At 70.0% G+C, this 55,224-nt stretch carries 56 protein-coding genes and 1 pseudogene (1 of these 57 only partly in view); 31 read left to right on the top strand and 26 right to left on the bottom strand.

Features of this window, described 5'->3' with window-relative positions:
* Nucleotides 1-2,741, bottom strand: the 5' portion of a protein-coding gene (locus tag HNR30_RS41620; protein ID WP_181615728.1) for an ATP-binding protein. It extends 136 nt beyond the left edge of the window; 2,741 of the gene's 2,877 nt are visible here — the first part of the coding sequence; it begins with the start codon at nt 2,739-2,741; its stop codon lies off the left edge, out of view.
* A 61-nt stretch (nt 2,742-2,802) separates the two neighbouring features.
* Nucleotides 2,803-4,806, bottom strand: coding sequence for a hypothetical protein (locus HNR30_RS41615; protein ID WP_181615727.1), 2,004 nt, complete (start codon nt 4,804-4,806; stop codon nt 2,803-2,805).
* 127 nt (nt 4,807-4,933) lie between these two features.
* Here HNR30_RS41615 and HNR30_RS41610 point away from each other — a divergent pair, with 127 nt between their 5' ends.
* Genes HNR30_RS41610 through HNR30_RS41600 form a run of 3 tightly spaced genes read left to right on the top strand, consistent with a single transcriptional unit; the run spans nt 4,934 to nt 7,286 of the window.
* Entirely contained in the window at nt 4,934-5,641 is a 708-nt protein-coding gene (locus tag HNR30_RS41610) for a hypothetical protein (protein WP_181615726.1), read from the top strand.
* Nucleotides 5,638-6,297, top strand: coding sequence for a DUF4352 domain-containing protein (locus HNR30_RS41605; RefSeq protein WP_181615725.1), 660 nt, complete (start codon nt 5,638-5,640; stop codon nt 6,295-6,297). Before HNR30_RS41610 ends, HNR30_RS41605 begins: the two co-directional genes overlap by 4 nt.
* Complete coding sequence (locus HNR30_RS41600; RefSeq protein ID WP_181615724.1) at nt 6,294-7,286, top strand: hypothetical protein; 993 nt, start codon at nt 6,294-6,296, stop codon at nt 7,284-7,286. The genes HNR30_RS41605 and HNR30_RS41600 overlap by 4 nt, the downstream gene beginning before the upstream one ends.
* On the opposite strand, the gene HNR30_RS41595 is transcribed toward HNR30_RS41600, so the two are convergent.
* Nucleotides 7,276-8,502, bottom strand: coding sequence for a hypothetical protein (locus tag HNR30_RS41595; RefSeq protein WP_181615723.1), 1,227 nt, complete (start codon nt 8,500-8,502; stop codon nt 7,276-7,278). The two genes, HNR30_RS41600 and HNR30_RS41595, sit on opposite strands and share 11 nt — an antisense overlap.
* A gap of 151 nt (nt 8,503-8,653) precedes the next feature.
* Here HNR30_RS41595 and HNR30_RS41590 point away from each other — a divergent pair, with 151 nt between their 5' ends.
* Nucleotides 8,654-9,025: a tetratricopeptide repeat protein gene (locus HNR30_RS41590; RefSeq protein WP_181615722.1), complete on the top strand. Its 372-nt coding sequence runs from the start codon at nt 8,654-8,656 to the stop codon at nt 9,023-9,025.
* Here HNR30_RS41590 and HNR30_RS41585 read toward each other — a convergent pair.
* Nucleotides 8,971-10,122: a benzoate/H(+) symporter BenE family transporter gene (locus tag HNR30_RS41585; RefSeq protein WP_181615721.1), complete on the bottom strand. Its 1,152-nt coding sequence runs from the start codon at nt 10,120-10,122 to the stop codon at nt 8,971-8,973. The genes HNR30_RS41590 and HNR30_RS41585 overlap by 55 nt on opposite strands.
* 43 nt (nt 10,123-10,165) lie before the next feature.
* On the opposite strand from HNR30_RS41585, the gene HNR30_RS41580 reads away from it, so the two are divergent.
* Nucleotides 10,166-10,720 carry an XRE family transcriptional regulator gene (locus HNR30_RS41580; protein WP_181615720.1) on the top strand — a complete coding sequence of 185 codons (555 nt, stop codon included), beginning with the start codon at nt 10,166-10,168 and terminating at the stop codon, nt 10,718-10,720.
* Here HNR30_RS41580 and HNR30_RS41575 read toward each other — a convergent pair.
* A complete protein-coding gene (locus HNR30_RS41575) occupies nt 10,703-11,674 on the bottom strand; it encodes an aldo/keto reductase (RefSeq protein ID WP_181615719.1) in 972 nt (323 codons plus the stop codon). The two genes, HNR30_RS41580 and HNR30_RS41575, sit on opposite strands and share 18 nt — an antisense overlap.
* Before the next feature lie 34 nt (nt 11,675-11,708).
* Entirely contained in the window at nt 11,709-14,117 is a 2,409-nt protein-coding gene (locus tag HNR30_RS41570; RefSeq protein ID WP_181615718.1) for a polysaccharide lyase family 8 super-sandwich domain-containing protein, read from the bottom strand.
* A 151-nt stretch (nt 14,118-14,268) separates the two neighbouring features.
* Here HNR30_RS41570 and HNR30_RS41565 point away from each other — a divergent pair, with 151 nt between their 5' ends.
* Nucleotides 14,269-15,117, top strand: a complete 849-nt coding sequence (locus HNR30_RS41565; protein WP_181615717.1) for a hypothetical protein — start codon at nt 14,269-14,271, stop codon at nt 15,115-15,117.
* A gap of 825 nt (nt 15,118-15,942) precedes the next feature.
* Here HNR30_RS41565 and HNR30_RS41560 read toward each other — a convergent pair.
* The 9 genes from HNR30_RS41560 to HNR30_RS41525 form a co-directional block, all read right to left on the bottom strand.
* Nucleotides 15,943-16,251, bottom strand: a complete 309-nt coding sequence (locus HNR30_RS41560) for a DUF1416 domain-containing protein (protein ID WP_181615716.1) — start codon at nt 16,249-16,251, stop codon at nt 15,943-15,945.
* Nucleotides 16,251-17,090, bottom strand: a complete 840-nt coding sequence (locus HNR30_RS41555; protein WP_181615715.1) for a sulfurtransferase — start codon at nt 17,088-17,090, stop codon at nt 16,251-16,253. The genes HNR30_RS41560 and HNR30_RS41555 overlap by 1 nt, the downstream gene beginning before the upstream one ends.
* Complete coding sequence (locus HNR30_RS41550) at nt 17,087-17,488, bottom strand: DUF4395 domain-containing protein (protein WP_181615714.1); 402 nt, start codon at nt 17,486-17,488, stop codon at nt 17,087-17,089. The genes HNR30_RS41555 and HNR30_RS41550 overlap by 4 nt, the downstream gene beginning before the upstream one ends.
* Nucleotides 17,489-17,546: 58 nt before the next feature.
* Entirely contained in the window at nt 17,547-17,630 is an 84-nt protein-coding gene (locus HNR30_RS50710) for a putative leader peptide (RefSeq protein WP_376771785.1), read from the bottom strand.
* Nucleotides 17,631-17,663: 33 nt separating this feature from the next.
* Nucleotides 17,664-18,101: a thioredoxin family protein gene (locus tag HNR30_RS41545; RefSeq protein WP_376771783.1), complete on the bottom strand. Its 438-nt coding sequence runs from the start codon at nt 18,099-18,101 to the stop codon at nt 17,664-17,666.
* Between the two features lie 41 nt (nt 18,102-18,142).
* Nucleotides 18,143-18,934: a zf-HC2 domain-containing protein gene (locus HNR30_RS41540; RefSeq protein WP_246380209.1), complete on the bottom strand. Its 792-nt coding sequence runs from the start codon at nt 18,932-18,934 to the stop codon at nt 18,143-18,145.
* Nucleotides 18,934-19,446, bottom strand: coding sequence for a sigma-70 family RNA polymerase sigma factor (locus HNR30_RS41535; RefSeq protein ID WP_181615712.1), 513 nt, complete (start codon nt 19,444-19,446; stop codon nt 18,934-18,936). The genes HNR30_RS41540 and HNR30_RS41535 overlap by 1 nt, the downstream gene beginning before the upstream one ends.
* A gap of 109 nt (nt 19,447-19,555) precedes the next feature.
* Entirely contained in the window at nt 19,556-20,242 is a 687-nt protein-coding gene (locus HNR30_RS41530; protein WP_181615711.1) for an LmeA family phospholipid-binding protein, read from the bottom strand.
* 22 nt (nt 20,243-20,264) lie between these two features.
* Nucleotides 20,265-20,516 carry a MoaD/ThiS family protein gene (locus HNR30_RS41525; RefSeq protein WP_181615710.1) on the bottom strand — a complete coding sequence of 84 codons (252 nt, stop codon included), beginning with the start codon at nt 20,514-20,516 and terminating at the stop codon, nt 20,265-20,267.
* Nucleotides 20,517-20,662: 146 nt separating this feature from the next.
* Between HNR30_RS41525 and HNR30_RS41520 the strand changes: the two genes are divergently transcribed.
* Entirely contained in the window at nt 20,663-21,373 is a 711-nt protein-coding gene (locus HNR30_RS41520; protein WP_181615709.1) for a response regulator transcription factor, read from the top strand.
* Here the strand turns inward: HNR30_RS41520 and HNR30_RS41515 are convergent.
* On the bottom strand, nt 21,313-23,394 hold the full coding sequence (locus tag HNR30_RS41515) for an MMPL family transporter (protein ID WP_376771782.1): 2,082 nt from the start codon (nt 23,392-23,394) through the stop codon (nt 21,313-21,315). The genes HNR30_RS41520 and HNR30_RS41515 overlap by 61 nt on opposite strands.
* 90 nt (nt 23,395-23,484) lie before the next feature.
* Here HNR30_RS41515 and HNR30_RS41510 point away from each other — a divergent pair, with 90 nt between their 5' ends.
* Complete coding sequence (locus HNR30_RS41510; RefSeq protein WP_181615707.1) at nt 23,485-24,963, top strand: SDR family oxidoreductase; 1,479 nt, start codon at nt 23,485-23,487, stop codon at nt 24,961-24,963.
* On the opposite strand, the gene HNR30_RS41505 is transcribed toward HNR30_RS41510, so the two are convergent.
* Nucleotides 24,940-25,392 (bottom strand): Lrp/AsnC family transcriptional regulator, encoded by a 453-nt coding sequence (locus HNR30_RS41505; protein ID WP_312895020.1) that lies wholly within the window; start codon nt 25,390-25,392, stop codon nt 24,940-24,942. The two genes, HNR30_RS41510 and HNR30_RS41505, sit on opposite strands and share 24 nt — an antisense overlap.
* A gap of 63 nt (nt 25,393-25,455) precedes the next feature.
* Between HNR30_RS41505 and HNR30_RS41500 the strand changes: the two genes are divergently transcribed.
* Both HNR30_RS41500 and HNR30_RS41495 read left to right on the top strand, forming a co-directional pair.
* Complete coding sequence (locus tag HNR30_RS41500; RefSeq protein WP_181615705.1) at nt 25,456-28,809, top strand: indolepyruvate ferredoxin oxidoreductase family protein; 3,354 nt, start codon at nt 25,456-25,458, stop codon at nt 28,807-28,809.
* Nucleotides 28,799-29,923 carry an acyl-CoA dehydrogenase family protein gene (locus HNR30_RS41495; RefSeq protein WP_181615704.1) on the top strand — a complete coding sequence of 375 codons (1,125 nt, stop codon included), beginning with the start codon at nt 28,799-28,801 and terminating at the stop codon, nt 29,921-29,923. The genes HNR30_RS41500 and HNR30_RS41495 overlap by 11 nt, the downstream gene beginning before the upstream one ends.
* 254 nt (nt 29,924-30,177) lie before the next feature.
* Here the strand turns inward: HNR30_RS41495 and HNR30_RS41490 are convergent, their stop codons facing one another.
* Nucleotides 30,178-30,990 carry an NAD(P)H-binding protein gene (locus tag HNR30_RS41490; RefSeq protein WP_181615703.1) on the bottom strand — a complete coding sequence of 271 codons (813 nt, stop codon included), beginning with the start codon at nt 30,988-30,990 and terminating at the stop codon, nt 30,178-30,180.
* 83 nt (nt 30,991-31,073) lie between these two features.
* On the opposite strand from HNR30_RS41490, the gene HNR30_RS41485 reads away from it, so the two are divergent.
* A complete protein-coding gene (locus tag HNR30_RS41485; protein ID WP_181615702.1) occupies nt 31,074-31,637 on the top strand; it encodes a TetR/AcrR family transcriptional regulator in 564 nt (187 codons plus the stop codon).
* Between the two features lie 333 nt (nt 31,638-31,970).
* Entirely contained in the window at nt 31,971-32,381 is a 411-nt protein-coding gene (locus HNR30_RS41480) for a potassium channel family protein (RefSeq protein ID WP_181615701.1), read from the top strand.
* On the opposite strand, the gene HNR30_RS41475 is transcribed toward HNR30_RS41480, so the two are convergent.
* Nucleotides 32,378-33,298 carry a DNA polymerase domain-containing protein gene (locus HNR30_RS41475; protein WP_181615700.1) on the bottom strand — a complete coding sequence of 307 codons (921 nt, stop codon included), beginning with the start codon at nt 33,296-33,298 and terminating at the stop codon, nt 32,378-32,380. The genes HNR30_RS41480 and HNR30_RS41475 overlap by 4 nt on opposite strands.
* A 153-nt stretch (nt 33,299-33,451) precedes the next feature.
* Between HNR30_RS41475 and HNR30_RS41470 the strand changes: the two genes are divergently transcribed.
* Entirely contained in the window at nt 33,452-34,261 is an 810-nt protein-coding gene (locus tag HNR30_RS41470; protein ID WP_312895019.1) for a nitroreductase/quinone reductase family protein, read from the top strand.
* A gap of 31 nt (nt 34,262-34,292) precedes the next feature.
* Here the strand turns inward: HNR30_RS41470 and HNR30_RS41465 are convergent, their stop codons facing one another.
* The 4 genes and pseudogenes from HNR30_RS41465 to HNR30_RS50705 form a co-directional block, all read right to left on the bottom strand.
* Complete coding sequence (locus tag HNR30_RS41465) at nt 34,293-34,916, bottom strand: LysE family translocator (RefSeq protein WP_181615699.1); 624 nt, start codon at nt 34,914-34,916, stop codon at nt 34,293-34,295.
* Between the two features lie 34 nt (nt 34,917-34,950).
* Complete coding sequence (locus tag HNR30_RS41460) at nt 34,951-35,709, bottom strand: class I SAM-dependent methyltransferase (protein WP_181615698.1); 759 nt, start codon at nt 35,707-35,709, stop codon at nt 34,951-34,953.
* Between the two features lie 3 nt (nt 35,710-35,712).
* Entirely contained in the window at nt 35,713-36,234 is a 522-nt protein-coding gene (locus HNR30_RS48770) for a hypothetical protein (RefSeq protein ID WP_246380195.1), read from the bottom strand.
* A gap of 216 nt (nt 36,235-36,450) precedes the next feature.
* Nucleotides 36,451-36,564, bottom strand: a pseudogene (locus HNR30_RS50705) (hypothetical protein); the annotation flags it as partial.
* Between the two features lie 79 nt (nt 36,565-36,643).
* Here HNR30_RS50705 and HNR30_RS41450 point away from each other — a divergent pair.
* The 11 genes from HNR30_RS41450 to HNR30_RS41400 all read left to right on the top strand — a co-directional run bounded on the left by HNR30_RS41450 (nt 36,644) and on the right by HNR30_RS41400 (nt 47,750).
* Complete coding sequence (locus HNR30_RS41450; RefSeq protein WP_181615696.1) at nt 36,644-37,309, top strand: alpha/beta fold hydrolase; 666 nt, start codon at nt 36,644-36,646, stop codon at nt 37,307-37,309.
* 48 nt (nt 37,310-37,357) lie between these two features.
* Nucleotides 37,358-38,248 (top strand): LysR family transcriptional regulator, encoded by an 891-nt coding sequence (locus HNR30_RS41445; RefSeq protein ID WP_181615695.1) that lies wholly within the window; start codon nt 37,358-37,360, stop codon nt 38,246-38,248.
* Nucleotides 38,249-38,262: 14 nt separating this feature from the next.
* A complete protein-coding gene (locus HNR30_RS41440) occupies nt 38,263-38,700 on the top strand; it encodes an SRPBCC domain-containing protein (protein WP_181615694.1) in 438 nt (145 codons plus the stop codon).
* A gap of 28 nt (nt 38,701-38,728) precedes the next feature.
* On the top strand, nt 38,729-39,523 hold the full coding sequence (locus HNR30_RS41435; RefSeq protein WP_181615693.1) for an SDR family NAD(P)-dependent oxidoreductase: 795 nt from the start codon (nt 38,729-38,731) through the stop codon (nt 39,521-39,523).
* Between the two features lie 45 nt (nt 39,524-39,568).
* Nucleotides 39,569-40,393, top strand: a complete 825-nt coding sequence (locus HNR30_RS41430) for a metalloregulator ArsR/SmtB family transcription factor (protein WP_181615692.1) — start codon at nt 39,569-39,571, stop codon at nt 40,391-40,393.
* The gene (locus tag HNR30_RS41425; protein ID WP_181615691.1) at nt 40,390-40,980 is read left to right on the top strand and encodes a dihydrofolate reductase family protein; all 591 of its coding nucleotides are present in this window, start codon (nt 40,390-40,392) and stop codon (nt 40,978-40,980) included. The genes HNR30_RS41430 and HNR30_RS41425 overlap by 4 nt, the downstream gene beginning before the upstream one ends.
* A gap of 103 nt (nt 40,981-41,083) precedes the next feature.
* The gene (locus tag HNR30_RS41420; protein WP_181615690.1) at nt 41,084-45,031 is read left to right on the top strand and encodes a prealbumin-like fold domain-containing protein; all 3,948 of its coding nucleotides are present in this window, start codon (nt 41,084-41,086) and stop codon (nt 45,029-45,031) included.
* 74 nt (nt 45,032-45,105) lie between these two features.
* Nucleotides 45,106-45,543, top strand: coding sequence for an SRPBCC domain-containing protein (locus HNR30_RS41415; protein WP_181615689.1), 438 nt, complete (start codon nt 45,106-45,108; stop codon nt 45,541-45,543).
* Entirely contained in the window at nt 45,530-45,859 is a 330-nt protein-coding gene (locus HNR30_RS41410) for an ArsR/SmtB family transcription factor (RefSeq protein WP_181615688.1), read from the top strand. Before HNR30_RS41415 ends, HNR30_RS41410 begins: the two co-directional genes overlap by 14 nt.
* 6 nt (nt 45,860-45,865) lie before the next feature.
* Entirely contained in the window at nt 45,866-46,618 is a 753-nt protein-coding gene (locus tag HNR30_RS41405) for a DUF899 domain-containing protein (protein WP_312895018.1), read from the top strand.
* A 43-nt stretch (nt 46,619-46,661) separates the two neighbouring features.
* Nucleotides 46,662-47,750, top strand: a complete 1,089-nt coding sequence (locus HNR30_RS41400) for a serine hydrolase domain-containing protein (protein ID WP_181615687.1) — start codon at nt 46,662-46,664, stop codon at nt 47,748-47,750.
* Here the strand turns inward: HNR30_RS41400 and HNR30_RS41395 are convergent.
* Nucleotides 47,705-48,085, bottom strand: a complete 381-nt coding sequence (locus HNR30_RS41395; protein WP_181615686.1) for a VOC family protein — start codon at nt 48,083-48,085, stop codon at nt 47,705-47,707. The two genes, HNR30_RS41400 and HNR30_RS41395, sit on opposite strands and share 46 nt — an antisense overlap.
* A gap of 743 nt (nt 48,086-48,828) precedes the next feature.
* On the opposite strand from HNR30_RS41395, the gene HNR30_RS41390 reads away from it, so the two are divergent.
* From HNR30_RS41390 to HNR30_RS41380, 3 genes are all read left to right on the top strand, one after another.
* The gene (locus HNR30_RS41390; protein ID WP_181615685.1) at nt 48,829-49,074 is read left to right on the top strand and encodes a hypothetical protein; all 246 of its coding nucleotides are present in this window, start codon (nt 48,829-48,831) and stop codon (nt 49,072-49,074) included.
* A 108-nt stretch (nt 49,075-49,182) separates the two neighbouring features.
* The gene (locus HNR30_RS41385; RefSeq protein WP_181615684.1) at nt 49,183-49,368 is read left to right on the top strand and encodes a hypothetical protein; all 186 of its coding nucleotides are present in this window, start codon (nt 49,183-49,185) and stop codon (nt 49,366-49,368) included.
* 233 nt (nt 49,369-49,601) lie between these two features.
* On the top strand, nt 49,602-50,093 hold the full coding sequence (locus HNR30_RS41380) for a GNAT family N-acetyltransferase (RefSeq protein ID WP_181615683.1): 492 nt from the start codon (nt 49,602-49,604) through the stop codon (nt 50,091-50,093).
* 205 nt (nt 50,094-50,298) lie between these two features.
* On the opposite strand, the gene HNR30_RS41375 is transcribed toward HNR30_RS41380, so the two are convergent.
* Nucleotides 50,299-50,697, bottom strand: a complete 399-nt coding sequence (locus HNR30_RS41375; RefSeq protein ID WP_181615682.1) for a hypothetical protein — start codon at nt 50,695-50,697, stop codon at nt 50,299-50,301.
* A 188-nt stretch (nt 50,698-50,885) separates the two neighbouring features.
* On the opposite strand from HNR30_RS41375, the gene HNR30_RS41370 reads away from it, so the two are divergent.
* The 3 genes from HNR30_RS41370 to HNR30_RS41360 all read left to right on the top strand — a co-directional run bounded on the left by HNR30_RS41370 (nt 50,886) and on the right by HNR30_RS41360 (nt 53,561).
* A complete protein-coding gene (locus tag HNR30_RS41370) occupies nt 50,886-51,173 on the top strand; it encodes a putative quinol monooxygenase (protein ID WP_181615681.1) in 288 nt (95 codons plus the stop codon).
* Between the two features lie 188 nt (nt 51,174-51,361).
* Entirely contained in the window at nt 51,362-51,751 is a 390-nt protein-coding gene (locus HNR30_RS41365) for an SHOCT domain-containing protein (protein ID WP_181615680.1), read from the top strand.
* Between the two features lie 508 nt (nt 51,752-52,259).
* Nucleotides 52,260-53,561: an APC family permease gene (locus HNR30_RS41360; protein WP_181615679.1), complete on the top strand. Its 1,302-nt coding sequence runs from the start codon at nt 52,260-52,262 to the stop codon at nt 53,559-53,561.
* 268 nt (nt 53,562-53,829) lie between these two features.
* On the opposite strand, the gene HNR30_RS41355 is transcribed toward HNR30_RS41360, so the two are convergent.
* Nucleotides 53,830-54,420 (bottom strand): GNAT family N-acetyltransferase, encoded by a 591-nt coding sequence (locus HNR30_RS41355; RefSeq protein ID WP_181615678.1) that lies wholly within the window; start codon nt 54,418-54,420, stop codon nt 53,830-53,832.
* Between the two features lie 199 nt (nt 54,421-54,619).
* Between HNR30_RS41355 and HNR30_RS41350 the strand changes: the two genes are divergently transcribed.
* On the top strand, nt 54,620-54,835 hold the full coding sequence (locus HNR30_RS41350) for a site-specific integrase (RefSeq protein WP_181615677.1): 216 nt from the start codon (nt 54,620-54,622) through the stop codon (nt 54,833-54,835).
* Nucleotides 54,836-55,224 lie beyond the last annotated feature (389 nt).

Raw genomic sequence — 55,224 nt, 5'->3', positions numbered from 1 at the left:
GCCTCCACGCCGATCGCGACGACGGTGATGTCGGCCAGCAGCCCGGCCGCCTCGTCGTCGCCGAGGATGGCCCGCCAGGCGAGCTCGCGGTTGCGCTCCATCTCCATCGACAGCGGATGGTGCCGCAGCGCGCGGGCGCGGTGGCCGAGCAGTTCCGAGCCGTTGGCCGACAGCAGGGGGTACTCCATGGGCGGGGCGGGGCTGCGCAGGTCGGGTGCGGGCCTGCCGAAGGGGAAGAGCCTGTCGACCTCGTGCAGCCACCGGACCTGGGGGATCACCCACGCGTGTCCCGGCAGCGCGCCGCCCTGCTCGCCGGCCAGCAGCCTGGCGGCGACCTGCGCGACCTGCTCGGTGACGAGCGCCGGGTCGTACCAGCTGCGCAGCGCCCACGAGCGCCGCCGCACGCAGCGCTCGACCAGCGTGGCGAGCACGCACTCGCGCCGCCGCGCGGGAAGCTCGCCCCACATCCCGGCCAGCGCGCGCGGCACCCCCGGCAGCGACCGATTGGCGACGTAGGCGAGCACGACGGTCTCCAGCCAGATCCGCAACCACGACCACTCGGGCGCCTCGGCCATGATGTCGGCCTCGCGCAGCTCCATCAGGGTGCAGGCCTGGGTACGGCACTCGGAGCCGCAGGCGCTGGAGCGCCTGCCGCGCACGGGCGGGGCGGGCGAGGGCAGGACCCGCTCCCGCTCCTCCCCCAGCGGCACCCGGATGCGCAGCGGCCGGTCCATGCCGTCGGCGAAGACGGCGGCGATGCCCGGCGGGAAGGAGACGACGTGGCGCGACTGCTCGTCGTCGAGATTCATGGCCGCGCCCACCAGCATCCGGTCGTCGGAGGCGGGCAGCCGGTGCACGATCTTCAGCGCGGTGTTCTTGACCACGTCGGGCACGAGCTTGGCCGGGATCTGCTCGGCCACCACCAGGCCCTCGCCATAGGCGCGGATCTCGGCGAGCATCCCGGCGAACAGCTCGACGGCGTGCGAGGCGGCCCTGCCCTGGCCGCGGTCGCGCAGCAGCCGGTGCGCCTCCTCGATCACGATCACGTGGCGCAGGGCCGTGGAGCGCTCGACCCGGGCACGCATCCGCAGGTGCTCGACGATGCGGATGATGAGGGTGCCCATGAGGAAGGCCTTGTCCTCGTCGTTGGCGACGTCCTCGATGGCCAGCACGACGTTGCGCTGAAGCAGCCCGCCGATGTCGGCGGGGTGGCCGCCCTCGAAGAAGCGCCCCGCCGAGCCGACGCGCAGGCTGCGCAGCCGTACGGAGATGAAGCCTTCGACGTCGGCCTGGACCTCGCGTCCGTAGCCGATCTCCTTGATCACGTCCATGGCGTGCTGCTGCAGCTGTTCGAGGGTGGGCACGGTGGGCAGCACCTTGGCGCCCGGAGCGGCGCCGCCGGTGACCACGTCCCAGCCGTTGGCCTCGTAGACACGCTGCAGAGCCATCGAGACGATCTGCGGGAAGGGCTCCTCGGCGTCGAAGGCGGCCATGAACAGCGCGCGGACCATGTCGATGTGCGCCTGCACCGGGTAGCCGGGCTCGGGTTCGAGCGGGTTGACGCTGAACGGCACGCTCTCGGGCGCCGACGGGCGGATCACGGTGACGGCCTCGGTGACGCGGCCGGCCATGAAGCCGTATTCCGATTTGGCCGGCTCGATCGCCAGCCACGGCACCCCGCTCGCGGTCAGCTGTTCCAGCAGGTGCCGCACGGTCTGCGACTTGCCCGAGCCGGTGGCTCCGGTCACGAAGGCGTGCCGGTTGAGCGTGGCCAGCGGGACGCGGAAGGAGCCGACCGCCCGCTCCTGGCCGTCGAGGATGGCGCCGAGCTCCAGCTCGCCGCCGACGGCCTCGGAGGTCACGTCGAAGTGCCCCGAGTCGAGCACCCGCACCCCCGGCACCTCGCGGCGGGGCAGCCCCGCCAGGGCCGCCAGCGCTCCCGCGGTGGCGGCGAACGGCACGGCGGCGCCGTCGCCGGGGTCCTGCAAGGTCACGGTGAGCGCCTCGGGCAGGGCGTAGACCTGGGAGCCCGAGCTACGCAGCCGGTACGGGTGCTGGCTCAGCTCGGCCGATCCGACCAGGACCGGCGCGATCTGGCGTAGTTCCTCGGCGGTGGCGGCGCCCGCCAGGACACGCACGTTCCACAACCCCGCCTCGCGGTAGGCGTCGAGCTCCAGCAGGCGGCGCTCGGCACGCTCGACGTCGAAGCGGGAGCGCTCGGAGGCGTCGCCGTACTGCCTCAGCACGTTGAGCTGGGTGCGCAGGTGGGCCACCTCGGTGTCGAGCAGGTCGGTGGGCTCGGCGGCCACCAGCCAGGCGAAGGGCCTGGACATGAGTGTGACCAGGGTCGTCTCGAACAGCGACACGTCGGCGGGCTCGCCGGGCGAGGCCGACAGCGGGAGGGCCTGGCGGCCCGGGCACGGGCTCCAGACCAGGTCGGCCAGGTCGGCCAGCCGTTCCTCGTCCAGAAGGACGCCGCGCGCCCCTCCGGGGAACAGCAGCGGCTCGGCGCCGGCGGGCCGCTGAGCCCGGCGCGGGTGCGGGCTCAGCGGCCCGGCGTTGGTGACCAGCTCGAGCGGAGCTCCTGAGCCTCGCGAGAACCAACCGATGACGAAGGGGCGCTCGCGCTGCGCTGCGGACAGCACGGCGGGCAGGATGGAGACGAAGTCCCATTCCACCGACGAACTTCGCGACGGCGCCGCGATCGACTGAATGAGGTACCAGGGTCCGCTCAGTTGCATGTCATCCCCCCGCCGTCCAAACTCGCCCGTCGATCAAGTCACCACCCCGTACTTGACCCGTTCATGGGCGCTTGTTGCGCCAGTCAAGACGCGGCGGCGGCGGGCCGAGGTTGGGCGGGGGCTCGTCGGGGTCGGAGTCGGGAGCCAGGGACAGCACGGCCTCCCTGACCTCTTCCAGCTCGCCGAGGGTGGTCTTGGGGAAGGCCAGGATCGCCGGGTTGGCGTCGGCCAGCCGCACTCTGCGTCCTTCCGCCGTGGCGTCGGTGACGATGACGGCGGTGGTCGGCAGCTGCTGCAGCTGGTGGGGTTCGACCAGGAACTCGCGCGAACGCTGCAGCACGCGCTCGGTCTCGCCGATCTTGTCGACGGTGCGCCCCCAGGCGGTCGACTCGGCGATGTCTTCACGCAGGTCCTCGTGGCGCGATTCCGACGGCTGCTCCTGGTGCTCGTCGGCGATGGTCGAGGTGTAGGCGCCGTTGAGGCCTGACAGCGTGGCGCCGATGGTCTCGGTGAGCTGGGCCAGCTCCAGCCGGTGCTCGGTGCCGACGTGCTCGCTGGCCACGCGCGCGTCCTCGGCGTTGCCCAGGCGCATGAAGGCGACGGCGGCGTGGCCGCGTCCGAGCCGCTCGCGCACCGTGGGGGTGAGGGAGCGGTAGGTCAGGACCAGGCCGGTCCTGGAGGTCTCGCAGGCGTCCATGAGCCGGTCGAGCACGTCGCCCCTGAGCTTGTCGGCGCCCGCCACGATGATCGTGTGGTACCAGGGCCGGTCGGAGGCGGGCGACTGGCGCAGGATGTGGGTGAGCGCGGTGGCGATGTAGGTGCCGAGCACGCGGTTGCCGAAGACGCCCGCCTGGCGGTCCATGCTCACCACGCGCAGCCGCGCGGGCGGCAGCCGTACGGACTCCGTGCCCAGGTTCTCGAGCTTGCGCAGCTGGGATTCCAGCGCCCAGGCCCGCTTGATCACCACTTGGTCGCTGACGCCCCTGCCGAAGAGCATCGAGAGCTTCTCCAGCTGGGCGGCGCTGATCAGCCCGAACCTGATGTCGTCGCGTGGGTCGCCCACCTGGGCCAGGGCCCGCAGTGCGGCGTTGACCTGCGCGATCGTGACGCCCACATGGTCGCGCCCGCTTCCCTCCTCGTTGGCATCGGGTTGATCCTCGCTCTCTCGTCGCGAGCTCCTGCGCTCCGGCTCGCCGAGGACCTCCAGGACCCGCTCCAGGATGGCGTGGTCGAAGCTCAGGTCGGTGCGGTCCTCCTCGCTCACGCTCACGACGTGCGCGAGCACGTCGGCGAAGGCCTCGGGCTTGAGCGTGGCGCCCAGGTCGAGCCGGGGCAGGTCGACCGGGAGCACCCAGACCAGCGGGTCGTCGCCGCCGCGGCGCGCGAGCTCGATCAGGTCGGTGGCGATCGCGCCCTCCGACAGGTCGAGCACGGTCAGGTGGCCGCCGGAGTACAGCCGGGTCGCGCCCAGCAGCGTGATCAGCGCCGACCAGCCGGGCAGCGTGCCGCCCGCGACGTCGACCCGGTCGATCTCGTCGGGTACGGCGACCGCGTACCAGGTCATCTGCTGCTCGTGACGGTCCTTGGTCTCCTGCCACTCCCGGTATCGGGCGGCGTGCTCCTCCTGCAGCTGGAACAGCTCCTTGTCACGTTCCTGCTGCACCTTGTCACGCTTGACCTGCTGTTCGAGCACCCGGTGGCGCACGGCGCGGTCGCCCTGCAGCAGGGCGTAGGAGCAGATGCCGGCCACGCCGCCGGTGGCGATCAGGCCGATGATCACGAACGACCAGCCGATGTAGCCCATGATCCCCGCGACCAGGAGCAATACGGCCAGGGCGGCCATGAACCCGCGGAAGATCTTGACCGGACGGTTGAGCAGGTCTTCCTGGAGACGCTCGCGGCGGAGTAACTCGGGATCGGGCTCGGTGGGCGCCGTGGTCTCCTCGGCGACCGGGGAGGGCCGCTTCGGCGGCGGACCGGGATCGGGGTGCAGCAGGACGTATTGCCAGCCCAGGTAGATACGGTCCGCCTGCAGCTGCGCGTGCTCGGGATGCACGTCCGCCACGTGTACCCTCCGGCCGGCCCTATGTCGTTAGTAGGCCAACAGCCTAAGAGCTGAACCATGGATCGCGCAGCTTTTCCTCAAGCGTCTGGGATGAATGGGGCACATGCGACCATTAGCATGCTTACCCATGACGGAACCCTCCTCCGGCAGCAAGCCCAAACGCCCGGTCGTCGTGCCCGCGATCGCGCTGGTGATGGCGACCGCCCTGGGGATCACCGCCCTGATGGACGGTTTCGACGAGGCGCCCAAGGAGGAGCCGAAGGTCCTGGCCGAGGGCGGCAAGATCGACCAGAAGCTCTACGAGACCGAGTTCCTCGGCGCGAAGGTCACCTTCCAGAAGGCGCCCAACGAGTACGCCAAGGACCACAGGTACCTGGACATCATGCTCAAGGTCACCAACAAGGGCACCGCGACCACCTGGACCGGCACCCCCTGGGCCGGGTCGGAGAAGTCGGGCAGCGGCTACGGCGAGTCCCTGATCGTCAAGGAGCCCGTGCTGACCACCTCGCCCACGCTGGAGGTGGCCGGGGAGCAGCGCTCGACGCTCCTGCACCCCGGCGTGCCCACCCAGGTGCTGCTCCGCTACGAACTCGACCTCAGGGCCAAGGCGCCGGAGCAGGTCGTGATCAACGTGGCGGGCTTCGAGGAGACCGAGGACGAGTACGACGGCACCACACGATGGGAGGCGGCGGGCGAGAAGGTCACCAAGCCCGACCCGCTCACCATGGAAGGCCTCACGGCGCCCATGACCGGCGACGATCGCCCGCGGGCCTACAACATGATCAAGGCGATCGCCAAGGTGACTCTCACGGTCAAGCCGCAGGAGGCCTCATGACAGCCACCGCCCAGCAACAGCAGCAGGAGGCGGCGGCGCCAGGCGGCCGCAGGGCCGCGCGCTCACGCAGGAACAGGAAGGGTCCCGCCATCCTCAACGCCCTGGCCGGGCTGGTCCTGGCCTCGGGGGCGATCTGGATCCAGTCGATGGCCATGAGCCCCGACGACATGGACATGCCCCTCACCTACGTGGGCGACAAGGGCGAGGAGGTCGACGCGGGCCGCTTCTCCGTCAAGGTCGAGGGCGTCGACTCGGCGCGGTCGATCAGGCTGACCGCTGACGAGCTCGTCCGCACCGACCTGCTCTTCCTGGTGGTGAACCTGTCGGCTACCTCCAAGAGCGAGCCGCTGAGGTTCCAGGAGCCCTACCTGCTGACGCCTGACGGGACCCGCTTCAAGGCCACCGACAAGGTCGGCAACATCCTCACGCTCAGCAACAAGTACGTGCAGCCCGGCATGCGCTCGGGCGGCAGCTGGGTCTTCGAGGTGCCGGCCTCGGCGCTGCAGGGCTCCAGCATCATCGTCCAGGCCCCGACCAGCGCGCTGTACGTCGAACCGCTGATCCCCGAGGCCGAGGTCGATCTGGGCATCGACGAGGCCCTGGCCAAGCAGCTCGGTTCGGCACCGAAGGACGTCTACTCCCTGGAAGCCAAGTGAACGATCCCGGGCAGAACTGGTTCACCCCGGCCGGCGAGGGGCAGCCCCAGCAGCCGCAACAACCGCAGCCTCCCCAGCAGCAGCCGCAGCAGCCTCACCGGCAGGCGCCTCCCCAGCAGCAGCGTCCTCCGCAGCGGCCGCAGCAGCGTCCCCAGTATCCGCAGCAGCCCCCGCAGCCGCCGCAGCGGCTTCCGCAGTACCCTCAGCGGCCCTCCGTGCGTCCCGACCACCAGGTGTGGCCGCCGGCCGGTTACGAGCCCGTGGGCAGCAGCACGCAGCCTCTGCCGGCACTCCCCAGCGCGGGCCCGCTCTTCCAGCCGCCGCACGCCGGTCAGCCGGGTCAGCCTGGGCAGCCCGGTCCGGGTCAGCCGCCCCAGCCGCCCGGTCAGCCGCCCACCGAGCCTGCCGAGCCCACCCCGCCGAAGCGTTCGCGCCCCGTGCTGCTGGGCATCGGCGCCGTGGCCGCGCTCGTGCTGGCCGTGGGCCTGCCGACGGGTGACCGCTACCTGTTCTACAAGAGCGGCCAGCCCAGCGACATCGTGCACTCGCTCAAGGCGGGCGCCAGCCTCGACTTCGAGCACGTCAAGTGGTCGGCGACCTTCGGCACGGCCGACGCGCCGGCCAACCGCACGCCCGACCCGACCCGCCAGTGGATGAAGGTCGTGGTCACCCGCACCGCTCTCGACAAGGACGGCACGGTGCTGACCGCCGTGCCGGAGCTGGCCTTCAAGGACGCCGAAGGCCGCGAGTGGGTGATCCAGATGACCAAGGACAACAGCCCGACCGACGCGCACCAGGTCGGCGCGCCGTACACGATCGAGTTCATGGGCGTCGTGCCGCCGCAGCTCGCCAAGGACGTCCGGCTGCACCTGCGGCCCAACACGACCTACAAGTCGGACACGGACGTCAAGGAGCTGTTCCGTCCGGCGACGACGGCCGAGGAAGTGGAGAAGGCCAAGCACAAGGATGTGCTGGTCTTCACCCAGTGACCTCTTCGCCGCGCAGCCGTGCCCTGGTCGCCGCGATGTCGTAGGCGGCGGCCAGGACGCAGGCGCTCAGGCTGGCCAGCAGCAGGCCCTTGAAGAAGCTGACCGGGTACCACTTCACCAGCCACAGGTAGGGCGTCTCCGAGCCCATGAGGGTCATCACGCCGCGCTCGGCGTAGTCGGCGCCCACCCGCAGGCCGACGTAGAGCACGCAGACCATGCCGAACAGCGCGAGCCCGCCGCGGCTGGTGACGCGGAGCGCGTTGAGCACCGGCACCCAGCGGTCCTGGAAGCCGCCGATCACCCGGTTGGCGGACTTCTGGGTCAGCTGGTGGCTGCCTTCCAGGCGCTCCAGGCCGGTGTCGATGCGGCTGCCGCGGAAGGCGCGCCTGGCGTCGTCGACCGAGCCGCCGAAGGTCAGGATCGCCAGCGCCAGCCAGGCGAACGGCAGGAACAGCGCGTCGACGACGTAGGGCCAGATGTCGGCGACGAACGAGGTCAGGGCGTCCCAGCCGGGGATGGTCTCCTTGGCGTGTTCCATCGCGCCCTTGGCGTTGCTCACGACCACGCGGTGGTCGGTCCAGCCGCCGCGCAGCTTGGCCAGGGTCAGCACGGCGTTCAGGCCGCAGAACATGAAGGCGAACTCGGCGAAGGCGGCCGCGACGCCGGCGTACTTGTTGCCGCCCTTCTCCACCATCTTGCCGAACAGCAGGCGCAGGCCGAAGGTGACGACCGAGGCGATGAGGGAGACACGCCAGTCGAGGTCCATGAGGCCGCGGCCCATGGTGGACTGCTCGAGTTCGTTGCCGTTGGCGACGTTCTGCAGGATCGGGTTGTAGAAGTTGTCGTCGATGTTGTGCAGGCGGTCCATGTTGTCGAAGGCGACCACGTCGGTGACGTGGAGGCTCCAGGCCAGGTAGATGACCGCGTAGGTCGGAGCCACCCGGTTGAGCACCGACCAGAACTTCTCGTCCTCGCCCCTGGCCTTCGTCTCCCACATCGCGCCGCGCAGGGCGTGGAAGGTGCCCGCGGTGATCACCATGGAGAGCATCACGATCAGCGTGAGCAGCACCACGGTGGCCACGAGCCTGGCCTGGCGGAAGTCGCCGTGGCTGATCTCGGTGGCCAGGTAGAACAGGGCCCACCTGATCAGCTCGCCCGCGGAGAACCACAGGATCAACGGCAGCGCGCACTGGCCCGCGAGACGGAGTGCGTGCACGGGCAACGAGTACGGCGACGGCATCCGCTGGCTTTCTGGGGGTGCCGCCACTCCTGACGATCCGGACATCTCGTGAATCGTAGCGGGAGGCCCCATATGTCGCAGCCGTACCATCGGGAATGCGTCATTAGTTGTTGATGTTTCAACTAACATGCGCGACGACCTCGACCGTTACCGTTTCGCCGAGCGCCTGCTGGCCCAGCGGGATGCGCTCGGCGCGCTGCGAATCCTGGAGCCGCTCCTGGAGGAGTACGGCGACCACTACGGCGTGCGGATGCTCACCGCCCGCGCCTACTACCACTCCGCCCAGCTCGGCCGCGCCCGCGAGGCGCTGAGCGCCCTGATCGAGACCGATCCGGCCGACCACTACGCCCGGTTCCTGCTGGGCCGTACGCTCGAGCGCTCGGGACGGCCCGGCGAGGCGCGCACGCACCTGCGCATGGCGGCGGCGATGTCGCCCGAGCCCGACTACGTCGACTCGGTCGCCCGCGTCGAACGCAAGCTCGGCCTCATCAACAGGTGAACCAGCCCTCCCGCGACCAGCCCCCAGAAGGCTGAGCCGACGCCGAGGTAGGAGACGTCGGAGAAGGTGACCACGAAAGTGATCGCCGCCGCGACCTCCCGCACCTGGAGCAGGGCGTTGCTCATCGCGCCCAGCAGCGCCAGGCCGGCGACCGCCTCGATGAGCACCGGCGGGGCGAGCACCACCAGCGCCACCGCCAGGCCCGAGGTGAGGCCGAGCACGATCATCACGGCCCCGGCCGTCACCGAGGCGACCCAGCGGCGCTCGGGCTCTTCGGCGGCCTCGGGACTGGCGGCGAGCGCGGCGGTGATGGCGGCCAGGTTGATCGCGTGGCCGCCGAAGAGCGCTCCGGCGCTGCTCGCCGCTCCCGTGGTCAGCAGCACCTCGCGCAGGCGCGGGCGGTAGCCGTACCCGGCCAGCACCGCCATGCCCGGCACGTTCTGGGAGGCCATGGTGACCAGGAAGAGCGGCAGGGCGATGCCCGCGATGGCGCTGAGGTCCCACGCCGGCGCGGTGAACTCCACCGGAGGGGCCGGATCGATCCCGCCGAGCCCGGGGCTCGACAGGGCGATGGCCACGATCGCGGCGACCAGAGCGCCGGGCACCGCCCACAGGCGGGCGAAGCGGTAGAGCAGCAGCCAGACCAGGATGACCGGGGCGGCCATGAGCGGGATCTGCGTCATCGCCACGACGGGGGCCAGGCAGAGCTTGAGCAGCACGCCCGCGAGCATGGCGCCGGCGATGGGCTGCGGGATGGCCTCGATGAGCCTGGCCAGGGGCGGGAAGAGCCCGGCCACCATGATCAGCGCGCCGCAGACCACGAAGGCGCCGACGGCCGTGCGGAAGTCGGCGTGAGGCGTGGTCATGAGCAGGGCGGCGCCTGGGGTCGACCAGGCCACGCTGATCGGCATGCGTTGCCGTACGCCCAGGAAGATCGCGGTGACGCCGACCGCGACACACAGGGCGAGCAGGCCGGAGGCGGCCTGGCGCTCGTCGGCCCCCGCCGCGCGCAGGCCCGCCAGGACCACGGTGAACGAGCTGGCGAACCCGACGAGGGCGGTCACCAGGCCGGCGACGATCGGGCGGAGGCGTTCCATAAACGGAACGGTAGCGGCATCGTCCATCCGCCACAATGGCCGCATGGACCCACGACCGGCTCTGAACACCGACCCGCACGAGGTCGGCGCCCGGTTGCGCCGCATGCGCCAAGCCCGCGGCATCTCCCTGTCGGAGCTGGCCCGGCGGGCCGGCATCGGCAAGGCGACCCTGTCAGGCGTCGAGAACGGCAGCCGCAACCCCACCCTCGAGACCCTCTGGGCGATCACCGCCCAGCTCGGCGTCCCCCTCGCCGCCGTCCTCGACCCGCCCGCCGACCCCCTCCAGGTGTACGGCAAGGCCGCCGAGGCCACCCTGCTGCAGGTCTTCGACGAGGGCCCGGTCACCTTCGAGCTCTACCGGCTACGGGTACGGCCCGGCATCACCCAGCGCTCACCCGGCCATCACGCCGGGGTCACCGAGCACATCACCGTCTTCAGCGGCACCCTCTGCGCGGGGCCCGCCCAGCGGCCCCTGACGGCCGGGCCTGGCGAGTTCATCAAGTGGACGGCCGACTCCGAGCACATCTACACGACCATGGGCGAGGAGGAGGTCCACGCCACCCTGCTGATGCGTTACCCGCTAGTTGACGGCGTCTAGCCGGGCCCGCTGGTCCTCGGTCAGCTCCACGTCGAGCGCGCCGAGCGTCTCGTCGAGCTGCGCCACCGACGAGGCGCCGACCAGGGGAACAATCGCCAGCTCGTGCCCGAGCTGCCAGGCCAGCACGACCTGGTTGGCGGTGGCGCCGGTCTCCTCGGCGATCTCCTTGAGCACGGCCAGGCGCTTGGCCGTGCCCGGGTGCTCGTAGTCGTAGGGGATCTTCTTGTCGGCGCGCGTGTAGACGCCGCCCATGAGCGGCGAGTAGGCCACCAGCGTCATCGCGGGATCCAGCCGCAGGTAGCTCAGCAGCTCGGCGCCCGCGTGACCGAGGCTGCCGTCACGGAAGATCGACTCGGGCACGTCGAACCGGGGACGCAGGTAGCTGTGCTGGTACTGCAGCACCTCGTACCCGGCCAGGCCCAGCCCTCCGGCGATCTGGCGGGCACGCTCGACCCGCCAGATCGGATGGTTGCTCACGCCCAGCATGCCGACCACGCCGTCCTGGACCAGCTCGCCGAACGCCTGCACGGTCTCCTCGAGCTCGACCGACCGGTCCTCGATGTGGGAGTAGTACAGGTCGATCCTCTCCACGCCGAGCCGCTCGCGGCTGATCTCGGCCTGCTCCCTGATCACCTTGGCGGACAGGCCCTCCGCGTCGTCGACATAACTCAGCCCCGGCGCCACCGGCCGCGCCCCCACCTTCGTGGAGATCACGATCTCGTCGCCCACGCCCCGGCTGCGCCGCCACCGGCCCAGCAGCTCCTCGCTCTGGCCGCCCGTGCCGCCGTCCACCCAGAACGCGTAGTTGTTCGAGGTGTCGATGAAGGTGCCGCCCGCCTCGACGAAACGGTCCAGGATCGCGAACGAGGTGCTCTCGTCGGTCACGCTGCCCATGAGCATCGCGCCCAGCGCGATCACACTGACGTCCTTGTTGCCAACCTTGCGATATCTCATGACGGGAAGTCTGGTTGCTGGAGTGCGCTCCAGGTCAAGCGAGGGTCGCGGCGAAGCTCCTGCCGTACGCGTGACGCGTCTCCACCTGGATCAACGTGCCTCCCGGCACCCTGCGCACGCTCACCCCGTCGTCCGCCTCGACCAGCCGCCGCGCCCTGCCGAGCAGGACCACCGAGACCCTGTCCTGCTTCATCGTGGGGTCCGACAGGGCGATGCGGGTGCGTTCCCCCGTCTTCATGAGCACGGAGGCGGGCCCGTCGACGAGAAGGCGCTCGGCGTGCCGGGGGCCGCTGGTGAAGACGTTGGCCGCGACGATGCCCAGGCCCGTGTGCTTGATCGCCTGGATGTCGCGGTCGTTGGCCAGCACGGTCAGCGGCCCGCCCGCGTAGGCCCCGAGCGCGGCCTCCGAGGCGTTCGGCACCAGGGCGTAGGCCAGGGAGGCGGCGCCGCTGGAGGCGGTGAAGACGGCCTTGGTCACGCTCGTGTCGGGATTGGCCGTCCGCACGGTCCGGCGGCTGCGCGTCACCGTCTCCAGCCCGGCCGTCACGGTCCCGCGCGACAGGAAGGCGTAGCCGACCGAGGTACGGCGAGCGCCGTTGGCGTAGCGCAGCCACCTCTGCTCGCTCGTGCCCGGCTGCCAGGCTCCGCCGTCCCACAACTCGCCCGTCAGCGTGACCGGGTCGGAGGGGGCGGCGATCCTGCTGTCGATCGTGGTCACCGCCTGGCGGCCGCCCTGGCCGTCGACCCCTGCCGCCAGCACCACGATCTCGTCGTCGAGCATGAACCACGACTTGGTGGCGGCGGCGTTCCGGTAGGTGACGAAGTCCGCCGGCAGAATGCCCCTGGCCAGGTAGGCCGCGTCGTCGGACTGGACCATGCCGGCCACGCCGTACGCGTCGAGCGTGGCGCCGCCGGAGAAGGCGTGGCCGCCGCGCGGGAAGTAGACGTAGGCGTTCTGGGACTCCGACGACGAGGTGAAGTTCAGCGGGTGCCCGGGGTTGTCGTACCAGAGCCTGCCGTACAGCTCGGGCACCGTGCGCCGCTCCTCCACCGGCGCGGTGACGCCCGCGAGCCGGTACGGCGAGACGGTCGTGTAGTAGTCGACGCCGAAGACCTCGCGCTGGTCCTCGCCCGCGAGGTAGAGGTAGTAGGCGCCCTCTCCCTGGAACCACGGCATGAGGTTCTCGCCGCTCATGTACTCGTACTTGCTGATGCGCTCGGAGTTGCGCGCCAGGGCGAAGGCGTAGCCCGGCCGGCGGTGCACGGTGCGGTCCATGGCGTTGAAGGCCACCGTGCGGGCCGCGGGATTGAGGTCCCGCGCGGGGACGGTGGCATCGGCCCTGATGGCCGCGTAGCGGGCGATGCTGCCCGGGGAGACGAAGGCCGTGGGGTCGACGGCGGGCAGGTGCTTGACGTAGCTCTTCAGCTCCGGCCGGTGCTCTGCCAGGTCGGCCGCCGCCTCGGCGATGACCGCGACGTCGGTGTAGCCGGTGGTGGTGCGCGAGGCGGCCCGGCCCTTGACGATCTCCATCATCCAGCCCTCGAAGATCAGCGGGGCGAAGCCGTCGGCGATCCAGCGGTACACCAGGCCTGTGTCGATCTCCGTGACGCCCGCCAGCATCTTGATCGTCTGGACCACGCGGGTCAGCAGGATGCGGCCGTAGGAGCCGGTGTAGGCCACCGAGTGGTGCTGGATGAAGGAGCCGTCGGCGTAGTAGCCGTCGGTGACGCCGTGGCGCAGGTTGTACGGGTCGATCGTGGCGAAGACGGTCGCCTGGTCGGCGATGGCCTTGGCGATCCTGGCGTCGTCGCCGGCCAGGGCTCCCTGCAGGATGCGGTTGGCGGTGATGTCGGCGAGGTTCGCCCCCGTGTGGAAGCGGGAGTCGAGATCGACGTCACCGTTCTTGCCGTTGCGTAAGTAGGCGTCCATCGAGGCGGCGTAGGCGCTCCTCAGCTCGGGCGGCACCACGTCACCCAGGAGGGCGAACGTCCGGCTCACATGCGTGGAGATGGCGATCTCCCAGTTGTGCCAGTTGCCGTAGTAGCCCCTGCTCTGGTCGCCGTAGTAGCCGTCGTGCAGGCGCCGCAGCCCGTCGACGATCCGCTCCCCGAGCGCCAGGCCGTTGCGGGTGCCCAGGGCCATCTCGTACAGGTACTGGAAGGACAGGCGCAGGTTGACGTCGTCGGTGCCGAGCTTGAGTCCCTGGAACAGCTCGCCCTCCCCGGCCCTGTCGAGCAGGGTCAGGCGCTGGCGGGCGGTGTTCAGCATCGCGGCGAGCTTGGCGGCCAGCTCGGGCCTGGCGTTGATCTCGGGGGTTCCCGCGAGCATCTCCACGGTGTTGGCCAGGAGGCGGGCGTGGTCGAAGCCGGTCCCCTTGGTGGTGGGGAAGAGGAACGCGGCGGGGAGGAGGGAGAGAACCTGGCGACGGGAGAACTGCGGCATCGGCGGCCTCCGGGCCGTGGGGGGTGCGGCTAATTCTTTCAGACTATAGAACGATTTTGACGGATTTTTTCACCGATTGTCGGAGTGGAACTCGTTATTATTTTCGAATTCGCCTTGACACTCTGTGTAGTCGAGCGTGAATATGTTCCGCATGCCGACCCCCTCCCACGATGCGGCCAACAGTCTGATCAGGGATCACCCCGAGCTCGCCGTCCGGTTTCTTCGCACTGTCGGCCGGGTGAGCCTGCCCGACGTTCCGCTCCAGCCAATCGACGGCGAGCTGAACGACCGGGTGTCCACCTCCTGCTACGCCGACACCCTGTTCGCCGGCGGGCCGCCTCACGATCGCAAGTACTCGCTGATCAGCGAGATCGAAACGAAGATCAGCGAGGCGAAGCTGAGGCAGACCGTGCGCTACGCGGCGACGTTGTGGCTTCACCACGACAAGCCGATTCACATCGTCTTCTTCACTCCCGATCCGAACTACAAGAAGTTCGAGCAGACCACGACCGTCACGTCGGGGTGCCTGACCCTGTCGGTCGAGACCTGCCTGGTGGGCCCCGACGACATCCCAGCGATCACCGAACCCGCCGTGATGCGAACCGACCCCGCCCTGTTCGTGCTGTCCGTGATCGTCCACGGCGACAAGCCAGAGGTCGCTGAGGCCTTCTGCGAAGGCATCGCCGAGCTACCGGGCGATTACGCCGGGTATTACTATGAACACGCGCTAGCCAAGGCGACGCGGACCACCAAGCAACGCATGGAGGCAGCCATGAAGCTCAGGATCCCCGCAGTCAGCGACATGGCCAAGGAGCAGCGAAGCCTCGGCAGAGCTGAGGCGAGGGTTGAGGACGTTCTCCTGACCATGGAGGTTCGCGGACTGACGATCTCGCTCGCGGATCGCCACCGCGTCGAGAGCTGCACGGACCTGGCCCAGCTCGACGTGTGGTTCCGGCGCGCCCTTACCGCTTCGACGGCGGAAGAGGTGTTCGCCTCGTAGGCACGGGGTCCGCATCTGGCAGAGGCGCTGGCCCAGACCGCCACCAGGCACTGGGACAACCGGCCCCAGCCCGCGCTCTGCGGTGCGGCCACCTCCGCCACGCCGCCACCGCCTCCGCCACGCCGCCTCCGCCGCACAGTGCCCCTTGAGCCGCACACCTTGGCCCGCGCACCTTGGCCCGCGCACCTTGGCCCGTGCCCCTTGGCCCGTGCCCCTTGAGCCCCCTCCGCCGCTCCGCAGAGGCGGCTGCCTGACGCATCGCGCTCCCCGAGCCAGCCTCCCCTGCGCCGACCCGGCCAGCCCCGAGGTCGTCGGCGCGACTCCCTCGCTCAAAGCCCGCCCCACTGGCGCCCAACGAACCGCCGCACCGCCCGCCCAACGAACCGCCCAACCGCGGCCTGACGAACCGCCCGACCATCGCCCAAGGAACCGCCCCACCATGGGTTGCCCGGGCGCCAGCCCGGGCCTCAGCGAGGCGTGCGAGCGAAGCGAGCTCGACCAGGGGTCGCGACCTGGCGCGACTGGGAGAGCAGCCCGAGCCCGAAGGCGCGAAGCGCCCGCTGCGAGGACCTTTCGCGCGGCAACGGCGGGAGGAGGCCGGAGAGAGACGCCGGAGAGAGACGCCGGGCGAAGGAAGCCGGCGCGAAGGAAGCCGGGGCGAAGGAAGCCGGGGCGAAGGAAGCCGGGGCGAAGGAAGCCGGGCGACTGGCCCCTGCTGTCGAAACAAGGCCGAAACCACGCCCGAAGCCATGACCCACCCCACCAAGAACGCCGAGAGGGGTGGACCCCCACCGGGATCCACCCCTCTCACAAAGCGCTACCCGCTCAAACAGCAACCGCAAGCTGGGCGATCTCGCCCTGCTTGGCCTGAACCGCGATGTCGCGGGTCACGCCGCCGCCCGCGATGATGCGGACGGTCCAGTCGCCGGGCGCGGCGAAGAAGCGGAACACGCCTTCGTCGGAGACGACGACCTCGCCGGTGAACTCACCGGAGTGGTCGAGCAGGCGGGCGTAGGCGGTGCCGCCGGTGCCGGTGACGATGCCCTGGATGACGGACTGCGTGGTCAGGTCGATCCCTGCGGGCAGTTCGATGGTCTGCTCGGGCGCTGCGCACCCCTGGGCGACTACGGACATCAGCGGGCCTCCCCCAACTCGATCGGCACGCCCACGAGCGAGCCGTATTCGGTCCATGAACCGTCGTAGTTCTTCACGTTCGCCTGGTCGAGGATCTCGTGCAGGACGAACCAGGTGTGAGCGGAGCGCTCACCGATGCGGCAGTAGGCGATGGTGTCCTTGCCGAAGTCGACACCGGCCTCGGAGTAGAGGGTGGTCAGTTCGTCGTCGGACTTGAAGGTGCCGTCGTCGTTGGCTGCCTTCGACCAGGGGATGTTGCGGGCGGTCGGCACGTGGCCGGCGCGCTGGGCCTGCTCCTGCGGGAGGTGGGCCGGGGCGAGGAGCTTGCCGGTGAACTCGTCGGGCGAGCGCACGTCGACGAGGTTGAGCTTGCCGATGGCGGTGACGACGTCGTCGCGGAAGGCGCGGATGGTGGCGTCCTGCTCCTGGGCCACGTAGGTGGTGGCCTCGCGGGGCTTGACGTCGGTGGTCAGCTCGCGGGAGTCGAGCTCCCACTTCTTGCGGCCGCCGTCGAGGAGCTTGACGTTGGTGTGGCCGTACAGCTTGAAGTACCAGTAGGCGTAGGCGGCGAACCAGTTGTTGTTGCCGCCGTAGAGGACCACCTGGTCGTCGTTGGAGATGCCGCGCTCGGAGAGCAGGGCCTCGAATCCGGCCTTGTCGACGAAGTCGCGGCGGACGGGGTCCTGCAGGTCCGTCTTCCAGTCGATGCGGACGGCGCCAGGGATGTGGCCCTTGGCGTAGGCGCTGGTGTCTTCGTCGACCTCGACGAGGACGACACCAGGGGTGTCGAGGTTGGCCTCGACCCAGTCGGCGTCCACCAGGCTGGCGGAACGGCTCATGAGACTCTCCCAGGGTTTAGTCGGCGAATCATCAAGTACATCTCGCAGCCGAGGCAGAATCCGAAGGCTGCGTTGAGGAAGGCGGCCAGGAGTGCCGCCGCCGTCGCCGTGAAGGCGAGCGGGGTGATCCCGGTCAGGAATCCGACCAGCCCGACGACCGCGAAGACCAGCCCGACCGCCTGGGCGAACCTGGGCGGGCGAGGATCTTCGGTTTCCTCAGGAGAGCTCGTGACGAGCGCCTTGAAGAGCAGTCCGTACGGCTGCCGCCAGAACGCGCCCAGGGCGAAGGCCAGGGTTTGGAGGGCGAGCAGCCATGCGCTCCCGAGAATCAGGACGAGAGCGAGGATTACGGTGGTGATGGCCGCGCCGAAGCGCAGCGCTCTGGGGTCGGCACGCATCGAGGATGCTCCTGAAGGGGTCGGGTGGGGCGGATTCGAGATCCGCGCGGGACCGTCCTCAGGCAGCGCGACAGAGCGCGGTGGCTACGCGGCAGAAGTCAACCGCGCGCCGCTTCGTCAGCAGCTCTGTCGTGGGGTACATATCTGAGACACTACCTGAGCGTCTCGGCATCTGTCACATCTCGTCCGCGTTGTGAGACGGTTCGTGAGACACGGCCTGTCCGAGCGCGGCGATCACGTCGGCCTTGCGTGGCTGGCCAGAGGCTCTTTTGACGATGTGGCCGCGGCTGTCGAGCACGAGCACCGTGGGCGTGCGCATGATGTCGAGCTGCTTGACGAGGTCGAGGCGCGACTCGGCGTCGATCTCGACGTGGGCGACGCCGGGCACCATCGCGGCGACCTCGTCGAGGATGCGGCGTGTGGCCCGGCACGGCTGGCAGAAGGCGGTGGAGAACTGCACGAGCGTGGCGCGTTCCCCCAGCGGCGCTCCGAGCGTGTCGGCCGTCACCATCGATCCGCCCTTCGCCCGCAGCCTGCCGTCGAGGAGCAGCCGTCCCAGCCCGACGACCACTCCCAGGGTCACCGTGGCCACCGCCACCCACACGCCTGTCACCTTGGGTGTAACCGCGTGGGCCGCTGAGTTCTTCCGCGTGGTCAGGCGGGTTTCAGTTCGGCGAGCACCTTGCGGTCGGCGTCGACGAGCTTGAGCGTGGCGATCTGGCCGAGCGGCGTGGAGGTCACGCGGTCGAAGGTGGCGGCCTTGGCGGGGTATTCGGGGTCGAGGACCCAGGCGGCGGTGACGTCCTCGTGGCCTGCGCGGTCGATGACGATGAGCTGGCAGGTGGTCGAGGGGCGCACGCCGTTGACGGTGACGGTGAGCTTGGTGCCGCCGTCCTCTTCGACGGCGGTCGCCTCGGCGCGCACGTCGCCGGTGGAGTCCTCGAAGCGCATCGGCGCCATCATGACGCCGACCTCGGGTGAGGCGGCCTCCTTGGCGACACGTTCCGAGGCTTTGGCGGCGTCTTCGTTGGACTCGGCCGCGCCGTACCCCTGAGCGTCGGGGGCGCTGGTGGCCAGGGCGGGAGCGGGTTGGCCGGCGGCGGTCGTGCCGCCGCTGTTGTTGGTGGCGATCGCGCCCCAGACCGTGCCGCCGACGGCGAGCACGGCGACCGAGGCGGCCAGGCCCAGCAGCAGGCGTCCGCGCTGCTTCTTGCGCGCCGTCGTGGTGAGCAGCCGCTCCAGCACCTGCCTGGGCGGCTCGGCGACGAGGGCTATGTCCTTCTCCGACACCTTGGCCAGCATCGGCGGGAGCATCGCCAGCCCGGTGAACTCCTCCAGGCAGGCGTCGCACTCGGCGAGGTGGTTGTCGATCTCGACGGCTTCGTCCGGCTCCAGGGCGCCCAGCGCGTGGGCTCCCAGCGACAGCCGTACCTCCTCACACGTCATCACGGCGCCAGCCCCCGCTCCTCGAGCGCGAGCTTGAGCGCGCGCAGCGCGTAGTAGGTGCGTGATTTGACCGTGCCCGGTGGTATGCCAAGCGTCGCCGACGCCTCCTTCACCGATCTCCCCCGGTAGTAGACCTCTGTGAGCACCTCTCGGTGTTCGGGCCGCAGCGCGGCCAGCGCCTCGGCCACCGCCCACGACTCCACCGCGCGTTCCAGCTCGTCGTCGGCCGGAACGACGGCGAGCGCGTCGTCGGTGGTCTCCGGCGGGCGGGCCTTCCTGGCCCGGTGCTGGTCGACGACGAGGTTGCGGGCGACGGTGAACAGCCACGCGCGGATGGGGCGGCCGGAGAGCGCGTCTGGATGCCGCCAGGCCCGCAGCAGCGTCTCCTGCACGACATCCTCCGCTCGCCCGGTATCACCGGTCAGTCGCAACACGTAACCGTAGAGCGGCCCAGCGTGTTCCTCGAAGAGTGTCCGGACGAGATCCTCGTCGGCAGTTGACGCCGGACTCACGGCCGCTCCTTCGGAGCAGCCGTCAGCCGGTGGCTGCTGGTCATCGTGACCCGGTCGCTGCGCTCCCTCACGTCTCCCATGACGTACGGCGGAGCCATCCGGTTCAACGTCATCCACGGAGCGGCACGTTACTCGCTTCCGCCGACAGCTCCAGCCCTCCGGGAACGGGCTTGAGCTTGGTCACCTTAACGTCGAAGGGCAGTTTGCCCTTGAAGGAGATGGTGTAGGTGACCATCGAGGCCAGCGCGTCGGGCACCTTCGGGAGGTTCTCGACGTCGAGCTTCTCGGCGATGACGCGGATGCCGGTGCCACCTTCGACCAGTTCCAGGCGCATCTGGGCGTTGAACTTGAAGCGCTGGGCCCCGATCGGCAGCTCGCCGGAGGCGGTGAGCCGGTCGCCGTCGGCGGCGATCTTGATGCCCTGGGGCGCGAACCTGTCGATCGTCTGGTTGGTGATCGTGCCGGTGATCGCGATCTTGTCGGCGACGATGTTCGCCCGGTTCTGGATGACGTCCATGAGCGGCGCGGTCACGTCGTAGGCGGCGCCGCGCAGGTCCTTGATCGGCACCCCCGCGTAGGTGAGGGTGCCGAGGTCGAAGCGGACCTCCTCGTACTTTCCGGAGACGGCCTGGGTCAGGAAGGGGATGCCCTCGATGGACACGGTCGGCAACTGCTTGAGGTTGTTGGCCGCGGCGATGCGGTTGGCCAGGTCGCGTTCGACGCCGGCGACCGCCACCCGGTCCACGATCACCAGGAGACCGGCCAGGACAATCAGGAAGAAGAGGAGCTTCCGCACAGTGACCGAGCCTCCCAGAAAATCAACCTCCCGCGAAAGGCGGGAGGACTTCGACGGTCACCCCGTCCCCCAGGACGACCTCTTCATGCGCACGTTTACCGACCGGGTGGCCGTCGACGAGGAAGGACGAGCGTTTGACGATCTGTCCCAGGCTCTCGCGATCTTGTGTGATTTGTGTCATAAGTTCCGCCAGTGTTACCGCGTCGAAAGATTCCTCGGCGACGCCCGCGGCCTCCTTGGCAGCGGCCCAATACCGGATGATGCCGGTGGCCATGGCTTTCCTCACAATCGCCGCAGGTTGAATGTGCGGTTCTCATAACGTGAACGGAGTTGGGAGAGCGTTAACCTCCTGGGCTATCCTCACCTATGAGGACCTGGGCGACGTAGCCCCCGGGTCCTTCTGCGTTTAAAGGAGGCCTGATGAGCAACCTGTTGCTGCTGACGAACGCCCTCGAACCGTCCTCCGAGGTGCTGCCGGCGCTGGGATTGCTTCTGCACTCCGTCCGGGTCGCCCCCGCGGAGGCCTCCGCCCTGATCGACGCGCCGCCCGCCGACGTGGTGATCGTCGACGCCCGGCGCGAGCTCGTGCAGGCCAAGAGCCTGTGCCGCCTGATCAGGACCACCGGCATCGACTGCCCGCTCCTGGTGATCGTCACCGAGGGCGGCCTGGCGGCCATGAGCGCCGAGTGGGGCGTCGACGACGTGCTGCTCGACAGCGCCGGACCGGCCGAGGTCGAGGCCAGGCTGCGGATGGCGGGCGGCAGGCTGGCGATGTCGGCCGCCGACGACGTGCCCGACGAGATCCGCAGCGGCGACCTGTCGATCGATGAGGCCACCTACACCGCCCGGCTGCGCGGCAGGGCGCTCGACCTCACCTTCAAGGAGTTCGAGCTGCTGAAGTACCTGGCCCAGCACCCGGGCCGGGTGTTCACCCGGGCCCAGCTGCTGCAGGAGGTCTGGGGCTACGACTACTTCGGCGGCACCAGGACCGTCGACGTGCACGTGCGGCGGCTGCGCGCCAAGCTGGGCCCCGAGTACGAAGCCCTGATCGGCACCGTGCGCAACGTCGGTTACCGCTTCGTGCCCGACCGCGGCAACTCCGAGCACAAGGACGCGCTCTCGCTGACCTGAGGCTCGCCCTCCCCCATGGCGTGGTTCGGCCACCACGCCTTTGCGCCCAGGTCGCGCACCAGCGCGGGCACCAGGAGCGAACGCACGACCAGGGTGTCGAGCAGCACCCCGAAGGCCACGATGAAGGCGATCTGCACCAGGAACGCCAGCGGGATCACCACCAGCGCCGCGAACGTGGCGGCCAGCACCACACCGGCCGAGGTGATCACGCCGCCCGTGGTGACCAGGCCGCGCAGCACCCCCTGGCGTGCCCCGTGCCGCAGGCTCTCCTCGCGCACCCTCGACATGAGGAAGATGTTGTAGTCGACACCCAGCGCGACCAGGAAGACGAAGCCGTACAACGGCACCGAGGCGTCGCTGCCGGTGAACCCGAGCACGTGGGTGAAGACCAGCGCCGAGACGCCGAGCGTGGCCAGGAAGTTCAGCGCCACCGTGACGACCAGCAGCACCGGCGCCACCAGCGAGCGCAGCAGGACGATCAGGATCAGCAGGATGATCGCCAGTACGACGGGGACGATCAGCAGCGTGTCGCGCTCGGCGGTCTCCGTGGTGTCGTACCTCTGCGCGCTGAACCCGCCGACCAGCACCTCGTCGGGCAGGGCCGAACGCAGGTCGCGGACGGCGCGCTGGGCCTCGTCGCTGTCGGGCGCGGCCTCCAGGGTGGCCTCCACCAGGACACGCCCGTCCACGATCCTGGGTGATCCGCCGTTCCCGACCACGGTCGCGTCCGAGACGCCCTCGACGTCGAGTGCGGTGCGTCGCACCTGGTCGGCCTGCCAGGCCGGGGCGACGATCACGGCTGGCTGACCGGAGCCGCCGGGGAAGTGCTCGCTCAGGGTGGCCTGGGCGGCGACCGAGGGCGCGTCGTTGACGAAGGTCTCGTCGAGCGGCACGCCCTTGGCATCCAGCTGCGGGGCGAGCAGGGCCAGGGCCAGGAGCGGCAGGGCGGTGGCGATCCAGATCCGCCGGGGGTGGCGGTCGATGAGCCCGGCCACCCTGCCCCAGACCCCGCGCCCGCTGTCGCGCTTCGTCTTGGCGGGCCACAGGGCAGCCTTGCCGAGCAGGATGAGCGAGGCGGGCAGGAAGGTGAGCGCGCTGAGTGCGGCACAGGCGATGCCGATGGCCCCCACCGGGCCCAGCGCGCGGTTGTTGGTCAGGTTGCTCAGCAGCAGGGCGAGCAGCCCGAGCGCCACGGTGGCGGCGCTGGCCACGATCGGCTCCACCGAACGCCGCAGCGCGATCCGGCCGGCGGCGAACCGGTCGCCCGAGGCGGCCAGTTCCTCGCGGAAACGCGCCGTCAGCAGCAGCGCGTAGTCGGTGGCCGCGCCGATGACCAGGATGAACAGGATGCCCTGCACCTGCCCGTCGACGCGCACGATGTCGTGGTCGGCCAGGAAGTACACCACCGCGCACGCCAGCCCGAGCGCGAAGACCGCGCCCAGGATGATCACGAACGGCAGCAGCACGCTGCGATAGACCGCCAGCAGGATCACCAGGACCGTGGCCAGCGCCACCACCAGGAGCAGGCCGTCGATACCGGCGAACGCGTCGGACAGGTCTGCCTTGGTGGCGGCCGGCCCGGCGAGCTGGGCGCGCAGCCCGTCGACGGTCACGGCCGCGCCGATCCGGTCGAGCGGGCCTTCGAAGCCGGGATCGAGCTGGACCAGGCCGCGCAGGGCCAGTCCGTCATCGGAGGCGAAGGCCGGGGTCGGCGTGCCGTACACCCCGGGGGTCCCGCGCAGCGAGGCGAGCGCGCCGGTCGCCGCGCCGGTCTGCGCCTGCGTGATCTCCTGCCCTCCCTCGGCGGTCCACACGACGATCAGCGGCTGCGTCTCCCCCTCGCGGAAGCGTTCCTGCATCTCCAGGACCCGGGTCGACTCCGCGCTCTGAGGGAGGAACGCGGCCTGGTCGTTCGTCGACACCTCGCCGAGCTTGCCGGCGAACGGCCCGAAGGCCCCGCCGACCCCGAGCCACACCAGTACCAGCACGGCCGGGATCAGCCAGCGGAGGGAACTTCGCACTTGCATGCCTTTCTCATCAGATGTCCTGTCTTTCGCAGTGGCGGCGCGGCCGGTTGCATCCGCCGCCACCCGGCTCGCGAAGATGGAGGCATGGGGAAAGTGCTGGTGACGGGGGCGACCGGCTACGTCGGCGGGCGCCTGGTGCCCGAACTGCTCGACGCCGGGCACGAGGTCACCTGCGTGGCGCGCCGTCCCGAGCGGCTGCGCGACCTGCCGTGGGCGGGGCGGATCACGGCCCTGGCCGGGGACGTGAACGACGCGGAGTCGATGCGGCGCGCGCTCGACGGGGCCGAGATCGCCTACTACCTGGTGCACTCGATGGCCGCGGGAGCCTCCTTCGCCGAGCGTGACCGCCGGGCGGCCGAGACCTTCGCGCGGGCGGCGCACGAGGCCGGGGTGCGGCGCATCGTGTACCTGGGCGGGCTCACGCACGCCTCGGGGGAGTTGTCGGCCCACATGCGATCGCGGGCGGAGGTCGGCGAGATCTTCCTGGCCGCGCCCGTGCCGGCGGTGGTGCTGCGGGCGGCGGTGATCATCGGCTCGGGCTCGGCCTCGTTCGAGATGCTGAGGTACCTGACCGAGCGGCTGCCGGTGATGACGACACCCCGCTGGGTGAGCACGCCGACGCAGCCGATCGCGATCCGCGACATGCTCCGCTACCTCGTCGCCTGGGCGGAAGTGCCGGGCGAGGTCGACCGGGCCTTCGACGTCGGCGGGCCCGACGTGCTCAGCTACGGCGACATGATGCGACGCTACGCCGACGTGGCCGGCCTGCCGCACCGGATGATCATCCCGGTCCCGTTCCTGTCACCCGGCCTGTCCAGCCACTGGGTCGGCCTGGTCACCCCGGTGCCCGCGAGCATCGCCCGGCCGCTGGTCGAGTCGCTGCGTCACGAGGCGGTCTGCCGCGAGCACGACATCGCCGGGTACGTCCCCGACCCGGCGTGCGGCCTGATCGGTTTCGACGAGGCCGTACGGCTGGCGCTGCGCCGTGTGAAGGACGCCGACGTGGCCACCCGCTGGTCGTCGGCCTCCACCCCGGGGGCCCCCAGCGACCCGCTCCCCTCCGACCCCGACTGGGCGGGGGGCAGCCTGTACGCCGACGAGCGCGAGGCGGAGATCGCCGCCTCGCCCGCGGAGGTGTGGCAGGTGATCGAGGGTATCGGCGGCGCCAACGGCTGGTACTCCCTGCCCGTCGCCTGGCGCCTGCGCGGCCTGGCCGACCGGCTGCTCGGCGGCGTGGGCCTGCGCCGCGGCCGGCGCGACCCCCGCCGGCTGCGCGTCGGCGACGCCCTGGACTTCTGGCGCGTCGAGGAGATCGAGCCGGGACGGCTGCTGAGGTTGCGCGCCGAGATGCGCCTGCCCGGCCTGGCCTGGCTGGAGCTGTCGGCCGAGCCCGGCTCGCGCCCCGGCCACGCCCACTACCGGCAGCGGGCGCTGTTCCATCCGCGCGGCCTGCTCGGACACCTGTACTGGTGGGGCATCTCGCCCTTCCACCACCTCATCTTCGGGCGCATGCCGCGCAACATCGCCCGCGCCGCCCGCTCAGGCGCGGCGGATCTGGCGTGAGTCCTTGCTCCACGAGCCGAGCACCATGAGCGTCTTGGTGCCGGTGACGTTGCCGCCGCGGCGCAGGTTGTCGATGACCTGCTGCAGGTGCTCCAGGTCGCGGGCACGCAGGTGGATCAGCGCGTCGGGATCGCCGGCGATCGTGAAGACCTCCTCCACCTCGGGAAAGCCCGTGGTGGTGCGCACGATCTCACCCACCGGGGTGCTGCCGGAGTAGCGCATCTCGGTGAAGGCCTGGATGCCCCAGCCCAGCTTGGCGTAGTCGACCTTGGCGGTGAAGCCGGTGATCACGCCGAGCTCCCTGAGCCTGTCGACCCGCCGCTTGACGGCGGCGACAGAGAGCCCGACCTGCTCCGCCATTTCCGAAAATGTCCGGCGGCCGTCCTCCACCAGGAGGCGGATCACCCTGTGATCTATGTCATCCAGCACGCAAGTAAATCTACGAGCTAGGACCTGTTCCGCAAAGAGTTTGCGTCTGTTGGGGAATTTGTCATGCGATACTTGCGCATCCCCGACCAGGGTTGTTGTGCTTCTCCCGTGGACGTCCATCTCGACGACAAGTACACCGCGGCCGACGGCCGGGTGCTGATCTCCGGCATCCAGGCCCTGGTCAGGCTCACGCTCGAACAGCGCCGCCTCGACACCGCGCGAGGCCTGAACACCCGCGTGTTCGTCTCCGGCTACCAGGGTTCGCCCCTGGGCGGGGTCGACCTGGAGATGGGACGCGCCAAGCGCTTCCTGGAGCCCGCGGGCGTGGTCTTCCAGGCCGGGCTCAACGAGGAGCTGGCCGCCACCGCCGTGGCCGGCACCCAGCTCCTGCGCGCCACCCCGGGCAAGCGCCACGACGGGGTGACCGGCTTCTGGTACGGCAAGAACCCCGGCCTGGACCGGGCCGCCGACGCCATCCGGCACGCCAACATGGCCGGTACGGCGGCGCAGGGCGGCGCGGTCGCCTGGATCGGCGACGACCCGGGATGCAAGTCGTCCACGGTGCCCAGCTCCTGCGAGCCGATGTGCCAGAGCCTGTTCATGCCGCTCCTGGCTCCAGGCTCGGTGGCCGAGATCATCGAGTACGGCCTGCACGCCGTCGCCATGTCCCGCGCCAGCGGGCTGTGGGTGGGACTGAAGATCGTGGCGGACATCGCCGACGCCTCCGCCACCGTGGACCTCGCCCTGCCCGAGCTGCCGCTGCCCGAGCGCACCGACACGCCGGTGCCCACCCTCGTCGGCCCCTCCGCCGTCGAGGCCGAGCACGACCTGCTCACCAGGCGGCTCGCGCTGGCCAGGCAGTACGCGCGCCAGGCCGGGCTCAACCGCGTCGTCGCCGACCCCGCCGGGGCCACGATCGGCGTCCTCGCCTCGGGGACGAGCTTCGCCGTGGTCGAGCGCGCCCTGGCCGACGCCGGCATCGAGGGCGAGTTCAGGCTCATCAAGCTCGGCATGCCGTACCCCCTCGACGCCGGCTCGCTGGCGGAGATGACCGAGGGCCTGCGGACCGTGCTCGTGGTCGAGGACAAGACGGCCTTCCTGGAGGACCACCTCAAGGCGGCGCTCTACGGGCGGGAGAACCCGCCGCGCGTGGCCGGCCGCGACCTGCTGACCGCCCGCGGCACGCTGTCCGCCGCCGACGTGACCGGGGCGCTGGCCAAGCTCGCGCCGGGCGCCTTCCGCCACGACCCGGTGCCCGCCGCGACGCCGTCGCGCCAGAAGCCGTCCCGCTCGCTGCCGCTGGTCGCCTCGCGCACGCCGTACTTCTGCTCCGGCTGCCCGCACAACATCTCCACCCGCACCGCCGACGAGACCCTGGTCGGCGTCGGCATCGGATGCCACGCCATGATCGCCCTGTCCGGCGAGGGCCGAGGCACCCAGGTGGGCCTGACCCAGATGGGCGGCGAGGGCGCGCAGTGGATCGGCCTGGCGCCCTTCACCGACGACCGCCACTTCGTGCAGAACCTCGGCGACGGCACCTTCCACCACTCCGGCTCGCTGGCCGTACGCGCCGCCGTCGCCGCCGGGGTGACCATGACCTACAAGCTGCTCTACAACGACGCGGTCGCCATGACCGGCGGCCAGCGTGCCGAGGGCAAGCTCGACATCCCGACCCTCACGCACTGGCTGGCCCTGGAGGGCGTGCGCCGGATCGTGATCACCACGCCGACGCCCGAGGACTACCGGGGTGTCCAGCTGGCCCCGATCACCTCCGTACGGCACCGCGACGACTTCGCCGCGTCCGAGAAGGAGCTGTCGGAGGTCGACGGGGTGACCGTGCTCATCCACGACGACCGCTGCGCCGCCGAGGAGCGCCGCCTGCGCAAGCGCGGCAAACTGCCCGCGCCCGCCGAGAAGGTCGTCGTCAACGAGCGGGTCTGCGAAGGTTGCGGTGACTGCGGCGACGTCTCGACGTGCCTGTCGGTGCAGCCGGTCGAGACCGAGTTCGGCCGCAAGACCCGCATCCACCAGCCCTCCTGCAACTCCGACTTCAGCTGCCTGAAGGGCGACTGCCCGTCGTTCCTGCTGGTGACGCCGGGCACGAAGCGCAAGCCCGTCCTGCAGGACCTGCCCGACCTGCCCGATCCCGAGCTGCGCTTCCACGGCGACGTGGTGCTGCGCATGCCCGGCATCGGCGGCACGGGCGTGGTCACCGTGTCGCAGATCCTGCAGATGGCCGCCCACCTCGACGGCCTGCACGCCGCCGGGCTCGAGCAGACCGGCCTCGCGCAGAAGGGCGGCCCCGTCGTCAGCGACGTGCGCCTGTCCAAGTCGCCCATCGTCGGCACGCCCAAGGCCACCCGCGCCGACGTGATCATCGGCTTCGACCTGCTGGGCGCGGCCACCGAGGCCAACCTCGCCACCGCCGACGAGCGCCACACCGTCGCTGTCGTCAACAGCGCCGTGGTGCCGACCGCCGCCATGGTCACCGGCCACGCCCCCCTGGGCTCGGGCGACCCGGCCCTGGCCCGCATCGAGGCGGCGACCCGCGACGTCCTCACGCTCGACGCCCAGGGCCTGTCCGAGCGCCTGTTCGCCGACCACATGCCGGCCAACATGCTGCTCATCGGCGCCGCCTACCAGCACGGATGCCTGCCGATCTCCGCCTCCGCCATCGAGCGGGCCATCGAGCTCAACGGCGCGGCCGTCGACAAGAACCTCGCCGCGTTCCGCCACGGCAGGGCGGCGGCGCTCGGCTCCCGTCCCCAGGCTGTGGAGGAGACCTTCGACGCGGTGCTCGAACGGCGCGTCGCCGACCTCACCGGCTACCAGAACGCCTCCTACGCCCGCTCCTACGCCGCCGAGGTCCGCCGGATCGCCGAGCTGACCGCGGAGTACGGCCCGCGCATCGCCACCGGCTACGCGCGCGGACTGCACAAGCTCATGGCCTACAAGGACGAGTACGAGGTCGCCCGCCTCCACCTCGACCCGGAGGAGATCGCCAGACGCGAGGCCGAGTTCGGCGCCGACGCCTCCGTCGCCGTCCTGCTGCACCCGCCCGTCTTCCGCGCCATGGGCATGAAGCGCAAGATCAAGCTCCGCCGTACGGCAGGGCCCGTCTTCCGGGTCCTGCGCTCGATGAAGGGCCTGCGCGGCACCCGCCTCGACGTGTTCGGCTACGCGGGCGTGCGCCGGGTCGAGCGCGCCCTGATCGGCGAATACCGCGAGCTCGTACGGCAGGCGCTGGAGCACCTGTCGCCCGCCACCGCCGACACCGTGACCGAAATCGTCGAGTTGCCCGACATGATCCGCGGGTACGAGGACATCAAGCTCGCCCGAGTCGACGAGTTCCGCTCACGCGCCGGCGCGGCCCTGTCCGCCCTGGCCTCAGCTCAGGAGGTTGGTCTTGGCCGTTGACCGGTTGCTCCCCACCGAAGAGGCCCGCGACCTGCTCGACCTGGTGCGCGACGTGGCCGACAAGGAGCTCGCCTCACGCGTCGACGAGCACGAGCGCAACGAGACCTACCCGGAAGGCCTGTTCCGCACCCTGGGAGCCGCCGGGCTGCTCAGCCTGCCCCAGCCGGAGGAGTACGGCGGAGGCGGCCAGCCGTACGAGGTCTACCTGCAGATGCTGGAAGAGCTCGCCCAGCGCTGGGCCGCCGTCGCGGTCGCGGTCTCCGTGCACACGCTGTCGTGCTTCCCGCTGCTGGAGTTCGGCACCCCCGAGCAGCGCGAACGCTGGCTGCCCGACATGCTCGGCGGCGACCTCGTCGGCGGCTACAGCCTGTCGGAGCCGCAGGCCGGCTCCGACGCCGCCGCCCTGACCTGCAAGGCCACCCCCGCCGAGGGCGGCTACCGCATCAGCGGCAGCAAGGCCTGGATCACCCACGGCGGACGGGCCGACTTCTACACCCTCTTCGCGCGCACCCCCACCGGCGTGTCGTGCTTCCACGCGCCGGGCGCCGTCGACGGGCTCACCTTCGGCAGGCCCGAGGAGAAGATGGGCCTGCACGGCGTCCCCACCACGGCCGCGCACTGGGACGACGCGTTCCTCGAGACCGACCGGCTCGTCGGCGCCGACGGCCAAGGACTGCGCATCGCCTTCGCCGCGCTCGACTCCGGCCGCCTCGGCATCGCCGCCTGCGCCACCGGCCTCGCCCAGGCGGCCCTGGACGCCGCCGTGAACTACGCCAAGGAACGCACCGCCTTCGGACGGAAGATCATCCTGCACCAGGGGCTCGGCTTCCTGCTCGCGGACATGGCCGCCGCGGTCGAGTCGGCCCGGGCGACCTACCTCGACGCGGCGCGACGGCGGGACGCGGGGGTGGAGTATTCGCGGCAGGCGAGCATCGCCAAGCTCGTGGCGACGGACGCGGCCATGAAGGTGACCACGGATGCCGTGCAGGTGTTCGGGGGGTATGGGTATACGCGGGAGTTTCCTGTGGAGAGGTTCATGCGGGAGGCGAAGGTCATGCAGATCTTCGAGGGGACCAATCAGATCCAGCGGCTGGTGATTGCTCGGCACCTGTAGAGCGCGGCCCGCCTTCACCTGACCGGAACATCGTCCGGCTCGCGGCCCAGCCCAGGACGCTGCCCGTGATTGCGGACAGCCACCACAACCTCGGGGCTGGCCCCTTCCGAGGAGTTAGCCCCCGCGACCTCAGGCCAGCCCCGTGACCCCGTCGGGTGGGCGCTCCCCCGATGAACCGCCCTCTGCGTTACGGCAAGCGCCTTCGGCCCGCATTAACCGCGGCCCACGGCCTCAGCCCAGCCCCGCGGCGACGGTCAGGCGCCTGCTCCCCTGAAGGCCTCGATGTTGCGGGCGGCCCAGTCGACGAACGGGCGCGGGGCGCGGCCGAGAAGCTCCTTGACGTCCGGGCTCACCCGCTGTTCTCGCACCGTCGGGGTGCCGAGGATCTGCAGCGTGCTGGTGACCACCGGTTCAGGCATGTACCGCAGCATCTCCACCCCCGCCTCCTCCGGCGTCTGCTCGACGAAACGCACCGGGCTGGCGAGCAGATCTCCGATCACCGCCGCTCGCTGCCTCGGAGTGGTGAGCTCGGGGCCGGTGAGCTCGTAGATGGCGCCCGTGTGACCGCCCTGTGTGAGGGTTATGGCTGCGACCTCGGCGATGTCGCGCGGGTCGATCGTGGGCAGGCCGACGTCCCCGAAGGGGGCGTGTGCCGTACGGCTCTCGCCGATGGTCCTGGCCCAGGCGAAGGCGTTGGAGTTGAAGCCGCCCGGCCGCAGGATCGTCCAGTCGCCGTCCCACGCGCGGACGGCCTCCTCGAAGACCACGGCGTGGTGGTACGGGCCCGGCCTGGTGCCGGCGCCCTGGGAGGAGAGCAGGACGATCTTGTTCATTCCCTTGACCTGGCTGAGCACTGCTTCGGGGTCGCCCTCCATGAGGAGGAACAGCGTGTCGACGCCTTCGAGAGGGAGGGTTTCCGGGCGGGTCAGGTCGGCGGGCACGTGGGTGACGCCCGCTGGGAAGGTGGCGGGGGTGCGGGAGATCGCCAGTACCTCCTCACCTGCGGCGTGCAAGGCGTTGACCAGCTCACGGCCTACGTTTCCGGTGGCACCAGTGACGGCGATCATGATGGCTCCTTTGAGCGCTGAAGTTAGTTAGTTGACTGACTTAGAAGGACCGTAGCACGGATTCCGCGGCTATAGTAAGTCAGGTGACTAACTCATCGAGGTCGGGCAAGCGGGAACGGCTCGCCATCGCGGCGGCGCAGGTTCTGCACGAGCAGGGGGTGGAGAAGACCACCCTCGCCGACATCGCGCACGCGGCCGATGTCCCGGTGGGGAACGTGTACTACTACTTCAAGACCAAGGATCAGCTCATCGAGGCGGCCATCGGGGCGCATGACGAGGAGCTCACCAGGCTGATCACGGCTCTCGACGAGCTGGCGGACCCACGAGACCGGCTGAAGGGGCTCATTCGGGGGTGGGTCGGTCAGAGTGAGGTGACGGCCCGGTTCGGGTGTCCCACGGGGACGCTCGCGGCTGAGCTGGACAAGCGGGAGGACGGGCTCGATCGGGCCATCGCCCTGGTGATGGGGCGGTTGCTGGGGTGGGTGGAGCGGCAGTTCTCGGAGCTGGGGCGTGAGGATGCGGCTGAGCTGGCGGTCACGCTGGTGGCGGCGTATCAGGGGGTCGCGTTGCTGACCAACACGTTCCGGGCGCCGCACATGATGCGGAACGAGGGGCGGCGGCTGGAGGGATGGCTCGACTCGCTCTGAGTCGCCCCCGGAGCAGGACGGGCCCCGCATGTGCAAGGCAGCCCCGCGCAGGTGTGGGGCCGGGGCGGGGTGAGCGGGGTGAGCGGGGTGAGCGGCGTAGCGGGGTGAGCGGCGTAGCGGGGTGAGCGGCGTAGCGGGGTGAGCGGCGGCGCCGGTGAGCGGCGTAGCGGGGTGAGCGGCGGCGCCGGTGAGCGGCACCCGCAGTACGGCCGCGCCGCAGTCGCCACGCGCACGTAGGCGACATCGTTGGCCGCGCCCCCTCCACCTGCGACGATAACCCTCGTGCTGCTGCGGAGTCCTGGTCTGAAGGCGTGGGCGCGGACCATAGGCGCCGTGGCACTCCTGGCCACGCTCTACTTCCTCTCCCCCGACTCCGGCTTCCATATCGCCGGCATGGTCCTGGGCCTGGCCGTGCTGACCTGGCTGGTCACCCGCCAGGTGCAGCGTGCCCTCCGCCCAGGACGGATCATGGCCGAGCAGATCTCCATGCTCCTCACCCTGGTCAACCTGGTGACCATCTTCTTCGCCAACGTCTACTTCAACCTCTCCGGCCAGTTCGACGGCCTGGAGACGAAGCTGGACGCCCTGTACTTCTCCACCACGACCCTGTGCACGGTCGGCTTCGGCGACATCACCGCGGTGGGTCAGGCCGCGAGGGCGATCGTCGTGGTGCAGATGGTGTTCGACCTGATCATCGTCACGTCGGCGATCTCGATCGTCGTGGGCGCGACGAGGCGGAACTAGCCGCCTTGGGCCCGCTTGCGGCGTTTGCCTTCGTGCATGGCCTGGACCCGGGCGATGGGGATGGTGTGTCCTTCGTCGATCAGGTCCTGCGGCAGTTCCTGCACGGGGGGCATCTGCTCCTGCCACGGGTCGCCGGTGAGGTCCTTGACGGTGTGGATGGTGAAGTCGCGTGGGCTGACCTGGTCGAGTTCGTCCCATGCGACGGGGAAGGAGACGGGGGCGCCCGGCCTGATGCGGGGGCTGTAGGCGGCGACGATGGTGGCGCCGCCGGCGCGGGTGGAGTCGAGGAAGACCTTGCCGTGGCGGTCATCCTTGATGAAGGCGGTGGTGCCGAGCGCCGGGTCGATGCGTTCGGCGCGGGCGGCCACGGCGCGGGTGGCGGCGGCCAGGTCCTCCCAGGACACCTCGTCGCCGACGGGCACGAAGATGTGGACTCCCTTGGCGCCGCTGGTCTTGACCGCGCCGGTGAGACCGCTGTCGGCGAGCGCCTGCCGTACGAGGTGGGCCGCCTGGACGGCGCGGGTGAAGCCGCCGTCGGCGGGCGGGTCGAGGTCGAGGATGAGGTGGGTCTTCAGCAGCGCGGGGTGGTATTCGACGGCGCGCTGGTTGGCGAACCACAGCAGGGTGCGCCGGTCGTCGCAGACGGCGTAGGTCACCTGGCGGTGTGACGACTCCGCCCACATCTCCACGGACCTGATCCAGCCGGGCGCGTATTTGGGCAGGTTCTTCTGCATGAACGGCTCCTGGCCTGGCCGTACCCTGATGACCGACAGCGGCCGGTCGCGCAGGGCCGGGAGGATCCTGGACGACGCGGAGTCGAGGTAATCGACCAGGTCACGCTTGGTCGCCTCCGCGCCGTCGAAAAGCGGCCCGTCGAGATTGGTCAGCTTGACGCCCTCGCGCGATTCGTCTCCCATTCAGCTATTGTGAGCGATGTGACTGCCGGGTCGGCCATGGGCCATACACGAGCAGGGTTCCCGGCCGCCGCTTGAGCGCGCGGCGGGCCCGTAGCCCGCCTTTTCTCTTCTCCATCACGCCTTGTCACATCGCGACATCACTTGAGGAGAAGAGTGTTCAACCAACAGATCATTGATGAGTTCCGCGCGAACGGCGGCCAGGTCGCCATGTTCCCGGATGCGCGCCTGCTGCTGCTGACCAGCACGGGTGCGCGCAGCGGCGAGTCGCATACGACCCCGCTCGGTTACCTGCCGGACGGCGGCGAGCGCATGATCGTCATCGCGTCGGCGGGCGGTTCGCCGAAGCACCCCGACTGGTATCACAACGTCGTGGCCCATCCCCTGGTCACGGTGGAGGCGGGCCGGTTCACCTTCCAGGCGAAGGCGTCGGTTCTGACCGGTCAGGAGCGTGACGAGGCCTTCGCCCGGGCGGTGGAGACCGATCAGGGGTGGGCGGAGTACGAGCGCAGGAGCGGCCGGCAGCTGCCCGTCGTGGTGCTCGAGACCGTGTCGAGCGGGCCGCCGCAGGCGTCGTCGTTCGGCGAGGCGCTGCGCATGGTGCACGACTCCTTCCGCCGCGAGCTGGCCCTGGTCCGCAAGGAGCTGGCCGCCTCGGGGCCGAAGCTGGGCGCGCAGCTTCGTATCAACTGCCTGACGGCCTGCCAGGGGTTGCACTTCCATCACACGATGGAGGACACCGGTTTGTTCCCCCGCCTCGTGGCGCAGCATCCCGAGCTGGATCAGGTCATGGCCAGGTTGCGCGAGGAGCACGAGAAGATCGCGGTGATCCTGGCCGCCTTGCAGGAGCTGCTGTCGGCGGAGGGCGCCGGTGACGTCCTGGCCGAGGTGGACCGGCTCATCGAGGAGCTGGAGGCCCACCTCGACTACGAGGAGGAGCAGCTGATCCCGATCCTGGACGCCTGACCGCGAGCCGTGGAGTGGGTCCCGCCGGGCCTCACTCCACGGCGAGCTTGACGCCCAGGCCGACGAAGATCCCGCCGGTGGCGACGTCGATGCGGCGGCGTACGGCCTGGCGGCGGCGCAGCCACGCGCCGATGCGCCCGGCCAGCACGCCGACCGTGCCGTCGACCAGGAACTCGATCACGATCAGGATCACGCCGAGTATCGCGAACTGCAGCCACACCTGGCCCAGGGCGGGGTTGATGAACTGCGGCAGGAACGCGATCGTGAAGGTCACCATCTTGGGGTTGAGCAGGTTCGTCATCAGGCCGCTGAGGAAGGCCTTGCGTCCGGACATGCCGGTCACGGCCACCTCGGCGGGCACCGCGTTCCTGTTGCGGATCATCTGCACGCCGAGGTAGATCAGGTAGGCCGCGCCCACAACACGGACCACGGTGAAGGCGAGCGGCACCGCCTCGAACAATGCCGCGAGCCCGACGGCGGCGACGGCGACGTGGATCGCCTCGCTGGTCGCGACGCCCGCGGTGGCCAGCAACCCGGCCCTGGCCCCACCGCGCATCCCGCAGCCGAGCACGAACAACATGTCAGGACCGGGAGTGATCATCGCGATGATCGTGGTGACGGTGAAAAGTGTCAGCAAATGGGGGTCGATAGGCATGCTCCCATTGTCCCAGGGCGGCCAAATCCGCCCCTTACTCCGCCCTCCCGGTGACGGCCCAGGCGCGCGCGGTCAGCTCGATCACCCCGCCGGGCAGCGTCGCCCGCAACCTTTCGCGCAGCCGCTCGCGGTGGTCCTCGGGCAGCGAGGCCACGTAGGCGGGCGCCACCCCGGCCCCGCCCAGGAACGGCTGCCAGAACGCGTCGAAGTCGGGGAAGACCGTCAGCGTCTCGATCGGGGCGACCTCGACGTCCTTCAGCTGTGCCGTACCGAAGAGCGCCCGCAGCGGGCCGGGGCGGCAGATCGGGAAGTCCTCGCCCGGCGCCTCGGGATCCAGCGCGGCCGCCGCCTCCCAGAACAGGCGCATGAACTCCATGCCGTCGGTGTAGTCCCACACGTAGGCGCCGATCACCGCCCCCGGCCTGCACACCCGCCGCATCTCGCGCAGCGCCTGCTCGGGGTCGGGCACGAAGTTGAGCGCCAGCGCCGAGACCACCCGGTCGAACTGCCCGGAGGCGGCCGGGATGGCGCCTGCCGTACCGACGACCACGGCGAACCGCCGGTCGTGACGCAGCGCGGCGCCCCGCAGGAAGCCGGGAGACGGGTCGACGCCCAGCACCAGCGCCGGCTCACGACGGTCGATGATCGTGTGGGCGAGCGCGCCCGACCCGCAGCCGACGTCGCACCAGGCGGCTCCCGCCGCCGCGGGCAGCCGGTCGAGGAAGATCGGGGCCAGCCGCCTGCTCCACCGGCCGACATACGTTTCGTACGGCTCGTGCCTGGTCCAGGTCATGGCTCAGAGCCAGCCCACCCGGGCGTCCTTCAGCGGCATGTCCGTCGGCGCCACGCCGAGCTCCCCGGCACGGACCCGCTCCAGCAGGCGTCCCGTGGCCTCGACGATCTCGGGAGCGGCGGCGCGCAACGCCTTCTTGTCGCCCTCTGGCAGCTCCTCCAGGGGGCCGTCGAGGGTGTCGAGCCGGTCGGCCAGCCACTTCAGCGGCTCGGCCGACAGCTCGCGCTCGAACTTGCGCGCGCTCGGGTCCCAGCCGGCGGTGAACTCGGGATGGTGGTGGGTGCGGTCGAAGCTGCCCGGCCTGCCGTCCACCGATTCGAGCAGGTCCACCCGCCAGATCGGACGGCCGGCGGCGATCGGCTGGGCGGAGTAGATGGAGCCCTTGAGCGCGCCGCGTTCGAGTTCGCGCACCTCCAGGCGGACCCCGTGTTCGGGGCCTTCCTGGCCTTTGGCGGGGTTGGGGTCGACGAAGTACAGATCGCTCAGAAGCACACCGGTCTGGTCGAAGCCGAAGACGTAGAGCATGATCGTCCCTCTCCACTGGTCGATTCCGCTTCCATCATGTCCCCGGGTGTCAGGTTCCGGGCATCCAGCCCGACTCGCGGGCCCAGAGCTCGGCGCCCGCCATGAGCACCTCCGTGGCGGGCGCCTTGATCTGCCCGTAGTCGAGCAGGTCGGGCACCTGGCCGGCGAGCCGTCGCTTGAACGCGCCCCAGCCGCGCCGTGCCCGCTCGAGCCCACGTGGTCGATGGCCAGGGCGTGCTCGCCGAGCGCGAGGCCGAGCCGGTGACGGAGCCTCTCGAACTCGGCCGGCCACTCGGGGCGGTAGTCGACGACGGTGACGGCCTTTGTCATCTCATCGGGAAACGGCAGGGAGCCAGTAAAGCCGTCAGGCGAGGCCGTTTCTGTCGGTGGCGGCCTGTACCCATGGACCATGGCGACTTTCGTTCTGATCCACGGTGGCGGCGACAGCGGCTGGGCCTGGCATCTCCTCGAGGAGGAGCTGCGGGCGCGCGGGCACGACACGGTCGCCCCCGACCTGCCCTCCGACGACCCCGATGCCGATCTCGACGCCTACGCCGCCTCCGTCGTCGGGGCCGTCGGCGAGCGCGCGGGCGAGATCGTGGTCGTCGGCCACTCCTATGGCGCCTTCACCGCGCCGCTCGTGGCCGAGCGTCTGCCCTCCCGCCTGCTGGTGCTGCTCGCCGGGATGATCCCCTCGCCCGGCGAGCGCCCGGACGACTGGTGGGAGAGCACCGGATGTGTGCGGGCCAGGCAGGAGGCGGGCTTTTCCGGCATCGACGACCCGTTCGAGTCCTTCTACCACGACGTCCCGCGCGAGCTGGCCGAGGCCGGCCTGGCCCGCGAGCGTCCCGAGGTGTCGCGCGCCGGCGGGCAGCCCTGGCCGCTGCCGGCCTGGCCGTCGGTCGAGACCCGTTTCATCCTGTGCCGCGACGACCGTTTCTTCCCTGCCGCCTTCTTCAGAAAGCTCGCCCACGACCGGCTCGGGCTGGTGGCCGACGAGATTCCCGGCAGCCACTGCGTCGCGCTCAGCCGCCCGAAGGAGCTGGCGGACATGCTGGTCGGCTATCTGGAGTGATTCGGTAGCATCTGCCGAAACAATGCGTTTTCGGGTCATGGAGCCAGCGTGGAAATCCGCGATATCGAGATCTTCCTGACCCTCTGTGAGGAGCTCCACTTCGGGCGTACGGCGGAGCGCCTGCACGTGACCAGCGCCCGCATCAGCCAGGCGATCAGGAAGCAGGAGCGCGCGGTAGGCGCCCCGCTCTTCCACCGGACCAGCCGTTCCGTACGGCTGACGCCGCTGGGCGAGCAGCTGCGACGCGACCTCACGCAGGCCTACCAGGCACTCAAGGACAGCATCGACCGGGCCGCGCTCGCCGCCCGCGACAAGCGCGAGTCGCTGCGGCTCGGCATGATCGGCGGCGGCATCGCCCGCGACCTGCGCCCCGTCCTCGATCTCTTCGCCGGACGCCACCCCCTGGCCGACCTCCAGATCCGCAGCATGACCTTCAGCGACCCGTTCGGCCCGCTGCGCAGGGGCGAGGTCGACCTCGCCGTGTTGTGGCTGCCCGTCCAGGAGGGCGATCTGACGGTGGGGCCCGTCCTGTTCAGCGAGCCGATCGTCCTGATCGTGCCCGCCGGCCATCCGCTCGCCGCGCAGGAGTCGGTGTCGCTGGAGGTGCTCGCCGACGAGATCGTCGTCGACGCCTCGATGCCGCGCTACTGGCGCGAGGCCCTCCTGCCGGTCCACACACCCAGCGGCCGGCCCATCCGCACAGGACCGCAGGTCCACGATCTGCTCGAGGTGTTCGCCGTGGTCACGTCGGGCGAGGGCGTGTGCCTCGTGCACGCCCAGACCGCTCGATACTTCGCCCGGCCCGACATCGTCTACGTGCCCGTTCACGACGCTCCCCTGGCTCGCTGGGCCCTGGTCTGGCGTTGTGACACCGATCCGGGTGGCCTGGTGCACGGCTTCGCCGATGCCGTACGGGACCATGGGCCGTTGGCTCTCTGAGAAGGATTGATCACATGCGTCACATCAGTACCTCGATCGACATCCAGGCGACACCCGAGCAGGTCTGGGCCGTTCTCGTCGACTTCGCCGGCTACCAGGCGTGGAACCCGTTCATCCAGCAGGGAGCGGGCGAGGCCAGGGTGGGGAGCACGCTGACGTTGCGCATGCACCCCGAGAACGGCAAGCCGATGACGTTCCGGCCGAAGGTCCTGCAGGCCGAGCCCGGCAGCAGGTTGCGCTGGCTCGGGCACCTGATCGTGCCCGGCGTCTTCGACGGGGCGCACGAGTTCGTGCTGACGCCGGTCGGCGGGGGCACGCGGGTCGAGCAGAGCGAGACGTTCAAGGGGTTGCTGGTGCCTTTCCTCGGCAAGATGATCGAGGGCACGGAGCGCAACTTCGAACGGCTCAACGAGGCGCTCAAGAAGCGCGTGGAGGCCCGGCCGTCGGTGTAGCACCTGTTCAGCGGGTATGTACCCGCGCATGCTCATCGATCTCAAGGACAAGACGGCGCTGGTCACCGGCTCCACCCAGGGCATCGGCGCCGCGATCGCCACGGGCCTGGCGCGAGCGGGCGCCAGGGTCGGGCTCAACGGCCGCGGCGAGGACTCGACCGCGGCGGCCGCCGCCCGGCTGACCAGCGAGGTGCCCGGCGCCCAGTTCGTCCCGGTGGCCGCGGATCTGTCCACCGAGGAGGGCGCGGCGGCCGCCGTGTCTGCGCTGCCCGAGGTCGACATCCTCGTCAACAACCTGGGCATCTTCGGCTCGCGTCCCGCGCTGGAGATCGACGACGCGGAGTGGCGGCGCTACTTCGAGGTCAACGTCCTGGCCGGGATCAGGCTCACCCGCGCGTACCTGCCGGGCATGATGGCGCGCGGGTTCGGGCGGGTGCAGTTCATCGCGAGCGACTCGGCCGTGGCGATCCCGGCCGAGATGATCCACTACGGCATGACCAAGACCTCGCTGCTGGCCGTCTCCCGCGGCTTCGCCAAGGAGGCGGCGGGGACCGGGGTCACGGTCAACTCCGTGCTGGCCGGGCCGACCCACACGGGCGGGGTCGAGGATTTCGTCTACGAGCTCGTCGACCGCGACCTTCCGTGGGAGGAGGCGCAGCGGGCGTTCATGAGGGAGCACCGGCCGCAGTCGTTGCTGCAGAGGCTGATCGAGCCCGAGGAGATCGCCAACATGGTGGTGTATCTCAGCTCCCCGCAGGCGTCGGCGACGACGGGCGGCGCCCTGCGCGTCGACGGCGGTTATGTGGACTCGATCCTGCCCTAAGTTATTCCTTGACACGAATATTCTCCTCCATGAATAATTAGGCGCATGGAGGAGATCCTCGCCGCCCTGGCCGACCCGGCACGATGGCGGCTCGTCACCCTGCTGGCCGAGCGCCCCCGCCCGGTCGGCGTCCTGGCCCAGCTCGCCGAGGCACGCCAGCCGCAGACCACCAAGCACCTGCAGACCCTCGAACGCGCCGGCATCGTCACCTCCCAGCGCACCGGCCAGCGGCGCATCTACGCGCTGCGCACCCAACCGCTCCGCGACCTGGCCGCCACCCTGGTCCGCCTCGCCGACCAGAGCGGAGCGCTCCACGAGACCTTCGACCGCCACCGCCTGACGGTGGAGGCGGAACGCCTGGCAGCCGGGGAGAGCGGCTGGGCAGACGGGCGGGCCTTCCACTTCTCCCGGTCCCTGAGCGCTCCCCCCGAACTGGTCTGGCGTCACCTCACCGAGACGCCCCTGCTCGCCCGCTGGTGGGCCCCCGACGACCTGCGCATCTCGAATCTCATCTTCCAGGCGCACCCGGGCGGCCGGATCGTCCACGAGTACCGCGACATCGAGGACCTCGACGGCAGCGACGAGGTCGCCGGCCTGGCGGAAGGCACGGTCGACGAAGCCGACCCCGGCCGCCGGCTGGCCTGCCGCCTGTCCCCGCTGCTGCCCGACGGCAGCGCGGCCTTCACCTCACACCTGACCTTCACCCTGCACGCGTCCGAAGCCGGCACGGAGCTGGAGGTCAACTACCGGATCACCGACAGCACCGTCGACTCCGCCGACTTCATCGCCGGCATCGAGACCGGCTTCGGGCAGAGCCTCGACAACCTCACCACCCAGCTCGCCACCTCTGACACAAGGAGCACGTCATGACCAGCCGTACGGTCACCGCCAACCTCAACCTCAGCCTCGACGGCCACTACAACGGGCCGGGCGGCCCCGGCGACTTCTCGGCCTTCATCCCGTACGTCACCTCCGACGTCGCCCGCGACCACATGACCCGCCTGCACGAGAGCGCCACCACCGCCGTGCTCGGCCGCATCAACGCCGAGGGCTTCATGGGCTACTGGTCACCGGTCGCCGTCGACTCCGACGCCGACCCGCGCGACCGCGGCTACGCGCGGTGGCTCGTCGGCTCCGAGAAGGTCGTCCTGTCGACGACTCTGACCGAGGCGCCGTGGGAACGCACCCGCGTCGTCAACGCCCCCGCCGCCGACGTGGTCACCGAGCTGAAGGCCGAGGGCGAGGGCGACATCCTCGTCAACTGCAGCGCGAGCGTCATCAAGCCGCTGCTGGCGGCGGATCTGATCGACCGGCTCTACCTGATGATCTTCCCCGAGATCACGGGCGGCGGTCAGCGCCTGTTCGAGGACGGCCTGCCGTCCACCTCGTGGACCCTCGCCCACCAGGAGGTCGGCAAGCTCGGCGAGATCGCCCTGGTCTACGACCGCAGTCGCTGATCGCAAATATTCGGTCTGTCCCCCGCATGGTGCTCTCTCCGGGGTTGGTGCGCATTGTTACGGTGCTCCGAGCATTTACGATCTTGCTCGGCTCTGGAGACATATGCGCCCGTCCAGATGGATCGCCATCTTCACCGCATGCGCCCTTTCCATCGCAGGTCACGTACCCCTGGCCGATGCGGCCCTGGGCGGGCTGACCGACTTCGAGATCGACGGCAACATGAGCGTCGACGGCTCCCGGCCGGGCGCCGGCGTCGACTGGGACAACGCCGCGACCGCCGTCAAGGGCTCGACACGCAACGACAGCGAGACGTGCACGGGCAAGGACGACGACACGCTGGGCGACAGCAGCCTCAACGACCTGGACGTGCTGCGCCCCGTCGTCTCCCAGGGCGACAACGTGCCGGGCAAGACCGACCTGTGCAACGCCTACGCCGCCTGGGAGGCGGTCCAGGTGGGCGACGAGCTGCACTACATCCTGTACAGCGCGTGGCGCAGGAACCCCGGCGAGCCCGGGCAGGTGAGCTTCTACATCCCGATCGTCCCGGCGAGCGCCACGAGCAACGCCGACGTGCGCCTGATCCGCTTCGACTACGAGTCGAACACCGGCGCGACCACCGCCTACGTGCGCTCCTACACCGGGAGCGGATGGAACCAGGTGCCGCAGACGGCCGGGTTCCAGGCGGCGGTCTCGTCCCCGTCGCCGGCCTCCTTCGGCGAGTTCGCCCTCGATCTCACCGAGGCGGGGATCATCACGGAGGAGACTCCCTGCCAGCGTTTCGCCGCCAGTTACGCCTTCACCCAGACGGGCAACAGCGACAGCGCGAAACTGAAGGACTACGTCGGCTTCCGTCCCAGCATGGTCATCAACACCTGCTCGATGGTGCGGGTCACGAAGCAGACCTCGCCGGAGTCGCCGGACCCGGCCGCCGCCTTCGACGTGACGCTGGCGGAGTCGTCGGGAGCGGCGTCATACAGCGCGACCCTGACAGTCCCCGGGAGTCCCTCCACCACCTTCAACGAGGTGCTGGCCGCCCCCGACTACACGCTGACCGAGTCGGGCCCGCCCGCCCCGTGGTCGTTGCGGTCGATCGTGTGCCAGGCCTACACGCTGACGTCGACCACGCCGGCCACCATCACCCTCGTGAGCGACGGAGTGCCGACGGGCGACAAGCTGCCCGTCGTGCCCCCGGCGTACGCACCCGGCTCGCAGCCCTCGGCCACCTGCACGATCACGAACCGCGCGCCGTCGCTGACGCTGATCAAGGAGGTCGACAGCACCGCCAGGCCTAACCCGCCCGCCACCCCTGACATGTGGCTCCTCAACGCGAGCGGCCCGCAGAACGTGCAGGTCAAGGGCTCGAAGGACGGCGTCACCACCGTGGTGAGGCCGGGCACCTACACACTCTCGGAGCAGCAGGACCCCGCCAACCCGCCGCCCGTCTCCTACCTCGACGGCACCACCTGGGACTGCGGGAGCGGCCCCACCACGACCGTGGTGATCACCGCGACGAGCAGCACCGTCTGCCGCATCGTCAACACGGCCTCCCCTGCCGAGCTCACCCTGGTCAAGGTCGTCGACAGCACGGGAGACCCCAGCACCCCGCCGGCCGCCTCCGACTTCGAGCTGACCGCCACGTTCCAGTCGGGCGAGGCGAGCGACCCGGGCGTGATGGACGGCGGCGGCGCCGTGTCGGGCACGACCGGCACACCGGCCGTGACCGACCGGAAGGTCAAGCGAGGCGTGTACGGCCTGGCCGAGACCACGGTGCCCGGCTACCGGGCCACCTGGCGGTGCGTGGACGGCAACGGCACGGTGCTGTCCACCGCTCCGCAGGTCTCGATCCCCACCGTGGACGAGGGCGACAGGGCCAACACTCTCAGGACGATCGACGTGACCTGCACGGTCACGAACACCTTCACCCAGGCCAAGATCGAGATCAGCGGCCCCGCGGTGAACGCCGTGGGCGAGCCGCACGACTTCGTCGTCACCGTGACCCAGGTGGGCGCGGGCGGGACGGAGGAGCCGGTCGTGGGCATCGTCCCCGACCTGGCGATCGTCCCGCAGGGCGACCTCGACGACTACACCGTGGACAACGGCTGCCTGGCGGGCACCGACGCCAACGGCCAGTGCACCGTGACCGTCACGGCCACGGAGGCCGGCGTGATCGTGATCGAGGGTCGCGGCCTGCCCGACCCGTTCAACGTCACCTTCACGCCGCCGACCACCTCGCAGAAGCGCTTCCGCGCCTACCGGGTCGACGGCGAGGCCTCCGGCGTCAACCTGGCCGGCCAGGACCACACCTTCACGCTGTCCGGCATCCAGTTCGCCGCGACCGACGCCGGCGGCAACCCCTCCGGCCAGGGCCCGCTGCAGGCCGGGTCGGTCATCCGCTTCACCTGGGACGGCCCGGGAGAGGCGACGGGCACGGGGGTGACCTCGCTCGGCGGGCAGGCCTACCAGTGCGTGGTCGACGACACCGGCACCTGCCAGGCGACGGTCACCTCGGCGGTCGCCGACGAGGGCACGCTCACGGTCACCGGGATCTCCGTCTTCCTCGACAGGGGCGAGGGTGTCACGACCGAATCGCGCATCGAGTACGGCCAGCCGGCCCTCGTGGGGTCCGCCCCGGTCCTGACCAAGACCTGGGTCTCCTTCGACGTCTCCGTCGACCGCCCCAACGCGGTCAACCTGATCCGCCGGGAGCACACCTTCACCTTCACCGTGACGCAGAAGGTCGGCTCGGCGGCGGCGCAGCCGGTCAGGGGCGGCACGCTGACCTACGACTGGGTGCCCACCTCCGACGACCTGACCATCGACCCGGCTGGCTCCTGCTCGCTCGGCTCGGCGGGTACCTGCGACGTCGTGGTCAGGTCCAGCACGCTCGGCACCGGCCGGATCACGGTCACCGGCCTGCGCGACGTCCCCGTGTCGGACGGCGTCACGTTGTCGGTCGCCACGACGGACGCCTGGGCCTCCTCGTCGCTGACCGTACCTCCGTCACCGCCCACCAAGACGTGGGTCGGCTTCACGGTCGCCCTGCTGCCGCAGAGCGCGAACAACCTCGTCGGCGAACGGCACGTCATCACCGTCCGCGTCACCGGATTCGGCGGCCCGGCGGGCCCGGCGCCCGGTCCCGCCCCAGTGAGCGGCGCGAGGGTCGAGGCCAGGGTGGTCTCCGGCTCCGCGACCTTCGACGAGGCCGCCAGCACGTGCTCGACGGGCACGAGCGAGCTCGGCGACTGCACGCTCGTCTACGTGCGCCAGTCGCCCGGCAAGCTCACCATCGAGCTCGAGCGGCTGCACGATCTCCGCATCGCGGGCACGAACTTCGGGACCGTCCCGATCTTCGATCCCGACCACCCCGACGGCGCGCCCGGCATGGTCTTCGATCTGGAGCCAGCCGACGTGCAGGCAGCCAAGACCTGGTGGGACGTCCGCGTACGGCTCAGCCCCGACGCCGTCAACGACGTCGGCGACCCGCACGTGTTCACGGCCACTGTGGAGCGCACGGCGGACGGGAGCACCTGGGAGCCCGTACCCGACGATGCCACCTTGACCTCGACCTGGGAGCCTTCGCCCGCGGGCTCCAGCAGCGTCGTCAGCGACACCTGCGCCTCGCCCGGCACGCGGGACGGCGTCTGCCGGATCACGGTGACGTCCGCGGTGGCCTCGACCGGCGTGCTGACCGTGACCGGGGTGACGCTCTACGTCGACCGCGACGGCAACGGGGTCATCGGGGACGACGTCAACGGCGACGGAACCATCACCTCCGACGAGTACGGCGACGAGCTGGCCGAGGTGTCGGACCTGGCTCCCGTGTCGGCCACGAAGCGCTGGCAGCCGGGCGGGGAGCCCACGCCCACACCGACGCCGAAGCCGACGCCGCCCGCACCGCGGCCGCAGCCGCCCGTCGTGATCGTCCCGGCGGCTGACGACGAGGTGCTGCTGCCGTACACCGGCATGCCGTCGTGGCCGGCCTGGCTCGGGGCGTTCCTGGTGCTGCTTGGTGGCCTTGCCGTACGGCTCAGCCGGCCGAGGCGCCGTTGAGCACCACCCTTTGACGCAACCATCTGATTGCTATACATTGGATAGCAATCAGATGGTTGCAATAGGAGGCGGACATGGCTTTCCCCGACCGGATCGAGCGCACCATCCAGCTGCCCCACCCGCCCGAGCGGGTCTGGGCGGCACTGACCACCGCCGAGGGCCTGGGCACCTGGTTCGGCAACCGCGCCGAGATCGACCTGCGCGTCGGCGGCCAGGCCACCCTCGCCTGGGACAGCGGCGACACCGCCACGCTCACCATCCAGCGCGTCGAGGCCCCCCGCGTCTTCGCCTACACCTGGCCGATCTACGGCCTGCCAGAAGACGACCCGCGACGCACCTACGTCGAGTTCACCCTGGAGGCCACGGGCGGCGGCACCACGCTGACCATGGTCGAGACCGGATTCGCCCAGGTGCCCGACACCGACGAGCACCAGACCGCCTACTCCGGCAACACCAAGGGCTGGACCAGCGAGCTGGGCGAGCTGGTGGCATACCTCGATGCACGAGCCTGACCCGGAGACCGTGGCGCAGGAGGTCTTCGCCACACTGGCCGATCCGACCCGCCGGGCCATCCTCGCCGCGCTCTCCGCCGGCGGCCCGGCCACGGCGACGGATCTGGCCGCACAACTGCCGATCACCCGGCAGGCCGTCACCAAACACCTCACCCTGCTCGCAGAGGCGGGACTGGTGGTGGCCGAGCCGGGCGAACGACGCCGGATCCGCTACCGGCTGGACTCCGGACCCATGAAGGTCGCCCAGCAGTTCCTCGCCGCGCTCGCCCGCGACTGGGACAGCCCGCTGGCCGCCCTCCAAGACCGATTGGGGTGAGAGATCGTGAACAACCTGCCCGACGTGGTGACACGTGAGGAATGGCTCGCCGCCCGCAAGAAGCTGCTGGCGAAGGAGAAAGAGCTGACCCGGACCCGCGACGCGCTCAACGCCGAACGCCGCCGGCTGCCCATGGTCCGCGTCGCCAAGCCGTACACCTTCGAAGGACCCGACGGGACCGTGAGCCTGCTCGACCTGTTCGAAGGCCGGCCCCAGCTGGTCGTGCACCACTTCATGTTCGCCCCCGACTGGGACGCCGCCTGCTCCAGCTGCTCCTCCGCCGCCGACGGCATCGGCGGGCTGCGGCAGCTGCACGCGCGCAACACCACACTCGCGGCCGTGTCGCGGGCGCCGTACCCGAAGCTCGCCGCGTTCAAGGAGCGCATGGGGTGGAGCTTCCCGTGGTACTCGTCGTACGGCGGAGCCTTCAACTACGACTTCCACGCCACCCTCGACGACCGGGTCGAGCCCGTCCTCCTGCACCTTCGCACCAAGGAGGAACTGGGCGACGAGTGGACCGAGGACATGCGGGGATCGGAATGGCCCGGCATCAGCGCCTTCGTGCGCGACGGCGACGAGGTCTTCCACACCTACTCCACCTACGGACGCGGCATCGAGGAGTTCCACAACGGCTACCCGTACCTCGACCTGACCGTGTTCGGCCGCCAGGAGGAGTGGGAGGAGCCCAAGGGACGCGCGGTGCCGCTGGGGCGCCAGGTCGGCGGGCCCGGGATGCGGCTGCCCGACGAGTACGCGTAAATTCGTTGGCTTCGACGAGAGCGGCGTGGTTACCGTGCGCCCCATGGCAGAGATTCACGGCACGTACGACCCGCGCTTCTCCAAGGTGGCCGAGGCGCTCGCCGACTCGCTGGACGGCGACGACGTCGGCGCCTCCGCCGCGGTCCATGTCGGCGACGAGCCGGTGGTCGACATCTGGGGCGGACACCTCGACGAGGCCCGCTCCTTACCCTGGCAGCGCGACACGATCACCAGCGTCTGGTCCACCACCAAGACCATGACCGCCCTCTGCGCGCTCATCCTGGCCGACCGCGGCGACCTGGACCTCGACGCGCCCGTCGCCCGCTACTGGCCCGAGTTCGCGGCCGCGGGCAAGCACGACGTGCGGGTCCGCCACCTCCTCGGCCACACCGCCGGCCTGCCCGACTGGGACGAGCCGACCACGCTCGCCGACATGTACGCCTGGTCTCCGGCCACCTCACGCCTGGCCGCCCAGACCCCCCGGTGGCAGCCGGGCACGGCGGCGGGCTACCACTCCCTCACCTACGGCTTCCTCATCGGCGAGGTCGTCCGCCGCCTCACCGGCCGCAGCCTCGGCACCTTCTTCGCCGAGGAGGTGGCAGGACCCCTGGGCGCCGACTTCCACATCGGGGTGCCCGCCGAACACGACCACCGCGTCGCTCCCCTGCTCGCCGCACCCGACGGCGACAGGCCGGAAGGCTTCGCCCTCGGCGTGTCCGACGCCAACACCGCCGACTGGCGTCGCGCCGGCAATCCCACCGTCGGCGGCTTCGGCAACGCCCGCTCGGTCGGCGCCGTCCAGTCCGTCCTGGCCTCCGGCGGCACCTACCGCGGCGTACGGCTGCTGTCGGCGGCCGGCTGCGAACGCGTCCTCGAAGAACAGTTCAACGGCGAGGACCGCCTCCTGGGCACCCCGATCCGGTGGGGCCTGGGCTACCGGCTGGAGGGCCGCACGTGCTCGTGGGGCGGCTGGGGAGGGTCGCTGGTCCTGGTCGACCTCGACCTGCGCATGACGGTGTCGTACGTCATGAACCAGATCCTGTGGGAGGACGGCTACTCCCGGGCCCTCGCGATCGTCCTGGCCGCCTACGACGGCGTCGCGGCCGGCAGCCAGCACAGACAGAACGGGTGACCGGCGGGATCGGCGTACACCTGCACCCCGTACGTCGCGCCGCGGTCCTCGGCCGCCTTGAGCAGGCGACCGCCCAGCGCGATCACCTGCTCGTGCGCGGCGTCGAAGTCGTCGACGTAGAAGTCGAGGTGGATCTGCTGGGAGGCGCCGCCCGGCCAGTCGGGCGGGACGTGGTCGGGGGCGAGCTGCACGCCCAGCTGCCAGGTGCCGTCGACCCAGACGTTGTGCCACCGCTCACCCGGCTCGACGGTGCCGCCCAGCAGGCCGGCCCAGAAGGCACTCACGGCGTGGATGTCGGCCGCGTCCAGGACGATCATTCGGTGCCTGATCTTCATGGGGGTCCATCCGTGGGGGTTCGGCGGAGACGGCTACCGGTCTGTACGGTAGCGCTCGTGGCCTGTCCGGGCCCAGCCGCCCTGGGCTGCGGATGGAGCGGGGTCGCGCGTTCTGGTTCCTCGGCCTGAGCGACGGGCCGATCCTCCACCTGCCTCGCCGCGTGTGTCGACCGGTTCATCGCGGACAAGATCCTCGCTATGAGATCATCAACAGCATGACGACAAACAGAAAGGGCCATGCCGCGTAGGCGCCCTTCGATGGTCCGCCCGCGACGGATGCGCTGCGGAACCCACCGACCCTCGATCCACCAGGTCCCCGGCCTCCCGGCCCGCCCCATGGCCGCGGTCACGGCCCTCGAACACACGACCCTTCGGCCAGGTGACGTAGCGGCGGCCCTCGCGGCCTGGACTCAGGACGTCATTCCCGGCACCAGCACCCAGATGCTACGGACGTGCTCGTGCGGTGGATGCTCCTGGGAGATCGACCCGCGGGGGGACCTGGAGCGGATACTCACCTCGCTCCCCGATTGGGCCACGCCCTACCTCTACGGCCTGGTGCTTCCTGTCGACAGGAGGTTCGTCGCGAGGACCACACCCGATCCGCTCGCCTCCCCCGACTGGCCCTGGTGGCGGCAGCGGCGGCGGCCTTACTTCGGAGATTGAGATCGCGGAACGCCGACCTCGTTGCGGGCTGCTGCTGCCGGTCAGGAGTGTCATCAACCGCGTCCCGCTACAGTCGCAGCGTGGCTCGCGATCTTTCCGCTCTCGATCGTCTGACGGCTCTGGTCCCACCGCCGGATGCACCGCTGTTCGGCACCCGCCCCTGGGATGAGATCTTCACCGAGCTCGGGTTGGTGCTTCCGAGCGATTTCGTCGCCTTCGCCGAACGGTATGGGAGTTCCGGTTTCGCCCGGTGGCTGGCGATCTCGGACCCTCGAGGGTGGAGTCCAGAAGTAATCGCCGGCGTTCCGGAATGGATGGACTTCTAGCGGGGCCTCAGAGAGGACTGGCCCGAGGAGTACACGCTTGCCATGTGGCCTGAGCCAGGCGGCTTCTTCCTCTGGGGGTCCACCATTGACGGCGATCACCTCGGATGGATGACCTCGGGCGTTCCGGAACAGTGGCCGGTGATGCTCATCAAGCACGAGGCCGAGAACGGTGAACTGCATGCGGAGACCATGACCGAGTGGCTGGCCGGGTGGGCTGCCGGAGCTCGGTTCGACGGCAGCGGCTTCGCGCGCGGGGAGGCGGGCCATCCATTGGTGTGCGAGCGGCTTGAATAGGGTTCAGGTGCGCAGGTCTGGTGTGGTCCGTCCGCTGCGTCGTCCCTGTCGTCGACGTCCATGGTCATCGCACTCCGTTCGTCCGGAGCCAGGAACGTCCCGTACGGCACAGCGGACCTGGCCGAGCACCAGCGGCACCGTACTCCGTATGCTCGCGGCCTGGGGCCGCTTCCGGCGGGCGTACAGGCAGCCGAACTCAGCCGGCTCGATTGATCGAAGAACGGGACATCACCATGAGCGCCATCAGCACCGAGCGGCTGGACCTGCTGCCGCTTCTCGTCGAGCACGCCGAGGAGATGGCCGCGGTGTTGTCGGATCCCGCCCTGCACACCTTCATCGGCGGCGAGCCGTACAGTCCGCAAGCTCTGCGCGAGCGCTACCAGCGCCTGGTCACGGGCTCCCCCGACCCGGAGATCTCCTGGTTGAACTGGGTGATCAGGTTGCGGGAGGAGTCCTGCCTGACGGGGACGGTTCAGGCGACCGTGGGCCCTGGGCCGGTCGCCGAGATCTCGTGGGTCGTGGGGACTCCCTGGCAGGGGCGCGGCATCGCCGCGGAGGCGGCACGCGGGCTCGTGGCGTGGCTCAGCCTGCAGCAGGTGCGCACCGTTGTCGCGCACATCCACCCCGACCATCGGGCGTCGGCGGCCGTGGCCACTGCCGCGGGGCTCAGCCCCACGGGTGAATGGCACGACGGGGAGCTTCGGTGGAGCGTCGACATGGGCTGACCCAGAGGCGGTGGTCTTTCGGCGCCCCGGTCTGAATGCCAGCAGTGACCATACAGCTGTGCACGGCCATCGGCGAAGATCCCTGTCCGGCCTCGGCATGCGGCCAGGTGATCACGCGGTCCGGGGTCGAGCTTGTCGCGGGACCCCGGACCGGTGAAATCCGCCTCTCCGGTCCGCCTGCTCCTGTGCGGAGGACGCGGCACCATCACGCGGCGTCGAGCGCTGCGACGATCTTGCCCGCCATCGCGGCGACCGAGGGGTTGGACACGCCCCGGCTCGCGGCCTCGATGGCCACGAGGACGGCGCCGCGGAAGTTGCCCGCCTCAGCGGGGTTCTGCCTGCCGAGCAGGTCCATGGTCGCGCTCAGAGCGGGCAGCACCTGGTCAGCGAGGTGGGCGACCGCCTTGCCGTACAGGTGGATGTCGTTGCTCCTGGCCGCCAGCACGTGGCCGACCGGGCCAGTGGCGGCGGTCAGGGCGAGGGTCCCGGCGGTGGCCATCTTGTGCGGCGACCCGGCAGCACCGGCGGCGGCCACCAGGGCGACGGCGCCGTAGGCGGCGGTGCGGAGGGTGGACTTGTCCTGGGTGGTGAGGGAGAGGGTCATGGTGGTGAACTCCGTGGTGTGTGGGACGGTTTCGATGGGTTGACTTTCTCGGGCCGTGCTGACGCGAACCGGTCGCCGTACTGACATGGCGGCCGCGGCGGGTGTCAGCCCTGGGTCGCCGATGAGATTCGCCTCGCCCCGCAGTCAGTCGTCGGTGACGGACGGTTTCGATTCACGAGGAGCAGCAGATGGTGATCGTCGCAGGGCACATCGTTGTCGAACCGCAGGAGCGTGAGGCTTATCTGATGGGGTGCGCCGAGGTCGTCGAGCAGGCTCGTCGTGCGCCCGGGTGCCTTGATTTCTCCATCGCCGCGGACCTGGTGGACGCCGGGCGGGTCAACGTCTTCGAGCGGTGGGAGTCGCAGGCTGCGGTGGAGGCGTTCCGTGGCGAAGGGCCCAGCGATGAGCAGGGGGCCGCGATGCTGGGTGCCGAGGTTGCGGAGTATGACGTCGCGGATGTGCGGTCGCTGACCTGAGGCGCTCGTTCAGCGACGGCGGGCGCGCGACTCGCCTTACCTAATCGTGGCGTCCCCTAACTGCCACCTTTACCCATATCGCCGCAATATGGAGGTGTCCCCCCGGATTCGTCCGAGAGTCGCAGGGGGGACGCCACTACTCCGATTGTGGATGTGAGCGTCTCCCGGATCAGTGAGAGGACGTCCACATGAACGGCTACCCTCTTCTCGACCTCTTCTGGACCATGTTCGTCTTCTTCATGTGGGTCCTCTGGTTCATGCTGCTCTTCCGCATCATCGGGGACCTCTTCCGCGACGACACCGTCAGCGGGTGGGGCAAGACCGGCTGGGTCCTCCTTCTCATCCTGCTGCCCTTCATCGGCGTCCTCATCTACCTGATCGCGCGCGGCAAGGGCATGGGCGAGCGGGAGATGAACAGGTTGCATGCCAACGAGCAGGCGTTCCGCGCCTACGTCCGCGAGACCGCCGATTCGGGCACCGCCGACGACCTGGTCAAGCTCGCCGAGCTGAAGCGGCAGGGCGACATCACCGCCGAGGAGTACGAGCAGGTCAAGGCCAAGATCCTTGCCGGGACCTGACCATGTCCAGGGCGTATCCGGCCGGAGCCTCTCGGTCCGGCCGGTCCACTCGCTCGTCGCTTGGGGTCCGAACGCCCGGCTCGCGGAGGCCATCACGAACGGCGACGGCTTCGGCGTCGCCGTTCGTACGGCGAGCGTCCTGTCTTCCAGAGCGCCGAGCGGCGTCCAGTGACCGGGATCCGCGTGAGGCGGCACGGCAGGTGCGCATGCGCCAGCCGTGCGCCCGCCGTGTCCCGGGCCGCGACATTCGCCGCGCATGCAGACGACGGTGAGCGCCGACGGCAAATCCGCCGGAGCAGGGACGGCGAGGGCTCTGGGCTCCGTCCGTCGTAGACACCGCCCGGCTCTGGAGACCCTGCGGGAACTGAGGACGTGGAGGCACCTCGGGGTCCGGACCACTCAGCGACCTCGCGGGGGTGTGGAAGAGGCCCCCTGAGCCGATCCACGCCAACGCAGTCCGCCTCCATCGGTACTTCCCGTCGGGGAGATGGCGAAAGCGGGGTTCGAGATGAGCTCAGCAACGAAGACGATGAACGTACGGCAAGCGGCGTTCATCGGCGTGGGAGCCATGGTGGGGGCCGGGATCTTCGCCCTGCTGGGCGCCGCCGGAGAGGTGGCGGGGTCCGCCGTCTGGATCTCCTTTCTGCTCGCCGGAGCGATCGCCGCGCTTCAGGGCTACTCCTTCGCCAAACTCGGCGCGCGCTACCCCTCGGCGGGCGGCCTGCTGGAGTACGTGGCGAAGGGCATGGGCAACGGCCACGTCACCGGAATCACCGCCTGGCTGATCTACGTGGCGAACGGCATCGTGACGGCCATGGTGGCGGTCTCGTTCGGGAACTACGCCAGCTCCGCGTTCGCGGGAGAGAGCAAGGGCTGGGCGACGGCGTTCGCGGCGCTGATCATCATCGTGATGACCCTCGTCAACATCGTCGGCTCCCGGCTGGTGGTGAAGGCGCAGACCGTCATCGTCTACGTCGTCCTGGCGATTCTCGTCGTGTTCGCGGTGGTCACCATCGCGAGCGGGAGCTTCTCGCTGCTGGCGCCGTCGGGGTATCCGTCGGTGCGCGACATCGTCTCCAGCGTCGCACTCACCTTCTTCGCCTTCCTGGGTTTCGGCATCATCACGTTCACCGCCAAGGACTTGCCGAACCCGTCCCGGCAGCTTCCCCGGGCGATGTTCCTGGCACTGGGCGTCGCCACCTTGATCTACGTGGCGATCGCCATCGGCGTCTTCAGCACCCTGACCGTCGACGAGGTCATCGCCTCCGGCGGGACGGCCCTCGCGGTGGCCGCCGAACCGACGCTCGGCGCCGCGGGGTACTGGCTGATGACGGTGACCGCACTGTTCTCCACCGCCGGCGCGACGAACGCCGGCCTGTACCCGGCGGTCGGCCTGTCCGAACGCCTGGCGGAGACCCAGCAGTTCCCACCGGTCATGGCCCACAAGCTAGGCGGCCGCGCCTCAGTCGGACTGCTGGTCGCGGCCGCCGTGTGCCTGGTCCTCGCGCTGTTCTTCAACCTGGACGCCATCGCCTCGATCGGCAGCGCCGTCGCTCTGCTGATCTTCACGTTCATCACGGTCGCCCACTTCCGTGTCCGGCACGAGACGGGCGCGAGCCCGCTGATCCTCAGCCTCGCGGTGGGATCGGCGGGGCTGGTCCTGCTCACCTTCATCTTCACCACGCTCATTCACGAGCCCGCCGCGATCGTGGCGATCGTGGTCATCCTCGTCATCAGCATCGCCCTGGACTACGGCTGGAAGCGACGCCACCTACGCGTCGCAGGCTCCTGGGTCAGACCACACACCTGAGGGCAGGGTAGGAGCAACGAGAGCCCGGCCTCAGGGTCACCCCCTGACTGGGCTTTCCGCATGAGAGCGCGTGACGAGAATCGAACCCGCGGTGTCGGCTTGGGAACTGCAGTGATCCCGGCTCGTCAGGGCACTGAGCTGCGCGGGAAACCGATCCCGCGCGACTCGTGAATCCCTCTCGTCCAATAGCACGATGATCAGCTCGCGACCTGGTGGTACTCGCGCAATGCGCGCCCCCGCCCGCCTGATCATCAGGGTTCCACCCCAGCTACTTGCGAAGCTCAGGCTCTGCGTGGACATCATCCCGGAGCCGGAGTGCCCCTGCCGGAAGCGTCTCCTCCCAGGCGGCCCTGAGTAGTTCGTACTCCACTGCCTCCTGCTTTGAGCCGTCGATGGAGAACGTGCGCACGTACTGGAGCCCTGCCTTCTCCATCACCCGTCGCGATCCGATGTTGGCTGCCAGGGTCTCCGCGTATACCCGTCGGGCTCCCAGCTCGGTGAAAGCTTTCGTGATCAGGGCAACCGATCCTTCGGTGGCATAGCCCTTCCCCCAAGCGATCTTGCGCAACCGGTAACCCAACTCCGGTTCATCCTCGGGCTCACCATGCTTGGCACGCAGGAGGAACCAGCCCAGGAAGTCCCCGGTCGATTTCTCGATCGCGGCGAAGAACCCTTGGTCGCCGGTGTAGCTCAGGATGCGGGGGAGGATCTCTCCGACGATCTTTTCTCGTGATGTCGGCACGCCTCCGCTCAGGTGGCGCATGACCTCGGGATCGCTGTCCAGCTCCACCAGATTGTCAGCGTCGTCTTCGGTGATGCGGCGCAGCAACAACCGGTCGGTCTCTACGTGATTTAGCACCGCGTCAGCCTATCCGTGTGCCTCACGCTTCTTACCTGCGGATACTGGATAGAAGACGCCTATGTGTTGGTCTCGCGGCCAAAGACCCGGGAACAGGAGGGGTGGGCCAGTGAGTAAGCCCCTGCCATTCTCTGTGGGTCTCGGGACCAATCCGCGGCTTGGCTGGCCTGCGGGCCGCGTGGCGCACGGAGCGCCGCCCTTGATCCTCCTCGCGACTTTCGGCAGTCTGAGGTGGGGCGAACTGGCGGCCCTTAGACAGCACAACCTCGACCTCGACGCGCGAACCGTCCGGATCGAGAACTCGGTCTCCGAGATGAAGACCGGCGAACTGGTCACCCAACGCCCCAGAACGGATGCTGAGTACGCGCCGTCCCTCTGTCAGAGGTCATCATGGGCCCTCACGCCGGTCGACTGAAGCCACGAGATCAACCGTTCTGGCGCGACAGCGAAATCGAGCCTCGACAAGATCAAAGTCCAGGCTCGACAACCTCACCCGACCTGGGCTTTCATGATGAGAGCGGGTGACGGGAATCGAACCCGCGCTGTCGGCTTGGGAACCGGCTGCTGATCTTTCCGTGCTCACCTGGGAGAACGGGGGTGCGGGTCGACACGGGTCGCTTGCCCATGGGTGACCGTGAGAGACCGCGACTGTCCAACTGTTCTGGCACGAATCTGGCACGCGATCAAGGTTTTCCGCGTCGCGGGATTGTGGTCTTGCCCCGGTTTGATGGACACCTGATCTCTGAGGGACCCTGGTTCCCAGAAGAAGGAGTTCACTGTGCCGAACAACTATCCGCCGGAGTT

This window comes from Nonomuraea soli (assembly GCF_013761175.1).
Taxonomy (GTDB): domain Bacteria; phylum Actinomycetota; class Actinomycetes; order Streptosporangiales; family Streptosporangiaceae; genus Nonomuraea; species Nonomuraea soli.
The sequence above is the reverse complement of the archived record's forward strand: the minus strand, read 5'-3'. Positions and strand labels throughout refer to the sequence as shown.

Excerpts from the sequence above, each read along its gene's own strand:
- HNR30_RS41450 (WP_181615696.1), top strand. The coding sequence starts at position 36,644 with ATGGCGACTTTCGTTCTGATCCACGGTGGCGGCGACAGCGGCTGGGCC.
- HNR30_RS41370 (WP_181615681.1), top strand. The coding sequence starts at position 50,886 with ATGGTGATCGTCGCAGGGCACATCGTTGTCGAACCGCAGGAGCGTGAG.
- HNR30_RS41465 (WP_181615699.1), bottom strand. The coding sequence starts at position 34,916 with ATGCCTATCGACCCCCATTTGCTGACACTTTTCACCGTCACCACGATC.
- HNR30_RS41385 (WP_181615684.1), top strand. The coding sequence starts at position 49,183 with ATGACCTCGGGCGTTCCGGAACAGTGGCCGGTGATGCTCATCAAGCAC.
- HNR30_RS41510 (WP_181615707.1), top strand. The coding sequence starts at position 23,485 with ATGGGGAAAGTGCTGGTGACGGGGGCGACCGGCTACGTCGGCGGGCGC.
- HNR30_RS41380 (WP_181615683.1), top strand. The coding sequence starts at position 49,602 with ATGAGCGCCATCAGCACCGAGCGGCTGGACCTGCTGCCGCTTCTCGTC.
- HNR30_RS41360 (WP_181615679.1), top strand. The coding sequence starts at position 52,260 with ATGAGCTCAGCAACGAAGACGATGAACGTACGGCAAGCGGCGTTCATC.
- HNR30_RS41425 (WP_181615691.1), top strand. The coding sequence starts at position 40,390 with ATGACCAGCCGTACGGTCACCGCCAACCTCAACCTCAGCCTCGACGGC.
- HNR30_RS41365 (WP_181615680.1), top strand. The coding sequence starts at position 51,362 with ATGAACGGCTACCCTCTTCTCGACCTCTTCTGGACCATGTTCGTCTTC.
- HNR30_RS41500 (WP_181615705.1), top strand. The coding sequence starts at position 25,456 with ATGCGATACTTGCGCATCCCCGACCAGGGTTGTTGTGCTTCTCCCGTG.
- HNR30_RS41420 (WP_181615690.1), top strand. The coding sequence starts at position 41,084 with ATGCGCCCGTCCAGATGGATCGCCATCTTCACCGCATGCGCCCTTTCC.
- HNR30_RS41560 (WP_181615716.1), bottom strand. The coding sequence starts at position 16,251 with ATGTCCGTAGTCGCCCAGGGGTGCGCAGCGCCCGAGCAGACCATCGAA.
- HNR30_RS41490 (WP_181615703.1), bottom strand. The coding sequence starts at position 30,990 with ATGATCGCCGTCACTGGTGCCACCGGAAACGTAGGCCGTGAGCTGGTC.
- HNR30_RS41565 (WP_181615717.1), top strand. The coding sequence starts at position 14,269 with ATGCCGACCCCCTCCCACGATGCGGCCAACAGTCTGATCAGGGATCAC.
- HNR30_RS41525 (WP_181615710.1), bottom strand. The coding sequence starts at position 20,516 with ATGGCCACCGGCATCATCCGGTATTGGGCCGCTGCCAAGGAGGCCGCG.
- HNR30_RS41410 (WP_181615688.1), top strand. The coding sequence starts at position 45,530 with ATGCACGAGCCTGACCCGGAGACCGTGGCGCAGGAGGTCTTCGCCACA.
- HNR30_RS41575 (WP_181615719.1), bottom strand. The coding sequence starts at position 11,674 with ATGAGATATCGCAAGGTTGGCAACAAGGACGTCAGTGTGATCGCGCTG.
- HNR30_RS41375 (WP_181615682.1), bottom strand. The coding sequence starts at position 50,697 with ATGACCCTCTCCCTCACCACCCAGGACAAGTCCACCCTCCGCACCGCC.
- HNR30_RS41415 (WP_181615689.1), top strand. The coding sequence starts at position 45,106 with ATGGCTTTCCCCGACCGGATCGAGCGCACCATCCAGCTGCCCCACCCG.
- HNR30_RS41580 (WP_181615720.1), top strand. The coding sequence starts at position 10,166 with ATGGACCCACGACCGGCTCTGAACACCGACCCGCACGAGGTCGGCGCC.
- HNR30_RS50710 (WP_376771785.1), bottom strand. The coding sequence starts at position 17,630 with ATGTACCCCACGACAGAGCTGCTGACGAAGCGGCGCGCGGTTGACTTC.
- HNR30_RS41540 (WP_246380209.1), bottom strand. The coding sequence starts at position 18,934 with ATGACGTGTGAGGAGGTACGGCTGTCGCTGGGAGCCCACGCGCTGGGC.
- HNR30_RS41430 (WP_181615692.1), top strand. The coding sequence starts at position 39,569 with ATGGAGGAGATCCTCGCCGCCCTGGCCGACCCGGCACGATGGCGGCTC.
- HNR30_RS41570 (WP_181615718.1), bottom strand. The coding sequence starts at position 14,117 with ATGCCGCAGTTCTCCCGTCGCCAGGTTCTCTCCCTCCTCCCCGCCGCG.
- HNR30_RS41475 (WP_181615700.1), bottom strand. The coding sequence starts at position 33,298 with ATGGGAGACGAATCGCGCGAGGGCGTCAAGCTGACCAATCTCGACGGG.
- HNR30_RS41395 (WP_181615686.1), bottom strand. The coding sequence starts at position 48,085 with ATGAAGATCAGGCACCGAATGATCGTCCTGGACGCGGCCGACATCCAC.
- HNR30_RS48770 (WP_246380195.1), bottom strand. The coding sequence starts at position 36,234 with ATGCTCTACGTCTTCGGCTTCGACCAGACCGGTGTGCTTCTGAGCGAT.
- HNR30_RS41555 (WP_181615715.1), bottom strand. The coding sequence starts at position 17,090 with ATGAGCCGTTCCGCCAGCCTGGTGGACGCCGACTGGGTCGAGGCCAAC.
- HNR30_RS41400 (WP_181615687.1), top strand. The coding sequence starts at position 46,662 with ATGGCAGAGATTCACGGCACGTACGACCCGCGCTTCTCCAAGGTGGCC.
- HNR30_RS41585 (WP_181615721.1), bottom strand. The coding sequence starts at position 10,122 with ATGGAACGCCTCCGCCCGATCGTCGCCGGCCTGGTGACCGCCCTCGTC.
- HNR30_RS41590 (WP_181615722.1), top strand. The coding sequence starts at position 8,654 with ATGCGCGACGACCTCGACCGTTACCGTTTCGCCGAGCGCCTGCTGGCC.
- HNR30_RS41520 (WP_181615709.1), top strand. The coding sequence starts at position 20,663 with ATGAGCAACCTGTTGCTGCTGACGAACGCCCTCGAACCGTCCTCCGAG.
- HNR30_RS41460 (WP_181615698.1), bottom strand. The coding sequence starts at position 35,709 with ATGACCTGGACCAGGCACGAGCCGTACGAAACGTATGTCGGCCGGTGG.
- HNR30_RS41610 (WP_181615726.1), top strand. The coding sequence starts at position 4,934 with ATGACGGAACCCTCCTCCGGCAGCAAGCCCAAACGCCCGGTCGTCGTG.
- HNR30_RS41440 (WP_181615694.1), top strand. The coding sequence starts at position 38,263 with ATGCGTCACATCAGTACCTCGATCGACATCCAGGCGACACCCGAGCAG.
- HNR30_RS41605 (WP_181615725.1), top strand. The coding sequence starts at position 5,638 with ATGACAGCCACCGCCCAGCAACAGCAGCAGGAGGCGGCGGCGCCAGGC.
- HNR30_RS41435 (WP_181615693.1), top strand. The coding sequence starts at position 38,729 with ATGCTCATCGATCTCAAGGACAAGACGGCGCTGGTCACCGGCTCCACC.
- HNR30_RS41550 (WP_181615714.1), bottom strand. The coding sequence starts at position 17,488 with ATGCGTGCCGACCCCAGAGCGCTGCGCTTCGGCGCGGCCATCACCACC.